Origin of the sequence: Flavobacterium sp. W21_SRS_FM6 (assembly GCF_052119645.1) — a bacterium.
Taxonomy (GTDB): domain Bacteria; phylum Pseudomonadota; class Gammaproteobacteria; order Enterobacterales; family Alteromonadaceae; genus Paraglaciecola.
This window is the reverse complement of record NZ_JBGQOM010000007.1, coordinates 173,014-230,684: the sequence shown is the minus strand read 5'-3', so window position 1 is coordinate 230,684 and position 57,671 is coordinate 173,014. Positions and strand designations below refer to the sequence as shown.

Genomic DNA, 57,671 nt, shown 5'->3' with positions numbered 1-57,671 from the left:
ACGTCACCTGGGCTGAATAAACCAAACTCAGAATCACTTACTCCGTTTTGATTTGGGTATGAATTCCAGCCGCTAGCATTTGATGTATAGGGTTGTCTGGCTGGATTAGCCCCCATGATTGAACGCACATAGGCTTCAGTAGCATGAATAGTCTGGTTGCCTTGAATAGTCAGTACATCTCCACCATGAAAATCACTCCAATCTACTAACTCAAAATCATTTTGATAGCCATCAATTGATGTTAGCCATCCCGTGCCGCTTGAATAGTTTGGTGCTAAGCCATTCCAATTATAACTGGTTCTACGCACGGTTTGGTCTCGTTTGGCATACCGCACACCAGCCTGAATTGACGTGAACAATCCTTCGTCTTCTAAATGATAGGTACCGTCAAAACGTATGGCATTAGAATCACCTTCAGAGCGTTCATAATGATCCATGGCGCTGCGCAGCATGTAATTGTCGTATTCACTAAAGTAGTTGCTATCACCTGCGGGATCATTGGTGAAACCAGGGTAGATGCGATCAGGATTATTTGCATTTTCAGGGGCAGTGCCAGCAGCGAATAATTCTGGATTTGCATCTCGATAACCATACCAAGGTTCGACTAATGACAAAGTAGGTGTCGAGCCAGTCACATCATAAATTTGACCCGCATTAGTACCCGTATGCACCACAACATCGTCATTAGAACTTTTCGCTTTGATATGTTGAAAATCAGCGCTTAAATCTAAGTTTTCACTAGGGCTCCACTCAAGATTCAAAGAAAGATCTTCGACTAGTGAAGAGCTGTCTTGAATACGACTATCAAATTGAAATATATGAGGGAAATCTTGGCGAGAATTAGTCCCCCATGTGCGAGGAATACGGTCTTGATTACCATCAGCCGCACGCCAACCATCTACGCCACCATCAGAAAACGTACCTGATTCAAACACGCCACGATCATCAAAAGTAAATTCCGTGCCACTTAAAGGGCGAGTACGACGATTGTTAATTGAAAAGTAGCCCCCCTGATATTTAATCGCTTGCTCATGCCACGTTAAATTAGAGTCTGAACGAATATATTGTAAGGTCGACTGAAAGGTATCGTCTTCATTGGCATACTGCAGGGCAGTTGAAAATCCTTCGCGAGTACGATCGTCACTCTTTTTCAGTGCGTTACCTGCTTGCGGTGCCCAAACGGTGCCGTTGCCATCTTCTCCTACAAACGCCTCTGCACCGGCAATATCACGAGCATAAAACTGCACCGCTGCATCAGATTGAATACCATGAGATTGTCCGTATAACTTTGAATGAGCATAGTTAGCTAGAAAACCAAAACGGCCTCCACTATCTAGCTCCCATTGATTGCTATACAAGCCTGATAGAGTCGGGCTTCCTTTTTCAGCCAAACTGCCGTAGGAATAGTCGCCACTAAGCGCGACCACTTGTTCTCTTGAATCAAAAGGTTTACGCGTACGTAAGTTAATTGTTCCGCCAATACCGCCTTCAATCATGTCAGCCGTTTGATTTTTAAAAATATCAACACCACCCATCAATTCAGGTGATACGTCTTGAAATGATAATCCCCGGCTTGAATCAGCACTAAAGGAGTCACGACCGTTAAACTCAGAGCGTGTTTGGGTCATACCACGAATTATGGCACCAGAACCTTCCACACTGAAATGGTCTGGATCAGAGGGCCCATCAAACAACTCTATCGACACACCGGGTAAACGTTGTATGGCTTCTAATACACTGCGATCAGGTAACGAACCGATATCGGCTGCGGTAATTGAGTCCACAACAGTTTCAGAACTGCGTTTTAAGTTTTGTGCGTTTAGCAGGTTTGTCCGTGTACCCGTTACTTCAATTAATTCGACATCTTCTTCACTTTCTTGTGGCGCCGCTTCTTGTGCGTATGTCGTTGCACATACACTCATCATAGCAAGTGCTAAAAGAGATTTTCGAAAGGTTGGAGCCTGTGATCTAGTTATTTTTGTAGCCATTACGACTTACCTCTGTGGTGTGATTAAAGTCATCTGCAGCCCCTGGTATTGGCTCAAACAACCCTTTTAAACAAAATCCCAAAAACGTGTAGTTGTATTGTTTATTAAATAACGTTTTTGATAATCGTGCCGTTTTCGTCAAGACCAACAAACATTTTATTTACATTTTCACGTTAACAAAGTGAAAACAGATGTAACAACAGTGAGCTTAACGACTGGATTACTATGGAATTTTGCTTAAACACAGTCAATCAAGGTAGGAGAAAACTGAAAAATGAAACGATATTTCGCAACATAGAATTAACAAGATTTGATAATTCGCACATAAATAGGTCACAAAAATTCAGACTCATAAGGCGAAAGAACGATTTCGTAAACAATGCGGGGAGAAAGGATTTAAATGCCCAAAACCTTAAAACAAAAAAACGTAAAGGCTAAATGTGAAGGCCGCTAAATTTCAGCAATTAGCGGCCCGATTATGAGCGTGTTTGTCAGTTTTTGTTAATTGTTATTTGATGGCATTTTGGACATAGAGCCCCAACATAGTGCCAACAAAACCACCCGCCACTTCCGTGCTTAATATGGTGGCGTCAGCATCTTTGAGTAATAGCTCGGAGGTTTTATTTTCGGTTTGATAATAAAAACTAAGCAGCCCTTTTTCACCCCTAACTTGCAAAGTCAGCGCACTGCCAATATTCAGAGGAAGCGATGTTTCAGCAACAATAGTGGATTGCCCATTATTGACTTGCTGCACAAATAGGTGGTAGTGAGTCCCTTGCTTTTGCAGCGCAAAATAGTAATAAAATTTCTCGTTTTGAAAGGCCACCATGCCACCTGATAGCTGCTCATTTTGCGGCAATACCACAGATGTGCTGGCATCGAATGTCATGTGTTGCTGGCGACGACCAACAAAACTGACTTTGTTTTGTTGATCCAGTTGATGCTGACTGACTTGCAGGTTTAGTCGTCCATCGTTGATACTTAGCCACTCAGAATCCAGACTGCGTAATAGATTCCAGTGTGGATTTAAGCGGCGTTTGTCAAAGTCGTCTTGCCACACAAAATTGCCCGTTTGTATATCGACCTCTGTCAGTGGCTCAAGATCTTTTGAGATAAGGGGCTTGGCTACAATATAAGGTACGGGCTCGCCTTGTGGCAGTATATGTGGCCACTCGTTTTCCCAGCTAACCGGTAATAAAAACGTTTCTCGTCCGGTATTATATTTATTGCCCTGATAAGGGCGTGTACCAAGAAACACCGCCCACCATTCTCCCTCAGGTGTTTGAATAAAATCAGCATGCCCCGTGCTCGTAATTGGGTTTGCTCGCTCAACAGGTAAGTCTCGTTGGGTTAAAATTGGATTACCCGCGTACGGCTCAAATGGTTGTTGTAAGTCTTTACTGCGAAATACCACTTGTGAATGCTGTGGGCCAGTGCCGCCTTCGGCGCAGCTAAGATAGTACCAGCCATTGATTTTATATATATGCGGGCCTTCAACCCAAATCGGTTGCTGGCTTATATCTGCTCCCCCGTTAACAATCACACGACCACTATCAGGCACCACTTTTAGGGTAGCTAAATCAAACTCCCACAACCAAATGGCACGGTGGCCTTGATAGAGAGGCTCGCCTTGCGGTGCATCGTTATGGGCAATATAAGCCTTACCGTCATCATCAAAAAAAATATCAGGATCGATACCGCCAATTTCGGGCAGCCATATAGGATCTGACCACGGCCCAGCAGGATCGCTTGCCGTTACAATAAAATTACCCCCACCCGCAACGAGGGTAGTGATCATATAAAATACTCCTTCGTGATAACGCAAGGTAGGCGCATAAATACCCTGGGACACCTGTAAATTTTGCATATTCAGCTGTGACGGCTGACTCAATACATGCCCGATTAGCCTCCAATTTACTAAATCACGACTATGGGAAATCGGCACACCCGGCGCATAGGCAAAAGAAGAATTAACCATGTAATAGTCATTGCCTTTGCGGGTAATACTCGGGTCCGGATAAAAGCCCGATAGAATTGGATTTTGAAAAGAATTTTGCGGCAAAGCCTGTGAAAACAACTCATCAGATCCTTGATATCTAAACCAATCAAAGCTCACGGTATTTGATACACTTCGGCTGTGCTTTGATTGTTCACTTGCTTGCTGGCAGCCACTTAAGCCCATTAGCGTGCTAAGCAGTAAAGTGCGGAGTAAGACGAAATTATTCATAGGTGTACAACTCATTTTTGATGTTAATAAGGCATTGTTTGGGACTGTAAAGCGGCCAGCACATAAACCAGTGGGGCATTCCAGTTGATCGCAATTTCATTGGTGGAATAACTACAAAAATCATCTATGTATGACGCTGCCGGAGCCTTTGATGGATAGTTGCATTGGTCTTGCCAACCATTTTGTGCGCCTCCAGCCAAAAATCCCGGCACAGGGGCCACAACGCCATCGGCTTCTGATTGCCGATGATGAATGTGCATCGGTGACAATTGACCAAAGCCAGTCACATAGCTATAGCCAGTTGGATTGCGCCCCAGGATATAATCTGTTAAAGCCACAGCGCCATGACGAAATTCAGGATGAGGTTTATGTTGATTCGCAATGAGCAACAACATGGCCTTATTCATTGCAACTGCATTACTGCCCCATACAAAATCAGACTTTATCAAAGGTACCTCGTAAGCTGATTCTGCTAACTGAGCAACCATCACATTTGCTTGTTTAATCAGCTTATTTTCAAGTTGTTGATAGAGCTTGGCGGACATTAAGTCTTGGGCAAAACTCAATAAGGTAAAATAGCCTAAACTGGCAGTTTGAGACCAGCTTGGGGTCTGAGGTGTTTGGTCAAGTAATAAAAACTCGTTGAGGTAACTATTGTCGCCAGTTAAGACAAATAATTGCGCGGCGGCAAAAGCAAATTCATCTGCCAGTGTTTTATCACCATAGGCGCCCGTTTTTACATCTTCTGGCTGAAGATAAAGTATTTCAGGATGCGTTTTGGCCCATTGCCAAGCTCCAAGCGCGGCTTTTTTATAGGCAGCACTTTTACCCGGATAAACACTGTCAAACTCTTGATAAACTTGACTAGCAAAGGCCATCACTGCAGCAAAATTTAAGGCCGCAGCAGTACTTTTTTGCACGACATAACGTTGTTCATGGGCATTTTCAGGCATCACACTGCCGGCAAAATTCAATGTTGTCAGTTTGTGATACACGCCGCCATCATTCGGGTCTTGCATGGCTTGTAACCAATCAAGATTCCACATAACTTCATTTAAGATATCGGGCAGCCCATCACTGGATTCGGGTATATGACCATCACGCTTTTGGTAGAAATCCTTAAAATGCGTGTAGGCAAGCAGCAAGGTGTAAGTTGAAATACCGGAATTCACTACGTATTTGCCGTAGTCGCCTGCGTCATACCATCCTTTGGGCGCTGATATTATTGTATTGGTGGGCCTTGCATCTGACGCGGCACTTACATGAATGTTAACCTGGGTGTCGGGATGTCCTGCTGACCTGGCCCATGGTCCGGCAAATTCAGGGCTTAAAGCCATACTTGCCCTATTGAAATAATACGCTTTGAGGCTGGCATCATGTATCTGACGATAAACCATAGAGCCGACAGAAAAAAGTGCTGACGCTTTACCATCAGCTAACTCAAGCCGATAGGCACCTTCTTGGCTAAGGTCACTAAAATCAGCAATGCTGACGTTTTCTTCCGACAAAGGCCATATGCCTTTACTTTGCAGCTTCGCGTTTAGTACCACTTGCCCAGTGGCTTGCGACACCACAGTAAATGCGCCACTTTGCTGAGGGCTAATTACGGCAACCTTATGATCATTAGGTAAAAAACCGACTTGGTTAATATATATCTGTGTTTTTTGCTCAGCGGCCTTCCTTGCGGGTACAGCAGTGTCCTTAGCCACATTGACCGTTTGACCACATGAGATCAACATGCTGCTACTGACCACACCAGCCAGTGTTAACAGGACCATTTTTTGTTTCAAAAGTCGAAGGCGCTTGGGTTTATGAGGCACAGGTAGGCGCTCCTTCTGGTAACAATTCCAATCTAATATTGGCGATTTGCACCTCAAACTGCCCTTCTGAAGCGATCATTATCGGGCTATTGATTTTGCTCAGGTCGGCGCCTTTTGCAGCAAAACAATTAATGGGGATCGGAAAGGTAATCCATTGCTTGGTTTTCATATCACGCAGCATCTTTTGAATATTGACTTCGCCACGACAGGGATAGCCGCAATCCATGCCGATAGATACAGAGGATTTTGGCTTTTTGATAATATTAATTTCCATGGTTAGCGCGGCTTTATCTGCTAGTTGACTCAAATCAACTGGCGAACCATACATAGCAAATTGCCCCTTTCCTTTCGAGCGAGACCACTTTAAATTAAGCGCATCATCTTTGGTTTTATAACCGGCTCGACTTACACTGATCTGCTTATTCGCTGAGTCCATGGGATTTTCTGTTATCGGTAAGACCCAGTTTCCCTCATCACCCAAGGTAAGCCCCCACCCGCCGATTGGACTACCATCAAAAAAATAAAAATAGTTTGCATTAAGGGTGTTGGCATAACTGACACCTGAAAGTGTTGCCGATATTACAAGCAATAAACGAATTGCTAAGGTACGCCAGTCATTTTGTTTCTCAGAGTGAGTGCTGTGTATCATTTGTATCAACCTTTTTTATTTTTTGAGCCTTGTGTGACATACACGCTTTTATCGGCAACCATGCGCCACCAATGTAAATGCGATGTTACAAAATCGCGACCCAAGACTTCATTACATTATGTTGTTATGGTTTTACGTTTATAAATTTATCAGTGTTGAGTTACGTGCTTTTGCGTAAAAATGCGTTTACTTTGCGAGGACCCATTGCCTTTTTGTGGCACTCGGTTTGCAACACCTTATTAACAGGAGCTTCATAAATGAAAATTAGGGCCGCTAGGGTCATAGTCACTTGCCCCAGTAGAAATTTTGTTACGATAAAGATAGAAACCGAATGCGGTTTGTATGGTGTTGGTGATGCCACCTTAAACGGTCGTGAATTGGCAGTTGCCTCTTATTTACAAGAACATTTAATCCCTTGTTTGATAGGCAGAGATGCCTCACAAATTGAAGATATTTGGCAGTTTTTTTATAAAGGTGCCTATTGGCGTAGAGGACCTGTCAACATGACCGCCATTGCTGCCATTGATATGGCGTTGTGGGATATTAAAGCCAAAGCGGCCAACATGCCTTTGTATCAACTGCTGGGCGGTAAGAGTCGACAGGGCGTATTGGTTTATAGCCATGCCAATGGCCGTGACCTTGCAGAAACGGTAGATGAAGTAGGTCGCCATATTGATATGGGTTACAAAGCCGTTCGTGCGCAATCTGGAATACCCGGATTGGATGGCACTTACGGCGTTTCAAAAATCAAAGGCTTTTATGAGCCGGCCGATGCCGACCTTCCCTCTGAAAGTGTTTGGTCAACCAGTAAATATCTGAACTTTATCCCCCGCTTATTTGAAAAATTACGTGAGCAATATGGGAGTGAGCCGCATTTGTTGCACGATGTGCACCACCGCTTAACGCCTATCGAAGCCGCCAGACTCGGCAAAGATCTAGAACCCTATCGTCTATTTTGGATGGAGGATGCCGTCCCTGCTGAGTTGCAAGAAGGCTTTAGACTAATACGCCAACACACCACAACACCTATTGCGGTTGGCGAGGTTTTTTCTTCCATTTATGATTGTCAGCAATTAATCACCGAACAGTTGATAGACTATATTCGCACTACCATCGTGCATGGTGGCGGTATAACACACCTGAAAAAAATTGCTGCCTTGGCCGATTTATATCATGTAAAAACAGGTTTTCACGGGGCCACGGACTTATCACCCATCACTATGGGTTGTGCCCTGCATTTTGATACTTGGGTGCCCAATTTTGGTATTCAAGAACACATGCACCACACAGAGCTCAGCAACGATGTCTTTCCCCATGATTATCATTTTGATCAAGGCTATATGATGATTGGTGATACGCCTGGACATGGTTCAGACATCAATGAAAAATTAGCCGCAAAATATCCCTACAAAAGAGCTTATCTACCCGTCAACCGTCTTGAAGACGGCTCAATGTTTAATTGGTGAAAGGAAAACAATAATGTATTTAAGAAAGATAATTGCATGCTCAGCACTGCTTATGAGTGTATTCAGTAGCAATCTGCTGGCTGAACAATTTAGTGTGCTGGTATTTAGTAAAACCGCTGGTTGGCACCATAGCTCCATTAACGAAGGCGTTACCGCCTTAAAAGCCATGGCCGAAAATCATCATTTCACTTTAGATTGGCAAGAAGACGCCAGTTTAATTAATACTGAAAACTTAGCTAAATTTGATGTTGTACTATTTTTACAAACTACCGGCGATATACTCAATGAGCCACAACAAAAAGCACTTGAAGCGTTTATTCAATCAGGTAAAGGCTTTGTTGGTGTGCATAGCGCCAGTGACACCGAATATGACTGGCCATGGTTTGGCCAATTGGTAGGGCGCCATTTCCATATTCATCCGCAAATTCAAACGGCACGTCTATCGGTAATTAACGACTCATTTCCCGGCTTAGAATACTTCCCTAAAACCAGTCTGTGGACAGAAGAATGGTATGAATTTGGCGAAGAGCTCAGTCCAAACTTAACCTACCTGCTGAGCGTAGACGAGAGCACCTACGATCCAAAAGCGGATTGGGGCAGAGCGAAAGGCGAAGGCATGGGCAAATTTCATCCGGTTGCTTGGTACCAATATTTCGATGGCGGGCGCTCGTTTTACACTGCATTGGGTCATATGGGCGTGTCTTACAGCAACAAAGCCTTTATCGAACATCTATACGGTGGCATCTATTGGGCAGCTACCGACAAAGGTATGAAAAAATAATAAAGAAGCGTAGTGTATAAAAATAATTGAACAATTTTTATACACTTGGTTCGGTTTGAAGCAGCGCCTTATTCTTTTTCTGTATTGGATTGTGACAGGCTATTTGTTTAGGCTTTGTATCTCAAATTTCATACAAGGATGTCGAAATGCAAAACCATTCGCCTGTTTTCAAATCCCTTTTAGTCTCATTTTTATTTCTTAGTTTATTATCTTGTGGCGACAGTGATAAGACAGAAACGCCGCCACCACCCACTAATGCGCCACCTGTTGCTAGTGCTGGAAATGATCAAAGTGTCGATGAGCAAAGCACGGTTACCCTCTCAGGGACGGGTACTGACAGTGATGGCACTATTAGCACATATAGTTGGGCTCAAACAGCCGGTACTAACGTTAGTTTAAGTGCTAGTTCAGCGGCTTCGACTACTTTTGTCGCACCCGATCTAAACGCAGATGAGACCTTAACCTTTTCCCTAACCGTGACTGACAACGATGGCGCAAGCCACAGCGATAGCGTTTCGGTAAATGTGCTTAGAATAAATGAAGACCCTATCGCCAATGCGGGTCCTGACCAAAGTATTGATGAACAATCAACAGTAACCTTAACCGGTACTGGCAGTGATGATGGCACCATTAGCAGCTACAGTTGGAGTCAAACAGCAGGTACTAGCGTCAGTTTAAGTTCCATTACTGAGGCCTCAATTGACTTTATAGCACCCGATGTTACTGCCACAGAAACCTTGTTGTTCACGCTGACCGTCACCGACGACGAGGGAGCAACGAACAGTGACACGGTGTCGATAGAGGTACGCAAAGTAAATATTGCACCAACGGTTAACGCAGGTAATGACAAAAATGCCATTGTAGGTGACACCGTATCGTTAAACGATGCCAGTGCAAGTGATGCTGATGGCGACACACTCACTTATACCTGGGCGCTGTTAGTGCCACCTAATAGCACAGCAAGCTTATCTTCTACATCGGTATTGACCCCCGATTTCACCCCCGATATTGCCGGCACCTATGTAGCCAGCTTAACGGCTAATGATGGTGCTGCTACAAGTCAATCAGACAGTGTCAATATTGTGGTGACAGAGCCTGTCATTAATCCCACGACAACGCGAGTAAACGGTACCGTTCTAGCTTTTAACACCACTCAACAAAAAGTGGCCATTGATAGTACCCAAGTCGTCATTTCAATTAATTTGCTGGATGAAAATAACAATATCTTGGCTACGAGCACGCCTGAGGCGACTGAAAATCCACAAGTAGGTGACGAGCTGCGTTTTAATTCTGAAGTTACTGCAAACAATGCAGCTAAAGTTGCGGTTGATGTATCTTATCCGGGCTACACCAGTTCATCGTGGCGAGTAAACTACAATGACGTAGTTAATTTAGATGCCAAATTATTACAAATTCCCGTACAACAAGTCGCAGAGTCAAGCATGCAGTCGGTCTCAGGCCAAATGACTGATGGCTTTAACTTGCAACTGTCTGAAACGGTAAACGGACAACAAGTAACGACAATGAGCATTAGCGTGCCAAGCTCTCTATTACCTGCAAACACGGCATCTTTGTCCATGGCGGTTGAAACCTTTGATCCAAACGATCCAGCCGATGCAGAGTATTTCCCTGGCGAATATGCCGATTCCGATGGTAATCAACTTGTTTCGGTTGCGTTTAATTTTGCCGATGTCACAACCGATAGCAATGAACCCCTAGCAGAAGCAATGCAGAGAGTGAGAGCCGAAAAAATAGCAAACCTAGCGGGTACTGCGGCCAAATTAGAGGAAGAACCGGTCATTATTAACCGCAATATACCCGCCCTGAGCTGCCCTATTCTTGAGACTTTAGGTGACAGCGATGCAAGCCAAGACGGCTTTCAAGTGCCTATATATGTTTTTAACCCCTACAGTGGTTTGTGGGAATTACTCGGCCAAGGCACGATTTATGATGCGATAGGCCAAATGGTCGATGCGGGACGAACTCAGTTTGATTGCACTACCAGCAATTACACCATGGAAATTTTAGTCACCAGTGAGATTTTCCTCAGCAAATGGTGGAATTTAGACTATCCCCTATTGTTCTCACAACCTAAAGAGTTATGCGCCACAGTTGAAGTGCAAAATACAGAGCAACAAGTCATTGCCGGCGTGATCGGATTTGTCAGTGATAAAGATGACTCCTTTGACTTTAGCTCCGGCTTTTTTATCACCGACCAACAAGGTAGAGCTGAAATATGTGTCACGCTCATATCTGAAACTGATGACACTGAAGCAGAGCTGTATATCTATAATTCCACTGAATTCGGTTACAGCCAAAGCACCATCAATTTATCAGAGGTTAGTGATGAACCTGAAATCCAGATCATCACCGTAGACAGAGCAAAACTCTGCTACGTCGATGGCAAAGTCACCTTCACAGATGGGGTGCCGGCTCACAAACAATTAATGTACGCAATTGGCACTAATTCTTTTAGTTATAATTTTGGTCTTACTGACGAGGAAGGTAACTACAGTCTTGCCGTAACGTGTGAGATAGAACACGCCTTATACAATTACACCGGTTATTTATTTGGCGCTGTATTTTCGCAATCAGACGATCCAAGCAATCATATAAAAAGCGTCAATGTTGACGCTAACGTCGACTTTGACGAATCAAGTGACGATGGCGTAAGCGTCACTACCAAAGACTTTGTGGTGCCTTACAGCCCGCCCTATTTTGTCGGTTATGGACTTACGACTAATAACCAAATATTGGTCTCTGCCTATGGTCTATATGATGCTTTTCCGATGACAGTCAAAATTAATGTCAGAAATGTCGATGACACACAACAGTTTGGAGAAGTCATAGGGCAACTTACCATCGACCCCGAAGACGATGAAAATGATTTTTGGTATCTCAACTACAGCACGTTAACGTTAGACTTTACTTTCCCTGCTGGCGCTGATTCCTTATACGGTGATGTTGAAATAATCGACGCACTAGGAAAAACCTGGACGATGAATCCTATCCTTTTGCGTTAAAAAGACGTAAACCACAGTTAATAGTAAAGATCTTCAAACAAAAAAACGGCCTCAATTGAGGCCGTTCTTTTAGGAGAAGGTGTTACGCTTCACCCACCATGTTGAATGGTTAATCAGTAGCGAGACTTGCAGCCCGCAGTTTGCAGCCCGCAGCGCTAATCTCGCAACTGTTGTTAGATTCTTTCGTTTAATGCGGCAACGATAGGTGAGTTATCTAAGCCGTTTTCAGCCGCCCAAGCCACTACGGTTTTACCGTCAGCTTCGGGTGAGCTTAAGTCACCTTTAGGCATTTTCTTAACCATCAAGGTGCCGGTTTCTACTGCGCCGTTTAACATGGCCGTACGAATTAAGCTTTGACCGCCACATGAAATCCCTGAGTAATAATCTTGTAATTGTAAACGGTAGTCAGACTGGACCATTTTCATTTTTTTACGCAATTCGCCTTTATCGTCAGCTTTCACGATAGTGCAGATGTTTTGTAGTGCTTCGTTGATATCAGCATGAGCATTACCAGCAACAATGAAAGAAGCGGCGGCTAAAGCGATAGAAGTTTTAACGATTTTCAACATGGTCAATTCCTCAAATAGGTAAAGTAGTTAGGTTTAGGTTTGAAACAAGTTAGTGTGTTGGCCTGTCTCGATGGACCTATTAAACCCCATTAAAATTGATTGAAAAATCTACAAGGTGATACTTAGGTATGTACTTTCATAACTTGTGAGTAGCGGCAATGACAGTTGCTATAAAAGCAAAAAGCAGCCGAAGCTGCTTTTTAAAAGGCTATAGCGCGCAACTACAGTTTTTCTACTTCGGCTACTTTTTGGCTAAAATCGGCAAGTTCAAGTTCTAGATACTCGTCTTCACCTTGCCAATTAACGCCAATCATAATGTTATCTTGAGCTAAGTCTTCTACCCAAAACTCTAACCAATCAGCCACCGTAATTTCTACTGGTGTATAGTCTTGCCATTCATCAACACAGTGACTGCTTGCTAATGTTTTGTTTGACCATAGAGGCATTACATCGGTGTTTTCAAAATTGATGGAGTCAAGAATAACCCAACCTTCAGAAGCACCGTCTTGAAGGGCCCACATCACTTGGCTGGTTTTAACTTCAGCCAAAAACGCTGAAAAATGGGTGTTATTATCTGTCATAAATTATTATTGGTTGTCTGGTGAATAAACATATCATACGGAGTATGTAAGTGACTCACAACGTCCAAAGAGGTAATTAATCATGTATGCTGTAAACCCAATTAAGACAGTCGAGCCTCGATGAAAGAATGCACCCAGTGTGGAAAATGCTGCACCAAATACAGTGATGGTGGTTTATCAGCAACTGACGACGAAATAGCCATGTGGCAGTTGTTTAGACCGGATGTTGCCGAGTATGTCAAAGCAGGCCTTATTTGGATGAGCCCGCAATCGGGTAAACAACTGAGTTTATGTCCCTTTTTACGTAAAGTGCCTGAGCAAAATATTTATACTTGCGACATTTATTACGACCGTCCAGATGATTGCAAATTCTATCCTGTCACCATTAAACAAATGATCGGTGATGAATGTGAGATGCTTGAAGATGATGATCTCAAGCATCCCGAAAAAGCCCAACAAACATTAGATCGATTAATGGCCGATAGCCGCCCAGCATTTGGCAAGTAGCTAATTAACTTCAACTCTGCTGTAAACCAGTTCTGTTGCGGTGCTTCTTTGTTCACTGTAGCGATAACCAGCTATATCAAAATCTTTAAGCTGAGCCACTTCGCTCAATCGATTTTGAATAATGTAACGGGCCATCAAACCGCGGGCTTTTTTGGCATAGAAGCTGATCACTTTATACTGACCACTTTTATAGTCTAAAAAGGTTGGCGTAATAATTTGTGCCTCTAATTTTTTCGGCTTGACCGACTTAAAATATTCATTTGATGCTAGATTAACCAGAACGTTATCACCCTGTGCTTTAACGGCAGAATTGAGCAGCTGAGTGATTTTATCTCCCCAAAACTGATACAGATCGTTACCACTATCAGTGCTTAATTTTGTGCCCATCTCAAGTCGATAGGCCTGCATTAAATCTAAGGGTTTTAGCACCCCATATAAACCTGAAAGTATGCGTAAATGCTGTTGAGCAAATTCGATATCTGCTTCGCTTAGTGTGGTGGCATCTAAGCCGCCATAAACATCACCGTTAAACGCTAACACCGCCTGTTTGGCGTTTTCTGGGGTAAACGGCGGTTGCCAACTGGCAAAACGATCGGCATTTAAGCCCGCTAGTTTGTCACTGATTTTCATTAACGATGAGATGTTAGCAGGGGAGAGCTGCTTGCAGCGCTCAATTAATTGCGCAGATTCTTCTAACAACTGGGGCTGGGTATATTTCAAAACTTCTGCAGGCTTTTCAAAATCAAGGTTTTTGGCCGGCGACAACACAACTAACATAAATAATCCTAAAAACGTAAACAAAGCCTTTATAAGGGGTACGCAGTAAAATGCAAGTTAGATGTTCCAATTAGTCTCTTTACAGCCAATAATCACCGCATAAAACCTAAATTTCTTAGATATTCAGGTTCAATTAATCTTTAATCGGCTTTAATACAGCCCAAGCACTCATGACATAAAATCAATAGGACACCAATGCTTAAGTTTTTTCCCCTAATACTGACTTGTTCCCTATTTTTAAGCGGCTGCGCGAACATGGATAAATCGATGTGTTTGGCGGCAAACTGGCAAACTATTGGTTTTGAAGATGGCGCTGCAGGACGGCCTCAAACAGAAATAGCACAACACCGTAAAGACTGTGCGAAGCACGGTATAACACCCGATTTAACTGCTTACCGTACTGGGCACGACGAAGGTTCAGTATTATTTTGTACTGATAACAATGGGTTTCGCCATGGTAGCGCCGGAAAAAATTACCAAAATAGCTGTCCTGAAGCACTTGCTAACGCGTTTTTAAGCGGATTTAAAGACGGTGAAGAGTTATATCAAGCGCAAGGTTCAATGAATCATGCTCAGAGCAATCTTAATCATTTGCTCAATGACATCAGCAAATTACAAACACAGATTGACCAACAAACCGAAATGATGATTGCTGATGGTTTGACTCGTGATGAACGCGCAAAAATTCGTGACGACATTGCGCTAATGCAGGCCGATTTAGCGCAATTATATGTGCAAAGATCAGAGTTTGAGCAGCAAGTAGCGGCAGCGAAATTTAATTACGAACGCACTTTACGCCGATTTTCTCGGTATAACTAAAATCCTATAAGGAAGATCCGTGAAAAAATCATCAACAATACAAGCCTGTCTTTTTGTCAGCCTGTGGGTATTGAGTTTTTCAAGTCAGGGTAAACCACCCAAAGGCCTGAGCATTTTTGTTAAACAAGAGATAAATACCACCGACAGAATTACCGGCGTGGGCGTAGCTCAACGCATTGAGTTTGCTTACAGTGACTTTGGAGCTGAAACCACCACTAATATAAATCATGCAGAGGTACTGACAGAAGATGGTTATTTAGAAGAATTTTTAGCATGGGAGGTGGGAGTGAAAGTTGGCTATTTTTCTGACGTATTCTTCTATGTTGAAGCAGGTATTGATTTGGCTGAAGGCATACTCAACGCCGATCGTAACGATGACTGCTGTTACACCAATTACGAACAAAACAACGATCCAGACGGCTACGCCGGCTTAGGTTTAGGTTTTCAGTTACAACACGCCCGGCTCGAATTATCGGCCCGGGCTCGACAATTAGACAGCGACAACTGGCGTAGCCAAGCCTATATATTTTACGGCGCGCAGTTAAGCATCGGGTTCTAACTCGATAGCTTGTAGTAAAAATACAAACAATAGGGTGGCATTACGCTTACGACTATTTATCTTTGCATTATTTTTGTTGGTAAAAATTCGGTTTTTACTGGAGTCATCACCATATCAGCTATAATCTACAAACCAAGCCGACCAATGTGTCTCTGTGTAGCCTTAGATACATTCGGGTAACAAATTTTCAGAACATATAGTATTCATCTTAATTCTTTTAATCATCTTAGTTTTTTGTAAAGATAACTACCATTCAAGTCGAGCACTTACGAGGATCTCATGTCAAATCAGTTACAAGCACTGCGCGAAATTACTACTGTTGTTGCCGATACCGGTGATATTGAAGCGATAAAAAAATATCAACCTGTTGACGCGACGACTAACCCTTCTTTACTGCTAAAAGCAGCCGAGATGCCTCAATATAAAGCGCATTTAGAACAAGCGGTAGCCTGGGCTAAAAAACAGTCTAACGACGCAGAGCAACAAATTATTGATGCAGGCGACAAACTGTCTGTTTCAATCGGCACGGATATTGTCAATATCGTACCGGGACGTATCTCAACTGAAGTTGATGCGCGTTTATCCTTTGATACGCAAGCAAGTATTGAAAAAGCGCACAAACTAATTGCCTTATACAAAGAAGCTGGCATTGAAAAAGAACGCATTTTGATTAAATTGGCTTCTACATGGGAAGGTATTTGTGCTGCCGAGCAGTTAGAAAAAGAAGGTATTAACTGTAACCTAACGTTATTGTTCGGTTTTGCCCAAGCCCAAGCTTGTGCCGAAGCAGGTGTATTCCTTATTTCACCTTTTGTTGGTCGTATCTTGGATTGGTATAAAGCTAAAACGGGTAAAGACAGCTACGCTCCTTCTGAAGATCCAGGCGTACGTTCCGTAACTAAAATTTACAACTATTACAAGCAACACGGTTATAAAACGGTTGTGATGGGCGCCAGTTTCAGAAACACCGATGAAATTACTGAATTAGCCGGGTGTGATCGTTTAACTATCGGGCCAAACTTGCTTGAAGAACTCTCACAAAATAACGCCCCACTTCCACTTAAATTGAAAGACAATGGTGCCACATCCACACCTGGTCCTCGTTTAACTGAAGCGCAATTCCGCTGGGAAATGAACCAAGACCCAATGGCCACAGAAAAGTTATCTGAAGGTATTCGTAACTTTGCTATTGACCAAGTAAAACTTGAAACCTTGCTTAAGAGTTATTTATAAGCTTGGCATAACAATACAAATTAAGCGTCTAGATTAGGCGCTTTTTTATTTGTCCAAATTGAAACGAGATGAGTCTTTTATTATGACAGCACTAACGACTTCGCCAACATGGCAACAGCTATCTGAGCTTGCACAGCAGGTAAAAACCCAACACATGCGCGATTGGTTTGCTGCCGATCCACAACGCGCCGAAAAGTACACCGTTTCAGCCTGTGGCATAGAACTCGATTATTCTAAAAACCTCATATCAACCGAGGTGTTGTCAGCGTTACAGCAACTTGCACAAGATAGCCAAGTAGCGGAAAAACGTCAGGCCATGTTTGCCGGTGACATTATCAACCACACTGAAAAACGCGCTGTACTGCACACAGCTTTACGTAATTATTCGGGTAAGGCTGTATTGGTTGATGGCCAAGATGTGATGCCAGAAGTACAGGCCTGTCAGCAAAAAATTAAAGACTTTGTAGCAAGTGTACATCAGGGTGAACGCAAGGGTTATACCGGAAAAGCCCTGACCCAAATTGTTGCAATTGGTATTGGCGGCTCTTTCTTAGGCCCTAAGATCATGTCTGAAACCCTGAAACCTTACTGGTTTGATGGCGTTAAAGTACATTATGTGGCTAACGTTGATGGTTGTCATATTCAAGATGTATTAGCTAAATTAGATCATGAAGAGACCCTAGTGGTGATGTCATCTAAATCTTTCACCACTCAAGAAACGTTACAAAATACCTTAACAGCCAAGGCTTGGTTCTTAAATGCCGGTGGTAGTCAGCAAGATATCGCCAAGCACTTTATTGCCGTTTCATCAAACATCAAAGCCGCTACCGAGTTTGGTATGGCTGAAGAAAATATTTTCCCTATGTGGGATTGGGTCGGTGGTCGCTATTCTTTGTGGTCAGCAATTGGTTTACCTATCGCATTGACCATCGGCTACGAACACTATGAAGCACTATTGAAAGGTGCCTACGACATGGACGTGCATTTTCAAACGGCAGCGCCTGAACAGAACTTGCCGATGATTTTGGCTTTATTAGGGGTGTGGTATGTCAACTTTTTTGACGCACAAAGCCACGTATTACTGCCTTATTATCACTACATGCGTGGTTTTCCTGCCTACGTACAACAACTCGATATGGAAAGTAATGGTAAACGGGTTGCGGGTAATAGCACTGTTGTTGATTATGCCACTGGCCCTATTATTTGGGGTAGCGAAGGCACAAACGGCCAGCATTCATTCCATCAGCTTATCCATCAAGGTACTGTATTAGTTCCAGCTGATTTTATGCTGCCACTGAATGTACCTAATCAAGACGCCACTCATCATGCCATGTTAGCCTCAAACTGTTTTGGTCAAACCCAAGCATTGATGCAGGGTAAAACTTTTGAAGAATGTAAAGCCGACTTAGCCAGTAAAGGCTTGGACGCCGATACTTTAGATTCATTAGCAACCCACAAAACCATGCCGGGCAACAAGCCAAGTAATACCTTGTTGTTCAATCAAATGGATCCACAGACATTAGGTGCATTGGTTGCCCTATACGAACACAAAGTATTTGTACAAGGCGCGATCTGGGGAGTGAATTCATTTGATCAGTGGGGTGTTGAATTAGGTAAAGAATTGGGTAATCAGGTACTCGATAAGTTAGTGAATACTGATGCTGCCCTAAATTTTGATGCATCAACCAATCAGCTCATCGCTAAATTCAGACAAGCAAACACTTAGACGTTTACTCAAGGTATCTCTTAATAAAGCTGCCAGCGCGCTTTTACTGGCAGCCATCTTTTTAACTGCGAAACTAAAATCCTTTGGTAATTTAGGCGCAGAATTATTTGCCCCTATCCATTGCAACAAAGCGCGAATCATTGACTAAAGTGGAATGTCATTTTTATTCGTAGATAAACTAGTTTTGCACTTCGTCTGCTCGTTCTGAATTGAGACTTTTAGTTTGGATTTGTTGGAGCAATTGTGTGCGACGTTTTCTACGTGCGCGTCCGGTTAATATTAATACTGGGTGAGTTATAAAAAAAATATAACCGGCTAGTCCCACTAAATTATCTGGCAGAGTCATATCCAGAACTAACGACAATACACAAATGGCCGCCGACGCTGACCACAAATAAATTGCACTTTTAGTATCAAATATTTCAAACACTGACAAACACAATGCCTCCTTTTTACGTAGCGCATGCCAATAAAGGCCGATAAAATTAGCACTCATAAGCAGAAAACCGATTGCATAAAAAGCAAACATAAAACGCACTTCCCAAAAAGCATGAAACTCAAGCTTAAGCGGAAGATAGCCAAAACTGATGGACTGAAACAACCCCTGCATCATTAATCGTAAAGGATAAATATAAATTAAAACGAGCACGATCAAGCTAGAACTAAGAGTGATGGTACCAGCATCTTCTAATCCATAACGGCGTGACCAAACAGCGTGAGTATGCCAAATCCAAATGATCAACGCGCAACTGGCGATAAATGAGGGGATTTGTTTAGCTGCAGTAACAAATTCATCCATGCTAGCGGGAATGGAACCCACAGAAATCACCATCATGGTAACTGCAAATGCAAACGAAGCAGCCACAAAGGCCTCTATCCGGGTCATACTTTCACCGCGCATTTTAAATTGGTCGATGAGTAAGATATTAGACAAAACTCGCTCCTGCATTGAAAAAGACTATTACAGCATTGTGCCCAAACCATAACAATACTATCGGCAAAAAACAGCCTTACCCATTAATCCTCACAAACTCGTTTCAAACACTGTTCCCCTTTATTTGGGGTCCAAGTGAAAAGTGGCAACTGTGCTAGGGCAACGTTAATAACGCTTTGCTTGATAGTAAGTTTTTGCTTCAGAATCAGTAGACTTAATTCCACGCAATGCTTATTCTACTTATACCTTAAAAGAGGATTTAACTAAAAAAACCAACCTTTTTGTTATAACTTTGTTAACGCAATCGAGACCTTATTAGCACGATGGATTCTATTCTTCCTATAATTTTTATTTCTCTGGCCATTGCCAGTGTGCTAAATATTGTCTTAAAAAAATTCGCCATTTCACACATCATCGGTTACATCATCACCGGTACCATTATCAGTAACATCTTCGATTTTAATGGCAGCGAAAACTTAAGTTCTTTAGAGCTCATTGGTGAGTTTGGTATCGTGTTTTTAATGTTTACTATTGGCTTGGAAATGTCATTCGCTAAACTGAAAAAAATGCGTGAAATCGTCTTTATCAACGGCACAAGTCAAGTCGTGCTGAGCGCTGTAGTTATCTATCCTGTGGCCCATTATATCTTTGCCCTTGATGCTACATCTTCCATCATCATTGCTTTGTCTTTCAGTTTATCATCTACCGCTATCGTGCTGACTTACCTGAAAAAATCAAAAGATATTATTACCCCCTACGGTGAGAAATCAGTGGCCATTTTGATTTTTCAAGACCTCGCTGTAATCCCTATATTGTTACTGATTAGTTTTTTAACCAATAACGAACTGTCGATGCAAGAGATCTTGCTGAAAACCATTTTATCGGCGTTTGCAGTTATCCTATTTATGTTTACCCTCGGTAAAAAATTAATTGAGTGGCTACTGCATTTTTCTACCAATGCCAAACTTGAAGAACTGTTCTTAGGCTCTGTGTTGACCATAGTTATTGGCGCGTCCTTACTTGCCCATGAGATGGGCTTTACCTATTCACTGGGCGCCTTTATCGCAGGCATGATCATTGCCGAAACCACCTATCACGTAAAAGTTGAGTCGGATATCGCCTCCTATAAAGACATTTTATTAGGTGCGTTTTTCTTCTCAATTGGCACCAAAATCGACATTCTGTATTTTTACCAAGAGTTCTTTTGGGTATTAGGCGTGTTGTTGCTAACTATGTTAGTTAAAGCGTTGATTATTTATATCTTGATCAGGCGTAAGGCAAATAAAAGCGACGCGATTAAATCAGCAATTGCGCTGTGCCAAATTGGTGAATTTTCGTTCGCGATTTTTTCTTTAGCCACCAGCCAGCATATTATTTCTGATGAGCTTGGTAGTTTTCTGATTTTAGTGACTGTGTTATCCATGATAGTAACCCCCTTCATGGTCAATAATATTTATCGATTAGCCTCATATTTTGTGGTCGAATTTTTTGAATCAGACAAAATCACGCCAATCAATGCCAATAATCACATCATCATATGTGGCTTTGCGATTGTAGGCCGTATTGTTGCTACTGAGTTAAGTAAGCAGGGTAAAGAATTTGTCATTATTTCTGACAACTTGCAGCACGTATTACTTGCCAGAGAGCGCGGTTACATGGCCTATTTTGGTCACTTAGAAAAACTACCTGTACTTGAGTCACTGAAGGTCGAACAGTCTTCTAGCATTATCATCACCATGAACACCTTGTTAACAAAAAAGATAATCTGCCAAGCCGTACTCGACTACTACCCTGGCGCAAAACTCGTGGTTAAAGTAAATAGTCGTGACGAGCAATTAGCCTTGTCTGGGCTCAATATTGAGTCTTTTGTACATGCTCGGCATGAAGCCGCATTATTGTTAGTGAAAAAGAGTCTAGAGTCTGCCGCCACTGCAGAATAAGCCCCCATTAAGTCCTTATAAAAACGACAGCGCCTGCCGCCTTAAACCCGCAGTTTGGCCGTTGGTAACAAAAGTTTCATGCGTACTTCACAAAAAAGACAAGAATATATTCTATTTTGACCCTCGTTGTGGTAAAAGAGTGGTGGACAAATTTTCGCACTTTTGCGGAAAAGTTCATCGATTTCAATAAAATAGTGGCTATTGCGCTTTAAAATAATAATGGGGATCCCAAATGGATAAGTCCGATTTATTTTCAATGATAGATACAGAAAACCGCTCCTCTAAAACTAAATCAGCAAAACGAAAATGGAGAGAAATCGAAGCCATTCATGACCGTCAAAGACTAAGGCAAGAATTGAGTGAGCTAGGCATGACACTTGAAGATGAATTAGAACTTTTATAATTCAAGCACTAAAAAAGCTTCGCAACTGCGAAGCTTTTTTTATGCGCCCATTTCCGCAAAGAAGACTAATTTAAAAAGGGTTTAAACTGTAACCTTGTTGCTGTAAATAGGCGTGTGCGGTCATCGCCGACAACATCAGTTTCACCCCAGGAATCAATTTATCTGCACTGACGTCAAAATGAGTGGCTGACTGCCCACACAGATAGACCTCAGTATTATGCGCCAATAGCTGTTTGATTAAGGCCTGATTCGCGTTGGTTTTCATATACAAAGCCTGATAGTACTTATCCGCCAATAGGTCTTTGCTTGCCCCACCATGTACCACTAGGGCTAAATGTATATTGTCTATGGGCACGCCGCTGTCCATATGCATATTAATAAACCGAGCCAAAGAATTAAACGCAAAATTAAGTTCGCCTTCTGTCGCTTGTTTAGACACATCAAAGGCAATTTTAAAATGACTATTTTTAGCTAAAGTTTGCGCATCAGGTACTTGATAAAACTGACCAAAGTCTTTGATAGGTTGTGTAGCAGCTAGAGCTGTGGTGGAACAGAGCGCACTGCACAATGACAAAATATGCACTGCCTTTAGAAATAACGTCATGATTAATACTTTTAGGTGAGCAACAGAGGGGAACAATATAACAACAAGTCAGCACTATTGACCTAATTGTTTACCACTTTAAAAGAGAGTGGACCGTAGTCCTTGCATTAGTGCTGGCTTGATAGCGCGATCATTCAGCTTGATTAACTAAAAAAGCAACGCATGCCTGAACGTAAAACTGAAATTTAGCTTTCACTGCGTTCAGTTTCTCAGTCGTTCCAGTTTGGCCTGAAAGTCGGAGTTGGCCGATAAGCCGGGTTCTGTCGAGGGCAATCATTCATCTAGGCCAGCAATCGCTCACTGGCTCAAGCAACACACCCGATCCCAAGCACGGGCCGCGCCATATGGGATCCTATTTGGTCTTGCTCCGGGTGGAGTTTACCTTGCCACACACTGTTGCCAGCGGTGCGGTGCGCTCTTACCGCACCCTTTCACCCTTACCAATTGGTTACGAATAACCAACAGGCGGTCTTCTCTCTGCTGCACTTGTCGTCGGCTTGCGCCGCCCAGGCATTACCTGGCACCCTGCCCTATGGAGCCCGGACTTTCCTCCCCTTATCAACGTGCGAACACCCGATAAGCGACGATTGCCTGGCCAACTCCGGTCGCGGATTCTACGCAGGTTAAGGGTTGATGACAAATATTATTACAGCAGCGAAAAATCGGCTTCAGTACCTTAGGTCAGACGCCACCTCGTAGCGCATACCTTCTCGTTAGTTCTGTTAAACTTTTGCCGCGATAATTAGAATATCCGCACTTATTTGCTTGGTTAACAGGCAACTTATTTTGGGCCACAAGCCAGTCATCCTAAAGTTCTGTTACACGCTGGTTTGAGTCAATCTGCCGTTCACCTGACCAGCATGTTTTTCATCGCATACTCAGGCATCTCTTTGATCAAATTTGCTATAGCGGGCGTACCTGCATGGCAACAACAACTATGGTATAAATACACTTCATTCCATCAAGGAATGCGCGCTTATTGATAAGGGATGCTAATGATAAAAGACACGAAGCCAACATTCTGCTTAACCCTACTAATTCTCTTTTTTTCCTCGTTTTACGTCGCCGCTCAACAACGGGGTGAAAATATTGCAGCTAATGTCATCGTTAGCCCTTTGCAATTTGAAAACGATCGCGAACGCATTCAGTCGGTTGGTACCGCAGAAGCCATTTATTCAGTGGTACTTTTTCCTGCTGTGGCAGACCGTGTCACCGAGGTGCTTTTTAGCCCAGGTGATAAAGTTGAAAAAGACCACGTTTTACTGCACCTTGACGATCGTCGTCAGCGCGTGGCCTTAGAACGGGCTAAAATTACCCTAGAAGATGCTCGGCGCACAGTAACTCGTTTAAAAGAAAGTCGAGCTCAAGGCGCCGTGCCGCAAAATGAATTAGACGATGCCATCACCCTATTCGAACTCAGTAAAGTTGCTCTACAAGAAGCCGAAGTTGAACTTGAAGATCGGGTGGTGCGTGCCCCTTTCGCTGGCGTAGTGGGTTTTACTGATGTTGAAGTAGGCGATCGTATTACCATCCAAACCCCGATTACTACCCTAGACAATCGCGCTGAATTATTTGTTAATTTCACTGCCCCCGAAATCGCCCTGCCGATGTTGTCGGGCAAACCTACCCTAACGTTACAGCCTTGGTTAAATACCGACGCCCCTGTTAAAGCGGTTATCAGCCAGATTGATTCGCGTATCAATGTAGATAGCCGCTCTTTTCGTGTTAGAGCCCTGCTGAACAATCGTGCAGATAACTATCGCCCGGGTATGAGTTTTCGCGTGGAATTACTGCTTGAAGGCCAGCGATACGCCTCTATTCCAGAAATTGCGCTGATGTGGGACGCAACGGGCGCTTACGTGTGGGTGGCAGAACAGCAACAAGCCAGAAGAGTAGATGTAGCCATTAAGCAGCGACTAGCGGGCAGAATTTTAGTGGACGGTAAACTCAGCGAAGGCCAATTGCTGATAACTGAAGGCATACAACGTTTGCGCGAAGGCCAAGCGCTTAGCTTCAGTCAAACAGTAAACTAAGGGCGTATCATGAAACTAAATATGCAGCTACTCAGCAACGACTTGCCCTCTCTGTCTATTCGTCGGCCTATCTTAATTATTGTTTTGAATTTACTGGTGATGATTGCCGGGCTTGCGGCCATAAACGCGATTGAAGTTCGTGAGCTGCCTGATGTCGACCGCCCCGTCATCACCGTACGTGCAGTCCTACCCGGTGGTTCGCCTGAAACCATCGATACCGAAATTACCAGTAAGCTCGAAGGTGCGGTGGCGAGGGTCAGCGGTGTTAAGTCAATCCGTGCCCAAAGTGAAGAAAACAGTTCACGCATAGTAGTAGAGTTTCGCCCCGGTATAAATTTAGATGATGCAGCCAATGAAACCCGCGAATCAGTCAGCCGCGTACAACGGGAGTTACCCGATGACGTTGAGCAAGTATCGGTTATCAAAGCAGATAACGACGCTGAAGCAGTGGTCAGTTTAGCGATTTCTAGCAGCGTACTTGACCTTGAAAGCATGACTGAGCGAGTCGACAAAGACCTTGCGCCGTTATTTTTAAGTATTCCTGGTGTTGCTGATGTGCGGTTAAACGGCGATAGGCAACGGGTATTACGGGTAATGCTTGACCCATTGCGCCTGACCAGTTTTGGTTTAACTGTGACTCAGGTTGCCAATGTATTGCGCCAAGCGCCATTTGACGTACCTGCAGGCAGTTTTCGCTCAACTGACCACCAACTTATTGTGCGTGCCGATGCTACTTCTATCACCGCTCGACAGGTCAAAGATATGCTTATTGCGGGTGATACCAGAATTGGTGATGTCGCTGATGTGTATTTTGGCCCAGCAGATGGCCAAAATATGGTACGCCTCAATGGTGTGCCAGTAATTGGCTTAGAAGTGATTCGCCAAGCACGCTCAAATACCATTGAAATCTCAGATGAAGTGCTTGCTTTAGTTGCTAATCTGGATAAACGTTTTACCGATTTGACTATTCAGGTTACCTCGGACGACGCCGAATTTATCCGCGGCTCGGTCTCAGAAGTCCTCACCTCATTGCTTTTTACCATTGCGCTGGTTATCGCCACGTTGTGGGTATTTATTGGCTCATGGCGGGCGACCATTGTGCCAGCCTTATCTATCCCGGTATCGCTTATTGGTGTACTCGCGGTGATTTGGGCACTGGGGTTTTCTATCAATATTTTGACCTTGTTGGCCTTAGTGTTAGCCACAGGCTTAATTGTTGATGATGCCATTGTGGTATCAGAAAACATTCAACGTCGCCGAGGAATGGGCTTAGGCAGTAGGGCTGCGGCCGTAGTGGGAACCCGTGAAGTATTTTTTGCGGTACTGGCCACCACCGCAGTATTGGCTGCGGTTTTTGTACCCATTGCGTTTTTACCTTCCACCGCTGGTAGATTATTTCGCGAATTTGGCGGAGTGTTAGCTGGCGCAGTCATTATTTCTTCGTTTGTCGCCTTGTCTTTAGTGCCCGCATTAACGGCTAAATTATCAGCGGGTAACAAAGACAAAAAACACATCTTCAGCGCACTGGGCAATAAGTTATTGTCGGCTTACAGTACAGCACTCAAGTGGAGTTTGAATCATGCGTGGTGGGTGTTTTTTATCAGCGTATTAGCGGCGACCGGGGCAGCCAGTTTATATTGGCAGCTCGAAAACCAATTATTGCCCAGTGAAGATCGCGGCTCGATTCGAGTTTTTGCTCGCGGCCCAGATGGCGTTGGACTTAACTTTATGGACCGCCAAGCCCAGCAAATGGAAGATATTCTGCAACCCTTTGTTGATGATGGCGAGATGGATTCAATTTACACGGTTGTTGGCCAGTGGGATCCGAATATTGTATCGATTACCGCACCGTTAAAAGATTGGTCAGAGCGTAGTCTTAGCCAACAAGACGTTATTGATCAAATTCGTGGACCATTAGGTAATATTCCAGGTGCGCCAGGACGTGCGTTTGGCACCAATAGTTTAAGTTTACGTGGCCAAGGCGGTGGTTTAGAAATTGCGCTGACTGGTCAAACTTATGAGCAAATTTTTGCCGCAGCAGTGGCGTTTTCTAATGTTTTAGAAACAGAATACCCAGAATTTGGCAAACCCAATATTTCATACCAACCCACCCAACCACAATTGCGCGTAGAAATTGACCGCCAGCGTGCTGACGAACTTGGTGTGCCGCTCAACGATATTTCTACCACCTTACGCGCCGCCATCAATGGTGATGATATCGCAGACCTTAACGTTGGCGACCAGGCGGTTCCTATTATTTTGCAAGCCAATCGCTCAAGCATTAATGATCCCTCAGACTTAGCCAATTTGTATGTTGGCTCACAAGGCGGCAGCTTAGTGCCCTTATCGAGCCTTGCGACCATACGCGAAGAGGGGGTTGCTGCCGAGCTTGAACGCCATGCCCAGCGCAGAGCCATTGAAATAGATTTAGAACTGCCCGAAGACATGCCCATCGATGTTGCGGTTGGTATTATAAGTCAAACCGCCGAACGCACATTGCCAGAAAACGTGGGTATTGTATTTTTAGGAGAAGCCCTCGCTTATGAAGAAACCGCCAGAGAAGTCACCTTAACCTACGTTCTAGCCTTTGTGATTGTGCTACTGGTATTAGCCGCACAATTTGAAAGTATCAACAGTGCTGTGGTGGTCATGCTAACCGTGCCCTTTGGTATTGCCGCTGCGCTTTTTGCACTTTATCTCACTGGTACGAGTATCAATATTTACTCACAAATAGGTTTAGTCATGCTCATCGGTTTATTGGCTAAAAACTCCATCTTATTAGTGGAATTTGCCGATCAGTTGCGTGATAAAGGCTTAAGTGTGCGAGAAGCAGTTGAACAAGCTGCTTTGATTCGCCTTAGACCCATCACCATGACCTTAGTATCTACCTTGCTGGGCGGTTTACCGCTGATATTATCGAGCGGCGCGGGCGCAGAAGCACGCAACGCCATTGGCTGGGTGGTGTTTGGTGGCCTTGGCTTTGCGGTATTGTTTACCCTATTTTTAACGCCAGTACTGTATTTAGCCTTAGCCCGTTTAGTTAAACCGCGAGCTGATGAAAGTAAAAAATTAGAAAAAGAATTGCTGGATATAGAAGCACTAGAGCATTAGGACTAACAATTAGCCAAAATAGTTATTCGGCGATACTTACAATATAAGGGTGAATGGAAGCACAGCAGTACGCTATCCTGCTGCAAACTATGCTATCGAGCTGCCACAACTATGGCTTAAGCGAAATGTCTTTGAGTAACGTAATGATGTTAGCGTTCCCATTAAGCTCGGCTAAGTCTAGCAAATAGCTTTTTTCTAACTCTTGCATAGATTGGTCGCCCAATAAGCTTTTTACTGACTCTTCTTCGCCATTAGCGATAGCGGTTTTTAACGCCGCAAAGTTAGCAATACTTTGTTCATGGGGCTTGTTATTGCCTGAGGCCATTAGTCTTACTCCTACATTATTCAATCAGTAACGTTGTCGTCTAGCCCTTACCCTAACAAGATTAGTAACGCAGGTACATGACATGCTACAACGCTTTGGGACAATACAAGCCTAGCGTTGCTCGCTCAATTGGCTTTTTGTGATACTGACTGCGTAACAAGGTCTTTTTTGCACACCAGTACAATCAAATAAACCATGGCGAAGGGCGGAAAAAACGCGAGGAGTACCCCAATTACGGTCGCGGCGATAGGGGTCTGAGTTTTACGACGGCCAAGGTAGTAACTCAATGCACCAATGAGTAGCACAAAAACAACCATAATTTCGCCAAGCAGTGCGGCACTAATATTCATTGTAACTCTCTATGTTATGTAAACGTGGACTGATATTGAGTCACTTTCTAACCAACTCATTTTCAATTGGATGATATCTTAAACCTTATCAACTCAAAAGTATCAGCTTCTGTGGTGATTTTATTTCCCACCCCAATAATGACTTCTCTTGCTCCAGCACCAATAGCGAGTTCTCGTAATACACGATCTTCTATTGTCGATAAGCCACCTTCTGTTTTTTCAATAAGTTACTAAGTTACCACCTATTTAAACGATATTGATAACATACCGAGTTGATCGCCCACCACCTGCTAGTTATTTGACAGGGCGTAAGTACACCTTGAGTGCTTTCAAGTATCTGGTAGTAAGCTTTGCGATTCTGTTCAATAGCACTACTGAGCGAATAAAAACGAATACTACTTTCTCACTTTGGGCCAGTGCGCGGTCAGTTAATGCTCGTGCAACCCGGCCATTTCCATCTTCAAACGGATGTAAGGTAATAAACCATAGATGCGCCAACGCAGCGCGAATAATACTGTCAGCCGGCTTGTCGCTACTCTGTTTTGGGTAGGTGTTAAACCAATCGATAAACCGATTTAATTGCTCGCTCAAATCTGCCCTCGGTGGCGCTTCACAATGCACAATTTCACGCCCGCCACGTTGTGACACAACCTGTATGGGTGCGTTATCACGTAACTCACCAATTTTAATCTGGCGACCAAGGGGCGCTTGGGTGAACAATGCGCTCTGCCATTGGCATAACTCATCTTGGGTAAGTGGCTCACTTAAGTTTGACGTGACCTTGGTTAGCAGGCTAACCAAACTATCAGTTTGTGCAGTGGCATGATCTTTCTTAGTTGCAAAGGCAGATTGTTCCAGACCTAAATGACGGGCCACAGAGGAACGAACCGAACCCACATCAAGCATCTCACCTTCTATTTCTGAGGTTTTAAGCGCGTTTTGGATCAAAGCATCCATTTGTGCTTGACGATCAAGCTCTTTAGGCAACCCCGCAGCTTTAGCGATGAGTTGCTGTTGATTAGCCAATACCCGTTGCAAAAAAGGTGCTAGCGCAGCCTGCTGGTAGGTAAATTCAGTCCAATTAGCACCTTGCCAGATATACAATCTCATATTTAGTTAAAAAGTATTAGCTCATGTACTAAGAATTTTTATCACTTTATGTAATAGTCAAATATTTTGAACCTGCCGCATACAATCCAAAATATGAATAATCACTTTCCAATAAGACAACCTGCTGATCTAACCAACCAATTAAATCCGCTCCTGGGATATATTCGCTTAAATTCCGGCCAACAAATTCATTTAATGAGTCGGCTACACCATTTTTAGTTGGTAATCCCCAATAATTTCCACCGCTTATGTTTCTTACTCTATTAACTGCCGTACTTGTCACCTTATAGTTTTTATCTACATCCTTTTGCGATGGCACAGTGACAAATGAATAGCTAAAACTTGCAAACGATTCTATCGAACGTCCCTTAGATCCCACTGATACATTCCTGCCAAAGCCCTTCGCCGAATAGACCATATCCCAGAGCATTGGTATCTGTGCATTGTCGTTCCAGTTAGTTTTAGTTTGGATGATGCCAATTGATATATCTTTCATAGCAAATGTAGATGACAAAATACGATCGAAATATTCTGAAAAAAGTTCTTTTGCTCGTTTTTCTGGCCAATCCATTATTTTTGGAAAAGCTATATAAATTAAGTCAGCCTCAGTATTAGATTTGAAATTGTTATATTTAACGGCAATCGCATCGGTTATAAAACGAGGCAATAGACCCTTATTACTTTTGATAACTACAACACTACTTCCAATTAAACATAGATTTAAATACCAACAAACCAAACTTTCCCACGCGGCTCCTCCAGCAGAAACACTTGAATTAGTATTTTCACCTACCCTCGTATTACCTTGAGAAGAAGCACTAAAAATATCTCTTAAATGGTCACCAAGATCAAAGATAATCCTACCGGAGAGCCTATCACTAGTAATTGAAGAAATGCACTCAGACCAATGTGGAAATGAATTCTTTGCGCTACTAGTAGACATTGCAGATTCAACAGCTGCCTTTCTATAGGACTCAATCACTAAATTCCCTTCTATTATGATTTTTCAACAGTCAGCGATACTAATATGACTTTTATTTAAATACAATTTTCCTAAAAATTTCAAGATGTTATGATTACAAAATAAACCAACAAAATACTGTACATAGATACAGCCACACTTTAAAATAGTGAATTTAACCTTGTATCGTGATATCGGATTAAGAAGTCAGTAAATTAACCTCCTGGACTTTTAGTCAGACTTTATCTATTATCCTCGCTTTAGAATATGAGTTAGCAAAAATGAACCACATAGAGCTATTTGCCGGCTGCGGCGGTCTATCCTTAGGATTAGAATCTGAAGGATTTGATTTATTACTGGCAAATGAGTTATCTCCTATGGCTGGCGAAACTTTTGCCTACAACCACCTTGGACTGAACCTCGAAAATAACGGAATCAAAGACGATGATCATGTCTATTGGATTAGTAGTGAATATAGCCGTGACAAATCAGAAGCCAGACTTAAAGAGAACCCTTATATTGCTGCAGGCTTAAAAAATAAAATATCTGATTTAGTTGGATTAGAAAATCATCCTGAAAAACTACGCCGAAGTTTACTTATTGGCAGCATTTTAGACCTCAATACGTTACTTAAAAAACCTAAACTTAAAAAAGCGCTAAGAGAAGGATTAGGTGATGGTGGTGTCGACCTTGTCTCTGGAGGCCCTCCTTGCCAAAGCTTTAGCATGGCAGGTATGCGCCAACACTCCAATCAGAGAAACTCGCTACCTTGGGCGTTTGCCGAGTTTGTAAAACAAATTCAACCTAAGATGGCATTACTTGAAAATGTAACTGGGATTCTTCGACCATTCACAATTGAGGGTAAAAAATATTACGCCTGGTACGAAGTAGCAAAAGCCTTTGCTTTAGAAGGGTATGTACCACTATGCCTACATGTAAACGCAAAGTATGCTGGCGCCGCGCAGAACCGTCCTCGCTTCATTATGCTGGCATTCCGAAAAAATGTATTTTCGCAAATACTGAAAAACAATACCGATAATGACCTAAAAGATGCCCTAAATAATTCTGATAAGTTCTTTTCGTTGGTTGCTAATGAAGGTGATCAACTCGAATATGGTCACCTTATGTACCATGATGTAGAAAATGGCTCATCATTATACAATTCAAAACTATTTGAATCGCTTGTAACTCTTAGATCGGCTACCAGTAAGTTGGTAACAGCAAAAGATGCTATTGACGATCTAAATAGAAAACTTGGAAAACCTAGTCAATATGTCAAAACCATCAATGATCAGGCTTACAAGTTAACTGAAGCCGAGGCGCACAAACATAGTGAATGGAAAAAGTTATTAACAACTGATTATAAACCTGAAAACCAAGAACATCGTGGCAACAGTAAACGAGTTCGCGCTCGTTTTAGGCTCTACCAAGTGCTCAACAAAATTGAATCTAAAAGCGTAAAAAATGAAATTAAGGCATTCCTCAAAACCGGCAACAGCAACTTAATTAGCGATAGTTCTTTAGTTGTACTTGCAAGTCAAGACTGGCTATTAACCGAAGATGGCGTAAGAGTTGATAGACCTAATCCATCTGCAGTGCTCAAACTGTTAGCTTCATTGCAAACTAAAAAGCAAACTCAAAAAGCTTTATCTGCCAATAAACCAGCGCCAGCAGCATTATCCATACCTGATGACGCCTGTCACTATGACGAAAACACTCAAAGAACACTTACAGTTAGAGAAATGGCTAGATTCCAATCTTTCCCTGATTGGTTTGTATTTAGATCAAAAGTCACGACAGGTGGACATATGCGAAGGTTCCAAGTGCCACAGTACACCCAAGTTGGTAATGCTGTACCACCATTGCTCGGAAAAGCTTTAGGTAAAGTTTGTAAAAACTTATTAGAACTTGGCAAGAATTAAATTTCTTGCCACTGCTACCGCTTCATCAAACCCAAACTCCAAACCACTATCAATCTCCTCTCCATCCTTACACACCAACCAGACAAAACCTTCTCGCCATTTGTCAGGATTAGGTTCGATATAAATTTCAAAGCCCATAAATTCCTCTTCATAACTGCTTGGCATTGGAAGTGAACTGGCGGTTGTATACATTTTTAAACCCTCTTTTATCTAGGTACAAACAGTATCGATCAGCTGCACTTACTATTCCACGGACTATAAGTCACACCTGCGTTACTTTCTAAAAAGCACCAATTAATTTATGTTTCTCACCATAAACAATACGACAAAACATGGCTCGCTTGACTACCCGTTCTGGCCAATTTAACACTGCAAACTCTGCATAAATTTGAGCATTAAACTCGGTTCTTCAGTTTGTAAAATATCTGCTTTTGATTGGTCACTGTAGATTTCGGGGTGTTCTTCATCACCTTCATTAATCGCTTTGCAAACTGCATAACGTGGGCTTTCAGGATTTTCGCGCTCAGTTTTATCCTGATGATCAATCCAAAGAATGTAATATTCAGATCCAACTTTGAAATAAAAAGAAACGCAGATGTCATTAGCATAACTACGATCTTTCAAGACAAATGGCATCTCAACTGATTTAAAACCAAATTCGAATTTATTCATAACATATCCCGGCAAAAATAACTGTACATATAAACAGCATAATTGTTGCATCAGTTTTCGCCACCTAGCAATTAAGTGGAAACGCCTATTTATTGAACTGCGGGATCAAAGCCGATGCGATCTGCGGGGATCTGCGGGGATCTGCGGGGTCAGAGCCGATGAAGTGCCGCATATCTCCAAAAATAACAATAGAATGTCTTAGGATCCTATTGAGCCATCCGTAAATTCTCTAGCCTTTTCATCAGCGCTTTTTTATTGGCTGCTAATTTTCATAACACCATCATATTTTTTGTCAAAGCTCATAGCCATAAGTATAAGCAGCAAGCTATTACGTACTAAAAAGGCAAAAAATTAAATGAGTAGTCGAGCAGGGTTTGTGTGGCGTTTTGTGCGCCAAAATTTATGAGTTTTATTCTGGCCAGCAAGGCCTCTTCTAATGCTTGAGAGTCTAATTCGCTGCTGACAATTTTAACCGCTGAAACACTGCCATCGGGCTCAATTTGAATATTAACGGTTAGCTTGCCTTGTAAACTCGCATCTGAGCGCAGGGCGCGGCGATAGATGGCATAAATACCACCTTTGTTAGCATCTAAGACTTGGCGGATAGACTCCGTACTGCGATTGCCGATGACCACGTCTTCGTCACTGGCTTGCTGTGCGGCCAGTGATGCAAGGCCTTCATTCGGTGCGACATATTCGGTATTTTTGCGCTCAGCTAATTCGCCTTTAGAACCTGTGTCACTGCTGAGTTTTGCGGTATCCACGCCGCCGCTGGCAGTACTGACTTTTTTGCCAACGAATTTGCGCTGAGTTTGATCGGTAGTACCGGCGCCCTTAATACTGTCGGTGTTGGCTAAATTATTGATGCTGGGATTTTCTCGCATACTGGCTAAGTCATCTTGTAAGGCTAAGAGCCCGCTTTGTTTGGCTGTTTCTTTGGCCTGTTCAGTCATTTCAGCCTGAGTTGGCACCTTCGCCTTAGGCGTTTCTACCTTTTTGACCTCTTTGGGTTTTTCAATCTTGGGAGGCGGTGGCTTTTTCTCTGGTTCTTTTACTATTGGTTGTTTTTTCTCTGGTTGTTGTTTTTCTGGCACAACGGGAGGTTTGGGCTCGACAATAGGTTTAGGTGCTTCTACTTTAATCGGCTTAATCAAACGGGTTAATTGCGGCGGTATTTTTTCTTTTTCTTCACGAGGCCTTTCAGGTAGCTCTTGCCATTTCACCACGCCAGCCATGATACACGTGCACACTAGTATTGCGCTGCAAATCACTTTGAAGCGTTTGTTTTCGGCGGCACTAGACGACCACGGCAATACCGACACAAAAACGCTAGCTGAGCTGCCTTTTAACACAGCGGTGGCGTTCACAACATTCATGATGCGTCACTCTGAGCTGGCTCAGCAGCGCTATCCGATAAAGTTTGCTCAATGCCCTCGACGGCCAAGGAAATATTGGTAAAACCCGCTTGCGCACAGGTTTGCATTATGCGTTTTAACAAGGCGTAGGGTATGCTTTTATCACCCATGATGGTAATGGCTTTATCGAGTGGCTGTCCTTCCTCATCAAGTTGTACCCCAGAGGATTTGCTTGATTGGTAGGCTAGCTCATCGCTTAGCTCGCTGATATTTTCATCGGCTCGGGCCATAATGTCTGATACGTCGGCAAGTTTTCGCCCTTGCAGAATTAAATCATTATTGTTGATTAGCAAAACCAAGGTTTCTTTCGCCGCTTGTTTGGCGGTGGATTTAGGTAATTCAACACTTTTGCTGTTTTGTAATACTTGTACGTCTGAGGCATTCAGCATCAAGAAAAATACCAATATGGTGAAAATATCCATCAACGACACCAGACTTAATTTCGAGTCTTTGGCCATTCTTCGATGATGACGTTCCATGCGCATGGCTCGGGCAGATTTTTTCATGTTGTTATCCTTCTCTGCACATACTAGTTGGCGCCAATGCTACGATCTGCTTCGTGCGCGGCGTCAAAGACTCGGTCGTCTTGCGGCGCATCACCTAAGGAGATTTCTGGAAATAATTCAGCATCAACCACACTGGCCACCACCACGTCAGGGTACGAACGAATGCTATCCATTAAACCAATAATGGCCTCGTAAGGAATATTCTCTTCAAGTAATAAGGTGGCGGCTTTTTTATCAATATCTTGCCCAAGCAAATTCTGTTTGATTTGTTTTAGGGTAAATTGCAAGGCCTCGTAGTCATAGCCCTCGTTAACTAAGGGAATGTCTTTAATCAAGTAACCTTGCGGGTAATACACTGCAATGTTGTGAGTTCTGACCACAATTTCTAAACGCTGATCTTTTACATCAATAGGAAATTCGCTGGCTTCGCCCAGTTCAGGCAAGGTGAGCTCTAGCACGGTGATGCGTGAAAAAACCATCATCATCAATAACACTGGCACTAATACGATCATCAGGTTCATAAATGAAGTGATATCGAGCTCAGCGTCCGCTTTTTTACCTTTGCCGCGCCCTTTGCCAAATCTTGCCATGAGACTCTCCCGCTATGTTGGCTTATTCAGCACGGTCAGATTGGCGAGAATGGGTGCTTAACCCTTGGCGAGCGATCAGTAAATTCAAACATTTCACACCGGCCATTTCCATACTGTCGATTATTTCTGTGGTTTTGGTTTGTAACACTGAATGAAAGGCCAATAGTGGAATTGCCGCAATCAAACCAAAGGCGGTGGTGTTCATGGCCACTGAAATACTTTGTGAAAGTAAACTGGCTTTTTCTGAGGGGTCAGCGGTGGCTACCGCCGAAAACGCCGCGATCAAACCGATAATGGTACCTAGCAGACCTAATAACGTGGAAATATTCGCTAAGGTGGCTAAATAGGCCGTGCGTTTTTCTAGGCGCGGTGTGGTTTCCATTAAGCCTTCTTCCATGGCGTATTCAATATCTTCACGGCGTTGGCTGTGATTTAATCGCGCCATACCGGCCCCAATAATGCGACTAATCGGCGCAGTGTCGCTGCTAGCAAAGCTCAGCACACCTGCGTAATCGTTATTGTTGAGTAGGGGCTCCATTTGCGCGAAGGCTTTTTTGTTCACCCTTTTTGCCATACTCAAGAATAGATAACGTTCAATAGCAATGGCTAAACCCAAGGCTAAGACGATGGCGATGGGAAACATAAACGCTCCCCCTTCTTGAAAAAACCTTACGATGACGTCAAACATATGAATTGCTAACTCCTTGAGTAAATATCTCTGCACTATACCTAATTTTGCACTTTGTTAGGTATATCCTTAGGGATTTAAGCTTTCGCTGGGATAACTAAGGTTTTGTTGTTGGCTTAAGGCCTTTAACTGGCGACTGAATTCATCACGCTCTAAGGGCACAAACTTGCGATTAATGCGTTCTACGATAGGACTAGGCAAGGCTTGCTTGATTGTAGGGGCTTGCCAAGGCACGATAGTTAATACCTTGGGCTGCTCTTGATCGCCGCGAATAGTGTCCTCTAGTTGAATAACTTGTTGCTCTTGCCCCATCACACTGTTGGCCACTACGAGTATGCTCAAACATAACAAATAACACTTCATAGGGCGTCTTCCTTAATTGAGCCAGAGCTGGCATTGCTGGCTTGTAATTGGCGCTCAAGATCAGCAATCCAGCTTTTTACCTTACGATCAGGCTGCGTTAATAAGGCCTGATACACTTGATAATCGGCGAGCGCTTGTTCTTTTTCACCTAAATATAAATCGTACAAAATGCCACGATTTAGGCGGGCTTGAGTAAAGGCCGGCCAACTGTCTAACGCTTGATTGTAGTGGTTTAAGGCAACACTGAACTTACCCTGTTGGCGGTACAACATACCAAGGTGATTGTGTGCCAAATAGTTGCTGGTTTGTAAATTAATGGCTTGGCGTAAATAGGCTATGGCTTGCTCAACGTGGGCCTGTTTTTCAGCAATACTGCCCAGCTGAACCCATACACCAGATAGCGCTGGATAGTGTTGCGACATGGTTTCATACAGTGATTTGGCTTCATCTAGCTTGCCTTGCTTGAGCAATTGAGCCCCCGCAGCAAAGCGGCTTTTTGCCGAGTCAGGCACATTAACCAGGGCACTTTCTTCTTGATATCGATTGGGTTTAGCTTGCAGAACAAGCGCTTCGCGTTGCCATGGGTCGCTTGGCAATAAGCCCTTTGGCGCAATAGGCTGTTCTACCTTAGGTGGTGTTGTATTACTCCTTGTTACAATGCCGTCAAAGGTGGCACAGCCGCCAAGCAACAAGGTAACAGCTATCAGCGAGCCGCTAACACCCTTAGAATATTTCATTGCTCAGCTCCACGTGTTGTTCAGCTTTGCGATACCGAGCAGGCATAAGCTGTTCAAGGGCCACAAAACTTTGCTTAATCCACTTATCGTAGTCTCCTTGCCAAGCCCGTTTTGCATTGGTTTCATGCAAAGTGATCGCTTGTTCTTCAAAGGGAAACGCTTGCTCTTCTAACAGTAAGGTATATTGCTCTAGCTCTAAAGCATTCAAATTTTGAGGTAGACTTGAGTTCATTAAATCTTTGGCAAGCTGATGATAAATATCCGCTAAATAGAAATTAGCGGCAGTCACAAACTCTGCCACCTGATAATCAAGCACCTGATTAAAGGCTGCAAGCGTGTCAGTTTGTGCTGATTTTTTCAGGGCTAAACTCTTTTTAAGGGGTAAGCTGAGTTTGATTTGTTTGAAGTGATTAAACTTATCTTGCGCAAAGACCAAGGCACTCATGGCCGCTAAATAGCGCGAGCGGTCAGTGCGTTCAATAGCAGGGTCAGCCAAGGCTTGCTGGTCACCGTCAATGAGCTTTTGCAGCCAAAAGCGGCGCTTGGTGTCATCGTTAGCTTGGCGATACATTTCACTTAATACAAACCGCGCTTCATTCGCCTCAGCTAAAGGGAGCGTAAAGGCATGAGCATAACTGCGATAAGCTGCCAACGCCGCTTGCTTTTGACCTATTTTATTAAAGTATTGCGCGGCAACATACAAAGCTTGTCGCCCCTCTTCACTGGCGGGTGATGCTTGCCACAGCACCATCAGTTTATCAGCCGCTTGCTGCCAATTTTCATTTTGCTGATAGGCGTATATCAACTTGTCGTCGATGCCTTCAGTTAAAGAATTATCACTGAAACGCTGTTTAAAATCTTCAAGCAAGTCAATGGCTTGTTGCCAGTCTTGCATCTCCAGCAAATAGGTGGCGGCGTCGTATTGTGCATTGATGCGGATGCTGGTTTGCGGAGCAAGGGCGATGACCCGTAAAAAGTCATTCACCGCCAAGGGCAGGTAATGTTGTTTGACATTAAGCTCGCCTTGTTTATAAACACTGGCCGCCAATCTTTCCTGAATATCGGCTTTACTGGGATCATTCGCAGCTAACTCAAGAGCAATATGTTGATAAGACGTCTCCGCTGCCACGTAATCTTCAAGAGCAAATTGACTGTGAGCAATCACCAACATACTGGCTTTTATATTGGCTGGTGCTATAGCAGGCTGCCATGCAAGTAAGCGTTGCGCGTTGTCGATGGCCTGCTGATAACGGGCTAGACTAAAGCGTTGCTGCATGGCGATATACAGCACTTCTGGCGCACGGCTATCACTGGCAAACTGCTCAACAAATTGATCTTGGCTGGCAAGTTGTTGGTCTAGCCACTGCTCTTGACTCTGCGGACGAGTCTCATCACCAACGAGCTGAATTTGTCGGTACGCTAGTATAGCGGCATACGCCGCTTCTGCAGCCTGAGGATAGGTGTCAGCTGCATAGGCATACGCCTCGAAGGTGTCTATGGCCTCGGCGTAATGGCCAGCGGCAAATAAAGCTTCACCTAAACTAAAACGTAAGGAGGGAGTGACAGGATCGTTGTAAAAAGTAGCAATAAACTCGCGATACCACGCTGCGGCTTGTAAATAACTGCTTGTGGCTTGGGTTTGCAGGTCAGCAGCAACCGCTTCTTCGTTCAGATTACCCAAAGTGGCTTCTGAGCTTGACGATACACCTTGGCGTTTGGCCCCTAACATTTGTGCGCGGCTATGTTCAAACACAGCCAGCTCTTGTAAGTATTGACTCAAAAAAGGCGCCACGCGTTCTTGCTGCACTACGCCCCAACGAGGCCAATATTCGCCGTGAATACCGTAACGCTGCACAAACAGGTCTTTAGCGGGTAAGACTTGAGTCGGAAATTTGCCAAGTATGTACGCATCGATTTCTTTCACCGCAAAAATGGGCGCTTGAAAGTGCTTGGCATGCACTAAGGTGAAGCGTTGATACACATCGGCACTGTCTTTAAAACGGCTTTGATTGAGATAAAGCTGGGCTAGTTGGTCGTACAATACATATTCGTAATGACGAGCGCCCACCCGCGTAAAATGCTCAACTATGCTATCCGCGCGGTTTTCGTATTGATTTTCTTGATAAGAAAATAACAAACTCATGATCCGAATGGTGTCGTTGACTAAGCGCTTTTCACCAAGGCCCAATGCATCAATTTGTGCTTGGCTATCAAATTGCGCCATCATCGTTTGCGCAATGATGTCGCTGGGTAAACTGTTATCTAATAACAGAGTAAACGCTTCTAAGGCTTGGATATTTTGATTGCGTTTAAAAAAACTCCAGCCCAGCATATAAGCCGAAGTAGCGTAATACGCGCTTTGTGTGCCTTGACTCAAGACATTTTGATACGCTTCGACCGCCGCAGCATAGTTATTACGATTAAACGCTATTTCACCAAGGCGAAAATACACTTCAGCCAAATATGGATTAACAGGAAAGGCTACTAGCAATTGCTGCAAGGTAAGGTAACTCTGCTCAACCTGCCCTAACTGTTCATGGGCTTTGGCAAGCTGGTACAGCACTTCCATATTACTTTCTTGCTGAGGCTGACTGACCAACAAGTCTTGGTATTGCTTCACCGCCGATTGTAAAATATTTTCACCTTGCTGATTGACCAATAAGCCAGATTCAAGCTGTCGTTCAGCCAATACCGCAGTTAAATCAGCTAAGCGATACTGCACAATTTTTTTGGTTTCAGGCTCTGTTACGCGGGGCAACAAGGCGGCGTAGTCAGCGCGTAATTGCTCCAAACTCGGTTCTGGCAGCAGCGTATTATCAATGGGAATAGGCGCAAAGTAAGACTCCCCCAGTGTTTTCGACGAGATGTTAAATTTCTTAGGCGCAGTGGGTTTCGGGTCAAATAGGCCAGTGCTGCAAGCAGATAACAATACACACACTAAGGTACTGAATAATAAAGGACGAGAGCCGAAGTGATGGTACATCATTTTGGTTGTACCTCTGCTGCCTTGGGCGACAACTGCATAGGACGACCAATTTCAGGCTTGGGTATTTGCGAACCGTGCGCCTGATTTTGCTGCAACGCTTGATCGTTAAGTCTCACCATGGCCAATTGTGCCTGCATTATGTAGTCATTTACATTGAGCACTTGCTGATCTATTAGGGCCGAAAGTTGTTGACTCAACCTGCTGAGCAGTTGGCCTTGCAAAGCCTCATTATTTTGCTGTTGTTGAGTAATTCGGATGGTTAAATTGCCGACTCGCTTACGCTGTTCAGCATAGTTGGGGCGCCCTTGTAGGGCAGTCAATAATTGATTTTGCTGCTCGGTAACCCGTGATAACTCACTATCAAGTTCAACTAAGGCCTTTTGTGCTTGCCAGCGTTTATCCGCGTAGGCATCGCTCGCCTGCCAGATTAATATGCCTTCAGCACGCCTTAAACGCTGGGCATATTCAGCTTTAGGTGTATTTTGCTGCAAACGACTTTGCGCCTGTTCTATATCGGCCCAACGCTGCTTTGCTCCCTGTAGGCGCGTATATTGCTGCTGGTAATCGAGTGGCATAAGCGCTATGCCATCAGCTTGTTGTTCGGCAACTCTGAGCTGCTTTGCTAAGGTATCGCGCTTCGCTTGTAGTTGAGCAAGCTGTTCAAATATTTGGCTTTGCAACATGGCCTTAGCTCTTTCAGTGCGCTCAATTTCTCGCTCGTCTAACATTAATTGGTAATGCGCCATGCGCTTCTGCCACTCTTGGTATTGCGCATCTAATCTTTGCGTTTGTTGCAGGGCTGATAATTCGTGACGAAACCCGTTACTGACACCGATGCTGTTGAGCAGTTCAAGTAACAGACTCGTATCGGGTGTATTTGGGATCTTAGGGGCGATGAGTAAAGCCTGTTTGGCGTCGTAATTGTGTGCAAGTGATAACAAAAACGGAGCTTGATTGACTTGCTCCCGCGCCAGACGTAATTCAGCCAAGGCTTGATTAAAGCGGCTCACGCCAGCGCGTAATACCGCAACCGATTGACGGGGAGCGTAAGCTTTTTCATAGGCATAAGATGAGGCAAGATACGCTTCTAATGTGTATTCTGAATGCTGAGGTAAATTAATTAAACTCTGCCAAATGCCCAATGCAGTTTGCAGTTCTTCACTTTTTACTGCCGCCCAACCATAACCCAATACTGCAGCGTCACCATCAAGGCCTTGACGACGAATTTTGGCAAAAACTCGATAAGCCTGCTGGGGTCTGTTTTGCTGCAATAATACATACGCTAAGGTCAAGTTGGCCCGGTCTATAATTCCCAGCACTTCTTGTTGCAGATCCTCTGCTTCGTCTTCAGAATCGGGGCTTGATTCTTGTAATAAAGGAGAAAACCAGCCAGTGATGAGCTGAGTAAAGCCTCGATTTGGCCGATTAACCAATGATGCTAACTGCTCAATGGCACGCTCTGTTTCTCCGTTTTTCAAGCTGGCTAAGGCTTGATTGTAAAGCAGGTAATAATGATAAATTGAATTGTCAGAGAGGGCTTGGGGCCAATTTTCTGGTAAAGTGGGCGTAGCATCAGTGAGATACTGATGGCGTAATTGCGCCTGTAAATACACCCACTGATCGTGACTCTGCACATCTAAATAATCGTTGGCTTCTGCCTCAATAATCTGACTAAAGGCCTCTGAGGCTTGTTGCCATTGCCCTTGGCGATAGTAAGTCAATCCTAACCAATACCACGCTTGGGTGCGTTTTTCAGCCGATTCATAAGCCCCTAAATAACGCTCAAACAGGCTGGCGGCTTGGTCTTCTAATCCATAAGCCAGACTCAAGACTCCTTTGAGTAAGGTCGGTTCAATATCTTGAGCCCGCAAATAAGCAGGTAGCTGCAACAACCCCTGCGGATAACGCTCTTCAATCCAAGCGAGCTGACTGAGTGCATCTTGCACATCACCTTGAAAGTAAGCATACAAGGCATTTTGATAGCGTTTTTCTAGTAAGACCTGCGCGTTGTTGTTGGCAATTTGATTATCGGGCTCTTGGGCACTCGCGGCCAGTGGCAAACAAAAACACAGCACTGCCCAAAGACTCACCTGCCCTGCACTGACCGCCCAACGCTTTCGTCGGACCTGAGACACGTGACTAAGTAAGGATAGCAATGGCAATTTAGGCTGAGACATTTAAAGTTCAAGCACCTTAAATTCAGGTTGTTGGCTGGCGCTAGAATCAGTGATGCGCAGCTCTAACAATTTTGCGTCAGCAGACTTGGTAAATACCAAACTGGTGGCGCGGGTATACTCTCTATCATGGGGGCCGGTGCCAATGAAAAAAGCGCTGATTTCGTGCTCTCCTTGGGCAAGATTAGCCACGTGCAGTTTTTGCACGCCGCCTTTAACCAATGCCCCTTGCTGTTTTTCAGTATACAAATAATGAGTGACGGTGTGTCCATCGAGTTTTACCTCAACTGAATCTAAGTCAAAGTAAGTCCCTACATCCATGGATAAGTAGACTACAAGCTGAGTGCTTGAAGGAAATAACAAATCTTCCTCCAATACAAACAAATCACGATTTAGCGCGATCACTTCTTTTTTTAACTGTTGCAGTTGTTCTTGAATGCTTTGGTCATCAGCCGTATTGCTGCTTTCTTGTGCCCACACCCCAGCACTTAAGAGTAAAACGCTCATGGCCCAGATACGCAAACCAGCGCCGACACTACGAATACATGCTGCGCGTTGAAAAAAAAGTTTCATTACATTGCCACCTAATTGGGTTGTCACTAGTAAAAAATCGACACGTACAAACGTGTAATATTGGCTGAAAATTCATATAAGGGTTCATCGCCCACAGGAGCGTCCACCAGCACATTTCGAAAATCATCGTAAGCAAATCTGACATGATCAAAATCAAGGTTAATGCTGCTTTTTTTCAACCAGTTGGCGGCTGAAAAACGAAACTCATAACTCACACTAAACCCTAAGGCGACATTGCTGAAGGTACTCATTTCTTTGTCACGGGCGCGAAAATTAAATTCTTCACTGCGCTGGTATAAATCTTGGTAAAAATCGGCTTTATCTTGCGAATAAAATCGACTGCGCAACTCAATGATCCAATCATCGGTGAAGGTATGGATGTAAGCTATTTTGTACGTATTGGCATCAATGCCCCACGTATCCGAGAAGACTTTTGCCTCAGCGTATAGAGACGCGCGATAGGGTAAGTAATAATTAGCACTGAGTGCGGCGGCATTACTGGTTCGAGTAGTGGGATAGGCTTCAGTTTCAAAGCGATAGCCCCGAGCGCTAGACTCATCAATAAAACGCACTGAACGGTAAGGATTATTGAGGTAGCCTTCATCGGCAATATTCTCAAAACTCAAGCCGACGATCATGTTTTTAGTCACCACTTGGGTTAGGCCCAAGCGATAATTTTGGCGATCAGCTTGTTCTAAAAAGTTGTCATCGCCTCGCTTACCCACTTCATCGTTACCACGAGCATAGCCGATACTCAAGGTTGTTAAGTCACCAAAAAAATCTTGTGACAATCCAAATGAAATAGATGTAGCTTCAAAGTCGTTTTCAGAACTGGTGGTATAACTGAAATTCATTAGGGTTTTGTTGCGCAAATAATCAAGCCCAACACTGTGTTCGGTGCGCTCTTCTTGATATTGACTTGCGGTAGCCAACACATCAATAGACGCACCCGATATGGTATCAACGTAGTAGTTAGCGGTTACTGACACACTGTTACCAATGTTTTTACGCAGTAAAATGGACGGGCCATCAATAGACATGCCGCCACCTTGATACGAGTGATACATGGCGTCAGAGCGCTCTTGAGGTAATACCGCTGCTTGCGTGGTTACGCACCATGTCATGAGAGCTATCAAGCAAATTAGAGGTAGTACTTTGGCGGTGTGTTGCCTCTCACCAAAGGCATTGGAATTATAAGGGGGCAGCAAATGAACGAGCCCCCATACGCCTCGTGGGATGAAGGGCATATTGTTAATTGCAACCACAACCGCCCCCTGCCCCACCTTCAGCGCCTCTTGCTCCTTCGCGCGCTTGAAACGCGTGATGAGTATAACTACTGGCAACGGGGTTACGATTCATGCTCATGATGGGGTCAGCTAAATTTTCTCGCTCATAGGGCTGCACCCAAGGCTCAATAGAGGCACAACCACTGATCAACAGCCCAAAAACCAAGGTAAGAGCCGGCTTGATATAATGACGTTTAACTCGCGACTTCATAAGCAGATTATTCTCTTAATAAGGTTTTAATAATGATTTCGTATTTTGCCACATCACCACTTTTATAGCCTTTGTGCAACAAGCGCTGGTAGCCATCTCTGTCTACAATGACCGTAGTGGGCATGGCGCTGACATCATACAATTTACTGACCTTGGCATCAGGGTCAAACAATACCGGAAAGGTTACTGCGATGTCGCTTAATAAGACTTCAGCTTTGGCCGGGGTTTTATCCACATTTATGGCCAAAATGGTAAATCCTAAGTCTGCATAGTCTTGCTGCAGTTTTTCGAGCAAGGGCAGCTCTTCACGACAAGGTCCGCACCACGATGCCCAAAAGTTAATTAACACCACATTGCCTCGCTGCTCTTGCAAACGCATATTGCCGTCATTTTTACTGGCTAGGGTAAAATCAGGGGCGAGCTCTGTTTTACCGGCTGCCAACGCACTTGGTTGAGCAAGCACTAATACACTCAAGAACATTGAGGCCATAAAAGCGCGCACACTACCAAGCGATACCCTCGGCGATAAACTGTGCGCTATAACATAAAAAAATTGACTCATCATTCGGTCTCTACTGCTTTGTGGTTTTTAAAAAAAGAACGTCGCACCCAGGCCATACTGAATATTGTGTGTGGTCTTTTCATCGCCGATTAATTCGCTGTTAAACAGGTGGTCTTTCAGCTCAACTCGTAGCGAAAAGTAATCAGTGAGTAAAACCCGATAACCTGCCCCTAAACTTACGGTAAAACGCTCGTCACCTCCAAATTCGGTACTGCCTGCACCAATAATAAAATAGGCAGCCGAGTTAATGACCAAGCTGTCAGTGACAAACGTTTCGCCGTTTAAGTTGTAACCCAAACCCAGGTTGTAATAACGATAGTTGCGCTCATCTTCGGTTAACAGCGGCGCTCCACCGCTGAGTAATTCAAAGCTGGTTTGCCCTGCGGTCGCTTGCTCGTAAGCGGCTTCCACAAAAAAATCTTCGTTAATATGAAACGCTAAACGGGCGCCGACGATGGCACTTGTCGAAAAATCTTCAATGCTGATCACGCCTGCCACTAAGCCAAATTCGAAATTTTCTGTATCAATATTGGCTTCATTTATTTCTCGGCGCTCGGGCTGTGGCTCGATAACACTGGATTCTTGGGCTAAGGCGGGGCATGCACACAGCACCACTAGCGAGATTAAAAAAAGACTGCGAAACCTAATTGCCATTGTGCCAATTCCTCGTTTGTGTCTCGGTCGGTTTTGACCAATAAACTGTTATATTCCAACTTAACCAAAAAGTTACGTGCTAAATAGTAGCGCAAACCCAATCCAGCCGAGAGCACATTGGCGCTGCGTTTTTCATCGCCACTTTGCACTAAACTACCCTTAGGGCTTGTCCAAATCTTACCGGCGCTTACTACAAAATAAGGCGCTAAGCGCCACTCTGGAAAGGCGTTATGCCTGATGTTCACCAGCGCCAATTGATTTTCAGAGTAAGTGCCCACGGCTTGCGTAATATTAATGCCTAAGGCGATATTTTCGGTGGCCAGCCAATTACCGATAACGCTAATACTAGGTACGCCATCGAAGGAGCCCGCCATCGCCCCCACTTCAAATTGGCGTTGGCTAAAGTCTTCAAATGAGCCATCAGACAGTTTTACCGGTGCTAAATTGCTGTCTAGGGTGAGGTGTAAGTCGTCTTGACTGATCCAGCCTTGTTGGCCTTTTTCATTTTCTACTTTAAACCACGCTGTGCGCTGCTTGAGGACTGTAAGCCACTGCCCTTGCTTAGCTACTGCAATCACCGGATAACCGCCGGCGGGGCCAGAACGCATATCAACATAAGCGGTTCTTACTTGTACTTGAATCGGCGCTTCTGCATGGCCATTAAACGACCAACAAAGCAGCAGCAAGCATATGCCCCACAAGCCCGCGCTTTTACACTTGATCACTGCATATCCTTGTGACTGTTTATTCATTAATTTACCGGTGCCGCAAAGGGATTGTTGTAATATTGTCCACCTATATCTAACCATTCTGCAATAAGCTTTAATTCTACCGGACTGAGCCAAGTATAATGACTTCCGCTGGCATTAAAGGGCAAGAAAAAATCCGCACTGGCGTGAGCGCCATTGACTGACATCGTGTTACTTACCGCCACAGTGGTTAATAGGGCTATGGGCTGGCCTACTTCATCTAAAATTAGCTCACCGTCTTCATCACGCTCAAACACGGTATCACCGTTGGCGTCGCTTACCTCAACCAATCGCTCAAGCAATAAGCCTTCAATGATCTCTTGCTCATTGTCAGTGAACATCAGTTCACGATAACTGGTGAATTGGTCGGGATTCTCCGTTGAGGTACTACTGCTCAAATCCAGTTGTGCCGCTGGCACCTGTGCCAGTTCGGCGGCATCGACCGGAGCATGACAGCTCGTGCAACGATGATTGTCTAATTCGCTTACCCCATCTTCGGCTAACACAGGACGCTCGGCGTCAAACAGGGGCTGAATGTGCTCTGGGTAATTAATTTGAATGCGGCACAAGGCTGTCCAATTGGTGGCACAGCTCGGGGTAATAGGCAGTGGCGTGGTTAAATCGCCGTAGGCCATAGTGAACCCCGCTGCAGGTGCTTGAGTGGCTGGGTCATTCCAAATATCGCTAAACTCAATATCAGCATTGGGGTAACTAAGACCATTAATGCGCCCCGCCGTTTGTGCCATGGTTTCGCCTAGTTCAGCGAACAAGGCTGGATTGGTATTGGGGAATGGCAGGCCGGTGCTGGCTGCCCCTTGATTAATGCTGCTGGCCTCTGCGTCAAAACGGCCATGAGCTGAGGTGCTAGCTTGGGTATGACAACCATTACAGCTGCGCACTTCACCTGGGGCAAACTGCAACCAATTTTGATGACGCTCACTCACGCGTTTACCATCACCATCCAGAATACTAAAGGCCACAGGCACATTAGCTGGTAAGGTCATCAGTACTGAGCCATCAGGCTCGACAGGGACGTAACCAATAATTTCACGCATCAATTGGCCCGTGCTGCGGCCAAAGGCTGAGTTACTGATATCACGAGTACTGTCATCGGGCTGCGATACCGCTTTCACAACCCGTAAAAATCGCGCGGGGCGCTGAGCCACAGTGGTTTGCGTAGGATCGGCCAAGACAGCCAAACCTTGTGGCGAGTTATCTACCCCAGCAAAGTCATATACGCTTCGAATATGGACCTGCGCTAAGTCAGCCACGGCCAGCGCTGCGTCAAAGTCAGCACTTTGCTGAGCATTGCCCGGAAAAGCGCGCGCTTGCATGGCAAGTACTTCGCTGTACATTTGTTGCTCTTGTGGCACAGCTACAACCAATTGAGTATTGTCGATGGGGTCGTACATCCACAGGCCATATAACAGGGGTGCGGCTTGAATGTCAGGCGTGGCCAGTAAGGCGGGCGTACAAGGTAAAATAGGACGAGGCTCGCCTTCATCGACCGAAGCTTCAGGATCGTAGACTCGGCATTGGCTCCAACTAAACAAGATGCGTTCACTGCCATCCCATAAGGGGTAAACTGCTGAAAAACGCCCTCCCGCTGACAGCGCACCATCAATCACGATATTGTCAAACAAAACGACTTGTTCAGCCGAACCATTGCCACTTTGCCCGGTAAGCGGTGTTTGACGATCGATAAATTGCTGAATATTAATTTCGACAAAATCGCCGCCCCAATGCTCATTTACCACGGGTCGAAGTGCACTCAGTATATTGCCACCGGGTAATTCACGTAGTTGACTGTATTGCAAAGCTTGGGTAGAGCGCTCACTTACGTGGCTGTGCCTGCCGTACATTAACTCTAACTCGCTGCCATCAGCATTCATCTGATAAATATTAACACTGTTGTTGTTACCGGCATTGTCCCAACGACTAAACAAAATTTTGCCTGAACTTAGTACCGTGGGGTCGAGATCATGGCTTTGATTAAAAGAAATTTGTTTTATATCGCTGCCATCGGGATTGATAACATGCAATACCGACGCGGTTTGATTACGCCGCTCATCCAAGGCTTGGTATTGGGGTTTGTTTTCATCGAGTAAAATGGCTTGGTTAGCTTGTTGACGAGTAGAACTAAATACAATTCTTCCATCTGCTAAATAAACTGGCGCGGTATCTTGCCCCTCTTCAGCTAAGGCATCATTACTGATGACGCGTTCTAAGATGTCGCTCTCTAGATGATACTGCCATAGATTCCAAGTAGCTTGCTCGTCCTCATCTGCCCCTTCAATTTCTGGGGCACGCATGGCAAATAGTAAGGTTTGGCCATCATAAGACACTTCTAGATCTTTAACATCGTAGGCGGCTAAGGGATTGTCGGGCGTAGCGTCTGCGATTTCTTGTGCACTAAAAAAAGCACGGTCAGTGATATTGCGCTCGACCGCGGTGGCCGAAGCACGTGCTTTAATATATAGCGCCGCTCCTGGCACAAAATCATTTAAGCGGCGCAAGTCTTGACTGACTATCTCGCCATTTGCATCTAAGGGTAAACTGCGCTTAATAAAGGCTAATGGCACGTCGACCACAACCGGATCAGGCGCTTGATCATTTGGCAGCACCTTATCACCACCACAACCTAAAATACTGTTTGTGAGCAAACAACTAAGCAGTATCTTGATATACGTAGGGTAGGCATGAAACATAGTCACTGGCGTTTTGCGTCCTATCTGGTGCATTGTGAAGTGTGCGTACTACTGCTAAGACTATCAACCATCAAGCCAATGTAAACTGTCGTTAGCTTGCAACAAGTCTGAGCAATAATGCCATTAAGAGAATCATATCCTGCCACGCTTAAAATATTCACTCAATTATCTACGCTAACATAAGTAATAAAATTTAATACCCAAGCAAACTAAAAAGTCACAAACGCAGATTACCCCGCTATTTTATTCTTAGCGTGTTAGCCTAAAACAAACAGTGCCTTATTAGTGACACCAAGCACAAGGTAAGCCCTCCCTTGCACACCAGCAACGTCAGGTGTTTACTAATTAGCTTGGCTGCAACAGCACATTTCTGCCGAGTCAGCGTCTGCTATCGACAACTAAAAACCCTGTTACTCGCATCGTTTAATGACCATTTTATTAGTTAGCACCTACTTTGTAAGGCTATCACCATACTGGTGCGGTATGTGCTAAAGCCATCGCGGCTTGCAGATGAGGTGGTAGTAAGCTGGCAATATCTGTGCTGTATAAGGTATTAGTAACTAGACCTATTGCTCATTGTACATATTTACGCCACTTCAAATTAAGCCTTTAATCTCTCTATTTACGCAGGAGCTTCAGTTTGAAAAAGCTATTTAGGCAACTCGGCTCGTTAGGCATCATGGGGGTGTTAACCACTGTGATGTTGTTGCTTGCTGGTCTGACTCTTTCCTCACCGTCGTTGGCGGGTGAAAGAGAACAAGCCAAACGCATGCATGACCGCTTAACGGGCGTGCCGCCTTCTGCTGATGTCCTTGAGCAAATGAGTGTACTGATTGCACAGGGCCAAATTAATCAAGCTGCCTATTTGGCCATGAACCACCCAGCGTTTTATTCCGTGACCCTTAAAAATTGGGTTAGCCCTTGGACGAATGAAGAAGCGGATATCTTTGTTCCGCTCAATGACTACACCGCCACAGTCATTGGTATGGTCAGAGACGACATTGATTTTAGGCAGGTATTAGCGGGTGACATTTTATATGTGGCCAAAAACCACTATAACTTGCCTACGTATAGTATGAATAACAATGCTCTGTACCAGGCAATAGACGATCAAGGCCTCGACCTACAAACAGTATTAGAAGCCTCTAGCCAATCTGCACAAACCGGGCTGCCACCTGATGCCACTGCAGGTGTAATGACAACCCGCGCCGCGGCCAAAGCCTTTTTTAAAGATGGAACCAATCGTGCCATGTTCCGTTTTACCTTGATGAATCACCTTTGTACCGACTTAGAAGGCTTGAAAGATACGAGCCGAGCACCTGATAGAATTCGCCAAGACGTCAGCCGAAGTCCTGGCGGCGATAGTCGCATATTTAACAACTCCTGTGTGGGCTGCCATGCAGGCATGGATCCTTTGGCTCAAGCCTTCGCCTATTACAATTATCAATATGATGTTGATAGCGATCCCGAGGGTGAAAACGGCAATTTGCAATACCTCGCAGCCGGTCAGCAAGACCCACAAACGGGCAGTCGAGTGCAAGGTAAATACCATATTAATAGCAATAATTTTCCCTATGGATTTAGCACCGACAATGACAATTGGAGCAACTATTGGCGAGAGGGCCTTAACTACAACCTAGGTTGGGATCAACGTTTGCCTGCTTCAGGAAGTGGGGCCAAGTCCATGGGTTGGGAGCTGGCGAATAGCCAACAATTTGCTCAGTGCCAAGTAAGCAAAGTGTTTGAAAATGTGTGTTTACGTCGCCCGCAAGATGCTCAAGACCGCGCACAAATCAGTACTATGACGGCTCACTTTCAACAAAATAATTACCAGATAAAAGGCGTGTTTGCCGATTCTGCCACCTATTGTAAGGGAGAATAATCATGGCTAATAACGGGTTATTCTCACGTTTTTTTCATCGCCCTTATATTTTATCGTGCACCGCAGTGGTATTTAGTACTTTGCTTTTAAGTGCCTGTGGCGGGGGCACAACTCAAGTTGTTCAAACGCCTATGCCTGCCCCCGTCGACACGTCTCCAATAACGTACTCAGGCCCTGTGGCGGCGACCGCCGATGTGCAACAATTTAAACTCGCCCTGTGGGATAACATTAGCGGTAAAGAACGTTGCGGTGCGTGTCACGTACAAGACCAACAAAGCCCGTATTTTGCTCGTAACGATGATGTAAACCTAGCTTATAGTGCGGCAAACAATTTGGTTAATCTGCGATCTGCGCAAGACTCTAGTTTGGTTGCAAAGGTCGCTGGCGGCCATAACTGCTGGCTGGCCAGCGCATCAGCCTGTGCCGATATTATGACGACGTGGATCAACAATTGGGCTCAGATTGAAAACACCGCCAATAAAATCCAACTTGAAGCCCCAATGGCAAAAGAGCCAGGAGCGAATAAAAACTTCCCAGCCGATAGCCGTTTATTTAACGAGACGGTTTATCCCGTACTAGAAACCTACTGTGCAAATTGCCATACCAATTCAGCCTCAATTCCTATCTCTCCCTATTTTGCCTCTAGCGACATCGATGAAGCCTATGAAGCAGCTAAAGCGAGAATAGAGTTGGATACACCGGCTAATTCACGTTTTGTTGGTCGCCTTCGAGACGAATTTCATAACTGTTGGAGTGATTGCGCCAGTAACGCAGACGCGCTTATCACTGCAATTCAGGCCATGGCTGATGGCATTGATGTCACTCAGCTCGATGCGAGTTTGATAAACAGTAAAGCCCTTAGTTTATTTGAAGGCACCCTTGCCACGGGCGGCGGACGTTTTGAAAAAGACCTGATTGCCAAATGGGAATTTAAAACCGGCTCTGGTAGTACCGCCTTTGATACCAGCGGTGTTGAGCCGGCCATTAACTTGAATCTATCAGGTGGTTTTAGCTGGATCAATGGCTGGGGGATACAGTTGGTAAATGCCAAGGCGCAAGGCTCTACCAGTAGTAGTAAAAAATTACATGACCTGATTACCGCTACTGGTGAGTTTGCTATCGAAACATGGCTTGTGCCTGCCAATGTGACCCAAGAAGGACCTGCGCGCATCGTCAGCTATTCGGGAGGCACAGATAAGCGCAATTTTACCTTGGGTCAAACCTTGTATAACTACAATGCCTTGTTACGTACCGGCAATACCGACAGCAATGGGCAACCTGCACTGTCTACTGCTGATGCCGATGAAGTATTACAAGCGAGTTTGCAACACGTGGTGCTGAACTATGATCCCATCAACGGACGTCAACTGTTTGTCAATGGCGTATTTACCCAAGATAGCGACTCAATTGAAGCCAGTGATTTAAGTGCCTGGAATGATAGCTATGCCTTTGCTCTTGGCAGTGAAGTCTCAGGTGACTTTCCATGGGCAGGCTCTATTCGCATGGTCGCGATTCATAATCGCGTATTAAGCGCTGAGCAAGTCAGCCAAAACTTCGATGTTGGTATCGGACAAAAATTCTTTTTACTGTTTGATATCAGTGAACTAAGCGGTATCAACCAAAGTTACATCGTGTTAGAAACCAGTCTTTACGACAGCTACAGCTATTTGTTTAGCGAGCCGTTTTTTATCTCTTTGGATGAAAATGCTGATATAAGCACTCTAGCGTTAAAAGGCATGCGAATTGGTATTAATGGCCGTGAAGCTAATGTGGGCCAGGTATTCAAAAATCTAGATGTGAGGGTCAATAGCAATGAGTATGTTGCCGGTGAAGGCCAAGCTTTATCGCGCCTAGGCACAATTATTCCGCTGGAAAAAGGGGCTGAGCAGGATGAATTTTTCTTAACCTTTGAAGTAGTAGGTGAACAATCCAATGTTCGGATTGAAGCCCTACCCTCAGCGCCTGCGACCAGTGTCGATTTAGTACCTCAGGCACAAATTGGCATGCGCGATTTTGCTGAAATCAACGCCAGCATGGCGGCCACCACTGGCGTTTCGACCAACAACAGTTCGGTAAAAGCGGCTTATGAGCAACTCAAACAGCAGTTGCCTTCGGTCACGCAACTCGACAGTTTCTTAGCCTCCAATCAAATGGCGGTAACCCAACTGGCCATTAAATACTGTGATCAACTGCTTGAGAGCAGCAGCTTACGTGGTACGTTTTTTAGCGGCTTTGACTTTAACCAAGCGGCAAGCTCAGCGTTTATTAACCAAGACCGAGCCTTAATTTTTACACCTATTATGCAAGGTATTATTGGCCAAAACATTGGCAATCAGCCCGACACCAATGCGGTTATTAGTGAGCTTGATGCCTTAACAGACAAATTAAGCGATTGCTCAGGCGGCAAAGTATGCGATGCCAATTACACCAAAACCATTGTGAAAGCACTGTGCGCCTCAGCGCTGGGCAGTGCTGCCCTAACCGTGCAATAAGGCTGAGGAATAAGTGATGAACAAAACGAAAAAGCATTTTGGCCTTAACGAACCGCTTCGGCATGCTTGTCATAGCAAACCCATCTCTCGTCGTGATTTTATTGCACAAGGATTTATGGCGGGTTTAGGCACGTTTTGCAGCGGTTCTGTGTTGAGTCTTTTTGCCAATCCAAGTAAGGCTTATGCGGCCTTGTCACCGGATTTAGAAGCCTTAAAAAGCAGTTGTGGCATTGCTTCACAAGGCGCAGGTAAAATTCCTTTTATTGTGTTTGATTTGGCCGGAGGTGCCAATATTGCAGGCTCGAATGTATTAGTAGGTGGCCGCGGCGGGCAACTCGATTTTTTAAGTACCGCGGGTTATAGCAAATTGGGCATACCGGGCGACATGGTGCCTGCGATTGCTAACCCAAACACCGGACTAAGTGATTTTATCAATACTGAATTGGGCTTAGCCTTTCATGCCGACAGTGCTTTTTTACGGGGTATACAAGACAAGTTTTCGGTCACGAATCGGGCCAATGTCAATGGCGCGGTTATTCCCGCTCGCTCTGAAAACGACACAGGCAACAATCCGCACAATCCCATGTATGGCATAAACAAGGTGGGCGCTGACGGCAGTTTACTAAGCTTGATTGGCACCCGTAATAGTGACTCCGGTGGCAACTCCATGGCGCCTGCCATGATGATTGACTCAAGTAAACGCCCCACCAAAATTGATCGTCCTTCAGATGTTACAGGTTTAGTGGATACTGGCGATTTAGTTGGACTCTTAAGTCAGCAAGACTCCGTGGCGGTCATGGAGTCTATTCAACGCATCAGTGCCATGAAACTGGGCAAGGTCAATAGCCAGATTACCACTGACGAAGTGCTCAAAGATCTGGTCAACTGTGGCTATGTGAAAAGTGCCGATATTACTGATAGATTTGGTGATCCCTCTACCTTAAATCCAACACTGGATGCCGATTTGGTGGGTGACCAAGGTATTTTTAGCGAGGAAGAATTTGCCAATGAGGGAGAATATCGAAAAACGGCCTCAATGATAAAACTGGTGATTAACGGTTATGCCGGCGCAGGCACGATTACCATGGGTGGTTTTGACTACCATACTGGTGATAGAGCAACCGGCGAAACACGCGATTTGCGTGCAGGTCGTTGTATGGGTGCTTGTTTAGAATACGCCGCACGTAAAGGCGTTCCGCTAATGATGTATGTTTGCAGCGATGGGGCAGTGGCCAGCAATGGCATGATTGATGATTCCACCAACGGTCGAGGCAAAGGGGTGTGGACAGGAGACAACTCATCAACGGCGGCGTCTTTTTTCCTTGTTTATAATCCCAGTGGCACACCTCAGCTCATCGGGAATACCAGCGACCAACAAGCCAAACATCAGCAAATTGGTTATATGCGCAGCGACGCTTCGGTTGAAACAGCCAGTTCTCCTGCCGCCAATAATGTTAACCTATTAGTCGAAACCGTGATTTTAAATTACATGGCACTACATGGTGAGCAAGGTCAATTTGCCACCCTATTTCCACGCCATGGTTTAGGTAATAGTGCTTTGCTCGATAGCCTAACGGCTTTTGAACCCATCGTTAGTGGTGTGATGTAAAAAACCAGACGAGTATAAAACAACCCGGTTGTGGAGGCTGCCCAAACAAGGCAAAATATACCCGCTAGGACGAGCAACAACTCGATAATTAAAACTCATGGTCGAATGTAACAAGGAATATGCAGTAATGACGCAACGAGCCAAGCTAGAATGTCGAACTAAAGCAGCACAGCAGAGCGAAAATCAATGTCCCCATTGGCCCAAGACACTCGTCAGTGCCGGAAACAGAAAAATAGTCAGTCAGAAACGCCCAGTTTTAGGCGAGCAGTATAACGAGGGCTTAAGTTATACCCTAAGAAAAGTGCGGCTTTTTAGGCTTTAAATGCGCTTAGAGCTAAAAGCAAATTTTGCCTAATCGGCATAAATATTTCGAGAATGTTGGCCAATGAGCTACAGTCTAACGCTTCATTAATGTTGTCGTTGTTCTATGATGAAAAAAATTCTGCGTTTAATTGGCTTGATGTTACTTGTGGTGTTGCTTGCCGCTTTTGGCTACCGGGTTGTGCATAATCAGCCTGACCGCTCTGTCGACGAGCTTAGCGCCCGTTGGGCACCATCGCCTTCGCAGTTTATTGATATCAATGGCTTGCAAGTTCATCTGAGAGATGAAGGGCCCCGTGATGATCCTGCACCGATTATATTACTTCATGGCACTAGCGCGTCCCTGCATACTTGGGACGGCTGGACACAGGCCTTAGTTGAACAGCAACATCGAGTAATTCGCTTTGACCTGCCCGGTTTTGGCTTAACCGGACCCGCTGTCGATAACGACTATCGTATTGAGTCTTATGCGCAGACGGTGATGAATGTACTCGATAGCCTCAATATAGAACAAGCCACCTTAGCCGGGAACTCCTTAGGTGGATATATTGCGTGGGCCACTGCCGTTCTGTATCCCAATCGCATTAAAAACTTAGTGTTAGTTGATCCTAGCGGTTATCCCTATGAATCCGAATCGTTGCCTTTGGCTTTTAAAATCGCTAAAACACCGATTCTCAATCAGATCATGCACGGCTTTTTACCCCGTTCGCTGGTCGCTAGCAGTGTTAGGAATGTTTATGGCGATCCAAGTTTAGTCAGTGAAGAACTGATTGATCGTTACTTTGAACTGACCACCCGAGCGGGCAATAGAGACGCCTTAGCCGAACGATTTAAACAAACTCGTCCAGGCGCGATGGTAAAACGAATGGCAGAAATTAAGGTGCCTACCCTCATTTTATGGGGCCAAAAAGACCGTCTCATTCCTGCGCACCTCGCCGAACATTTTCACCAGGCGATCAACAATAGTCAGGTGCATATTTTTCCACTTCTTGGTCATGTGCCCCAGGAAGAAGACCCACAACAATCCGTTGGTGTGCTGAGTAAATTTTTAGAAGAGCACCGCACAAGCCAGTAGTTAATTGGATCTAGCGGGTAAATCTAAAGGCAAGGTAATAATAAACTCACTGCCCTTACCTAAGGTACTTTTCACCTGAATATCCCCTTGCAACTTTTTTACCACCAGATTGTGCACAATGCTTAATCCAAGCCCGCTGCCACCTTGACCTCGTTTAGTGGTAAAAAACGGCGTGAATATTTTTTCAAGTATAGGTTCACTCATGCCAATGCCGTCGTCTGCCACACTAATACGCACACACTTTTGTGCATATAATACACTAGCGTGTAATTTGACGTGCCCCTGTTCTCGACCTTCGAAGCCATGAATAATACTGTTTTGGATTAAGTTACTAATAATTTGAAATATTGAGCCTGGATGAGTAACAAACTCACCGTTTTGTTCTACTTGATAACTAATCTCAATGGGGGAACGTTTGTAATTAGGACTAATGGTATGCATGATTTCTTTGATGTATTGCTGTAGGTTAATTTGGCGGTTTTCATTACTGCCAAGATCCACGGCAACAGATTTAAAATCTCGCACTATTTCACTCGCCCTTGTTAACGCGGTCATGCTGATAGATTGCAAGTCTTTGGTAGTGGTGAAATAACGTTGTAAATCGCTGCGCTTTAAACTGCTGTGCTCAAAGGCCTTAAGTGTTTGTTTTAAACTGTCTTCACAGGTTGAAATAGAGGTAATCGCTATACCAAGTGGGGTATTAATTTCGTGTGCAACGCCCGCGACCAACTCGTTTAACGCGGCGAGTTTTTCTGCTTCAATGAGCTGTCTTTGGGTATCTTTTAATTCAGCCAAAGAAATTTCTAATTTAGCGGTTTTTTCGGCCACCAGCTCCGATAATCTCTCTTGGTGTTCAGCCAATAATAGTTCAGTTTCTTTATGTTCAAATACGATAGCAGCAATGTGGGCTTGAACCTCAATGTATTCGAGATCGCGTTTTGAAGGTGTTTTACGTTCTTCGTAATACATCGCAAACGTACCGAACACCTTTCCCTCGGCA

At 44.4% G+C, this 57,671-nt stretch carries 48 protein-coding genes and 1 other RNA gene (2 of these 49 only partly in view); 17 read left to right on the top strand and 32 right to left on the bottom strand.

What is annotated here, in order from left to right; translation table 11 throughout:
• The 4 genes from ACEN2L_RS13610 to ACEN2L_RS13595 all read right to left on the bottom strand — a co-directional run.
• Positions 1-1,988: the 5' portion of a TonB-dependent receptor gene (locus ACEN2L_RS13610; protein ID WP_441744430.1), read on the bottom strand. The gene continues 1,348 nt to the left of window position 1, outside the view; only the first 1,988 of its 3,336 coding nucleotides appear in the window; the start codon lies at positions 1,986-1,988; its stop codon lies off the left edge, out of view.
• A 508-nt stretch (positions 1,989-2,496) separates the two neighbouring features.
• Positions 2,497-4,215, bottom strand: a complete 1,719-nt coding sequence (locus ACEN2L_RS13605; RefSeq protein WP_441744428.1) for a glycoside hydrolase family 43 protein — start codon at positions 4,213-4,215, stop codon at positions 2,497-2,499.
• A 23-nt stretch (positions 4,216-4,238) separates the two neighbouring features.
• Positions 4,239-5,993: a glycoside hydrolase family 9 protein gene (locus ACEN2L_RS13600; protein ID WP_441744426.1), complete on the bottom strand. Its 1,755-nt coding sequence runs from the start codon at positions 5,991-5,993 to the stop codon at positions 4,239-4,241.
• 31 nt (positions 5,994-6,024) lie between these two features.
• Positions 6,025-6,684 (bottom strand): putative glycoside hydrolase, encoded by a 660-nt coding sequence (locus ACEN2L_RS13595; protein WP_441744424.1) that lies wholly within the window; start codon positions 6,682-6,684, stop codon positions 6,025-6,027.
• Positions 6,685-6,941: 257 nt separating this feature from the next.
• Between ACEN2L_RS13595 and manD the strand changes: the two genes are divergently transcribed.
• The 3 genes from manD to ACEN2L_RS13580 all read left to right on the top strand — a co-directional run bounded on the left by manD (position 6,942) and on the right by ACEN2L_RS13580 (position 11,954).
• Positions 6,942-8,150: a D-mannonate dehydratase ManD gene (gene manD, locus ACEN2L_RS13590; protein ID WP_441744422.1), complete on the top strand. Its 1,209-nt coding sequence runs from the start codon at positions 6,942-6,944 to the stop codon at positions 8,148-8,150.
• 13 nt (positions 8,151-8,163) lie between these two features.
• Positions 8,164-8,931, top strand: a complete 768-nt coding sequence (locus tag ACEN2L_RS13585) for a ThuA domain-containing protein (protein ID WP_441744421.1) — start codon at positions 8,164-8,166, stop codon at positions 8,929-8,931.
• A gap of 146 nt (positions 8,932-9,077) precedes the next feature.
• Entirely contained in the window at positions 9,078-11,954 is a 2,877-nt protein-coding gene (locus ACEN2L_RS13580; protein ID WP_441744419.1) for a PKD domain-containing protein, read from the top strand.
• A gap of 173 nt (positions 11,955-12,127) precedes the next feature.
• On the opposite strand, the gene ACEN2L_RS13575 is transcribed toward ACEN2L_RS13580, so the two are convergent.
• Positions 12,128-12,523 (bottom strand): DUF3718 domain-containing protein, encoded by a 396-nt coding sequence (locus ACEN2L_RS13575; protein ID WP_441744417.1) that lies wholly within the window; start codon positions 12,521-12,523, stop codon positions 12,128-12,130.
• 221 nt (positions 12,524-12,744) lie between these two features.
• Complete coding sequence (locus ACEN2L_RS13570; protein WP_441744415.1) at positions 12,745-13,104, bottom strand: DUF2750 domain-containing protein; 360 nt, start codon at positions 13,102-13,104, stop codon at positions 12,745-12,747.
• Between the two features lie 120 nt (positions 13,105-13,224).
• On the opposite strand from ACEN2L_RS13570, the gene ACEN2L_RS13565 reads away from it, so the two are divergent.
• Positions 13,225-13,611 (top strand): YkgJ family cysteine cluster protein, encoded by a 387-nt coding sequence (locus tag ACEN2L_RS13565; protein ID WP_441744413.1) that lies wholly within the window; start codon positions 13,225-13,227, stop codon positions 13,609-13,611.
• Here ACEN2L_RS13565 and yaaA read toward each other — a convergent pair whose 3' ends face one another.
• Complete coding sequence (gene yaaA / locus ACEN2L_RS13560) at positions 13,612-14,388, bottom strand: peroxide stress protein YaaA (RefSeq protein ID WP_441744412.1); 777 nt, start codon at positions 14,386-14,388, stop codon at positions 13,612-13,614.
• 255 nt (positions 14,389-14,643) lie between these two features.
• On the opposite strand from yaaA, the gene ACEN2L_RS13555 reads away from it, so the two are divergent.
• The 4 genes from ACEN2L_RS13555 to pgi all read left to right on the top strand — a co-directional run bounded on the left by ACEN2L_RS13555 (position 14,644) and on the right by pgi (position 18,725).
• Positions 14,644-15,207: a DUF2799 domain-containing protein gene (locus tag ACEN2L_RS13555; protein ID WP_441744410.1), complete on the top strand. Its 564-nt coding sequence runs from the start codon at positions 14,644-14,646 to the stop codon at positions 15,205-15,207.
• A gap of 19 nt (positions 15,208-15,226) precedes the next feature.
• Positions 15,227-15,766, top strand: a complete 540-nt coding sequence (locus ACEN2L_RS13550) for a hypothetical protein (RefSeq protein ID WP_441744408.1) — start codon at positions 15,227-15,229, stop codon at positions 15,764-15,766.
• 279 nt (positions 15,767-16,045) lie between these two features.
• Positions 16,046-16,999 carry a transaldolase gene (gene tal / locus ACEN2L_RS13545; protein ID WP_306020718.1) on the top strand — a complete coding sequence of 318 codons (954 nt, stop codon included), beginning with the start codon at positions 16,046-16,048 and terminating at the stop codon, positions 16,997-16,999.
• Between the two features lie 82 nt (positions 17,000-17,081).
• On the top strand, positions 17,082-18,725 hold the full coding sequence (pgi, locus tag ACEN2L_RS13540) for a glucose-6-phosphate isomerase (RefSeq protein ID WP_441744406.1): 1,644 nt from the start codon (positions 17,082-17,084) through the stop codon (positions 18,723-18,725).
• 178 nt (positions 18,726-18,903) lie between these two features.
• Here the strand turns inward: pgi and ACEN2L_RS13535 are convergent, their stop codons facing one another.
• Positions 18,904-19,659, bottom strand: coding sequence for a TMEM175 family protein (locus ACEN2L_RS13535; protein WP_441744404.1), 756 nt, complete (start codon positions 19,657-19,659; stop codon positions 18,904-18,906).
• 323 nt (positions 19,660-19,982) lie between these two features.
• Between ACEN2L_RS13535 and ACEN2L_RS13530 the strand changes: the two genes are divergently transcribed.
• Positions 19,983-21,599, top strand: a complete 1,617-nt coding sequence (locus ACEN2L_RS13530) for a cation:proton antiporter domain-containing protein (RefSeq protein ID WP_306023180.1) — start codon at positions 19,983-19,985, stop codon at positions 21,597-21,599.
• A gap of 232 nt (positions 21,600-21,831) precedes the next feature.
• The gene (locus ACEN2L_RS13525; RefSeq protein WP_306023181.1) at positions 21,832-22,002 is read left to right on the top strand and encodes a DUF3545 family protein; all 171 of its coding nucleotides are present in this window, start codon (positions 21,832-21,834) and stop codon (positions 22,000-22,002) included.
• Between the two features lie 70 nt (positions 22,003-22,072).
• Here ACEN2L_RS13525 and ACEN2L_RS13520 read toward each other — a convergent pair whose 3' ends face one another.
• A complete protein-coding gene (locus ACEN2L_RS13520; protein ID WP_441744402.1) occupies positions 22,073-22,606 on the bottom strand; it encodes a DsrE family protein in 534 nt (177 codons plus the stop codon).
• Between the two features lie 233 nt (positions 22,607-22,839).
• Positions 22,840-23,209, bottom strand: an RNA gene (gene rnpB / locus ACEN2L_RS13515) — RNase P RNA component class A.
• Between the two features lie 392 nt (positions 23,210-23,601).
• Between rnpB and ACEN2L_RS13510 the strand changes: the two genes are divergently transcribed.
• Both ACEN2L_RS13510 and ACEN2L_RS13505 read left to right on the top strand, forming a co-directional pair.
• A complete protein-coding gene (locus ACEN2L_RS13510) occupies positions 23,602-24,639 on the top strand; it encodes an efflux RND transporter periplasmic adaptor subunit (protein WP_441744400.1) in 1,038 nt (345 codons plus the stop codon).
• A gap of 9 nt (positions 24,640-24,648) precedes the next feature.
• Entirely contained in the window at positions 24,649-27,750 is a 3,102-nt protein-coding gene (locus tag ACEN2L_RS13505) for an efflux RND transporter permease subunit (protein WP_441744398.1), read from the top strand.
• Between the two features lie 109 nt (positions 27,751-27,859).
• On the opposite strand, the gene ACEN2L_RS13500 is transcribed toward ACEN2L_RS13505, so the two are convergent.
• From ACEN2L_RS13500 to ACEN2L_RS13485, 4 genes are all read right to left on the bottom strand, one after another.
• Positions 27,860-28,075, bottom strand: a complete 216-nt coding sequence (locus ACEN2L_RS13500; RefSeq protein ID WP_306021269.1) for a hypothetical protein — start codon at positions 28,073-28,075, stop codon at positions 27,860-27,862.
• Between the two features lie 125 nt (positions 28,076-28,200).
• Positions 28,201-28,425, bottom strand: coding sequence for a hypothetical protein (locus ACEN2L_RS13495; RefSeq protein WP_441744396.1), 225 nt, complete (start codon positions 28,423-28,425; stop codon positions 28,201-28,203).
• Between the two features lie 294 nt (positions 28,426-28,719).
• Positions 28,720-29,535, bottom strand: a complete 816-nt coding sequence (locus ACEN2L_RS13490; RefSeq protein WP_441744394.1) for a Fic family protein — start codon at positions 29,533-29,535, stop codon at positions 28,720-28,722.
• A 46-nt stretch (positions 29,536-29,581) separates the two neighbouring features.
• Positions 29,582-30,517: a hypothetical protein gene (locus ACEN2L_RS13485; protein WP_441744392.1), complete on the bottom strand. Its 936-nt coding sequence runs from the start codon at positions 30,515-30,517 to the stop codon at positions 29,582-29,584.
• Positions 30,518-30,777: 260 nt separating this feature from the next.
• On the opposite strand from ACEN2L_RS13485, the gene ACEN2L_RS13480 reads away from it, so the two are divergent.
• Entirely contained in the window at positions 30,778-32,418 is a 1,641-nt protein-coding gene (locus tag ACEN2L_RS13480) for a DNA cytosine methyltransferase (protein ID WP_441744390.1), read from the top strand.
• On the opposite strand, the gene ACEN2L_RS13475 is transcribed toward ACEN2L_RS13480, so the two are convergent.
• From ACEN2L_RS13475 to ACEN2L_RS13395, 17 genes are all read right to left on the bottom strand, one after another.
• A complete protein-coding gene (locus ACEN2L_RS13475; RefSeq protein WP_441744389.1) occupies positions 32,398-32,610 on the bottom strand; it encodes a hypothetical protein in 213 nt (70 codons plus the stop codon). The two genes, ACEN2L_RS13480 and ACEN2L_RS13475, sit on opposite strands and share 21 nt — an antisense overlap.
• A 171-nt stretch (positions 32,611-32,781) precedes the next feature.
• Entirely contained in the window at positions 32,782-33,090 is a 309-nt protein-coding gene (locus tag ACEN2L_RS13470) for a hypothetical protein (protein WP_441744387.1), read from the bottom strand.
• Between the two features lie 335 nt (positions 33,091-33,425).
• The gene (locus ACEN2L_RS13465; protein ID WP_306021777.1) at positions 33,426-34,466 is read right to left on the bottom strand and encodes an AgmX/PglI C-terminal domain-containing protein; all 1,041 of its coding nucleotides are present in this window, start codon (positions 34,464-34,466) and stop codon (positions 33,426-33,428) included.
• Positions 34,463-35,011, bottom strand: a complete 549-nt coding sequence (locus ACEN2L_RS13460) for an ExbD/TolR family protein (protein WP_306021778.1) — start codon at positions 35,009-35,011, stop codon at positions 34,463-34,465. The genes ACEN2L_RS13465 and ACEN2L_RS13460 overlap by 4 nt, the downstream gene beginning before the upstream one ends.
• Positions 35,012-35,034: 23 nt before the next feature.
• On the bottom strand, positions 35,035-35,601 hold the full coding sequence (locus tag ACEN2L_RS13455; RefSeq protein ID WP_306021779.1) for a biopolymer transporter ExbD: 567 nt from the start codon (positions 35,599-35,601) through the stop codon (positions 35,035-35,037).
• Positions 35,602-35,623: 22 nt separating this feature from the next.
• Positions 35,624-36,289, bottom strand: coding sequence for a MotA/TolQ/ExbB proton channel family protein (locus ACEN2L_RS13450; protein WP_441744385.1), 666 nt, complete (start codon positions 36,287-36,289; stop codon positions 35,624-35,626).
• 69 nt (positions 36,290-36,358) lie between these two features.
• A complete protein-coding gene (locus tag ACEN2L_RS13445) occupies positions 36,359-36,652 on the bottom strand; it encodes a hypothetical protein (protein WP_306021780.1) in 294 nt (97 codons plus the stop codon).
• Positions 36,649-37,389 carry a tetratricopeptide repeat protein gene (locus ACEN2L_RS13440; RefSeq protein ID WP_441744383.1) on the bottom strand — a complete coding sequence of 247 codons (741 nt, stop codon included), beginning with the start codon at positions 37,387-37,389 and terminating at the stop codon, positions 36,649-36,651. Before ACEN2L_RS13440 ends, ACEN2L_RS13445 begins: the two co-directional genes overlap by 4 nt.
• Positions 37,376-40,375, bottom strand: a complete 3,000-nt coding sequence (locus ACEN2L_RS13435) for a tetratricopeptide repeat protein (RefSeq protein ID WP_441744381.1) — start codon at positions 40,373-40,375, stop codon at positions 37,376-37,378. Before ACEN2L_RS13435 ends, ACEN2L_RS13440 begins: the two co-directional genes overlap by 14 nt.
• Positions 40,372-42,552: a tetratricopeptide repeat protein gene (locus ACEN2L_RS13430; RefSeq protein ID WP_441744379.1), complete on the bottom strand. Its 2,181-nt coding sequence runs from the start codon at positions 42,550-42,552 to the stop codon at positions 40,372-40,374. The genes ACEN2L_RS13435 and ACEN2L_RS13430 overlap by 4 nt, the downstream gene beginning before the upstream one ends.
• On the bottom strand, positions 42,553-43,122 hold the full coding sequence (locus ACEN2L_RS13425) for a hypothetical protein (RefSeq protein ID WP_441744377.1): 570 nt from the start codon (positions 43,120-43,122) through the stop codon (positions 42,553-42,555).
• A gap of 26 nt (positions 43,123-43,148) precedes the next feature.
• Positions 43,149-44,246 carry a DUF3570 domain-containing protein gene (locus ACEN2L_RS13420; protein WP_441744375.1) on the bottom strand — a complete coding sequence of 366 codons (1,098 nt, stop codon included), beginning with the start codon at positions 44,244-44,246 and terminating at the stop codon, positions 43,149-43,151.
• 127 nt (positions 44,247-44,373) lie between these two features.
• A complete protein-coding gene (locus tag ACEN2L_RS13415) occupies positions 44,374-44,619 on the bottom strand; it encodes a DUF4266 domain-containing protein (RefSeq protein ID WP_441744373.1) in 246 nt (81 codons plus the stop codon).
• Between the two features lie 7 nt (positions 44,620-44,626).
• Positions 44,627-45,184 (bottom strand): TlpA family protein disulfide reductase, encoded by a 558-nt coding sequence (locus tag ACEN2L_RS13410; RefSeq protein ID WP_441744371.1) that lies wholly within the window; start codon positions 45,182-45,184, stop codon positions 44,627-44,629.
• A gap of 24 nt (positions 45,185-45,208) precedes the next feature.
• Positions 45,209-45,835 carry an outer membrane beta-barrel domain-containing protein gene (locus ACEN2L_RS13405; protein WP_441744369.1) on the bottom strand — a complete coding sequence of 209 codons (627 nt, stop codon included), beginning with the start codon at positions 45,833-45,835 and terminating at the stop codon, positions 45,209-45,211.
• Positions 45,805-46,587, bottom strand: coding sequence for an SH3 domain-containing protein (locus ACEN2L_RS13400; protein WP_441744368.1), 783 nt, complete (start codon positions 46,585-46,587; stop codon positions 45,805-45,807). Before ACEN2L_RS13400 ends, ACEN2L_RS13405 begins: the two co-directional genes overlap by 31 nt.
• The gene (locus tag ACEN2L_RS13395) at positions 46,587-49,292 is read right to left on the bottom strand and encodes a hypothetical protein (RefSeq protein ID WP_441744490.1); all 2,706 of its coding nucleotides are present in this window, start codon (positions 49,290-49,292) and stop codon (positions 46,587-46,589) included. Before ACEN2L_RS13395 ends, ACEN2L_RS13400 begins: the two co-directional genes overlap by 1 nt.
• 640 nt (positions 49,293-49,932) lie before the next feature.
• On the opposite strand from ACEN2L_RS13395, the gene ACEN2L_RS13390 reads away from it, so the two are divergent.
• The 4 genes from ACEN2L_RS13390 (at position 49,933) to ACEN2L_RS13375 (ending at position 56,671) form a co-directional block, all read left to right on the top strand.
• Positions 49,933-51,174: a hypothetical protein gene (locus ACEN2L_RS13390; RefSeq protein WP_441744366.1), complete on the top strand. Its 1,242-nt coding sequence runs from the start codon at positions 49,933-49,935 to the stop codon at positions 51,172-51,174.
• 2 nt (positions 51,175-51,176) lie between these two features.
• Entirely contained in the window at positions 51,177-53,666 is a 2,490-nt protein-coding gene (locus ACEN2L_RS13385) for a LamG domain-containing protein (protein ID WP_441744364.1), read from the top strand.
• A 16-nt stretch (positions 53,667-53,682) separates the two neighbouring features.
• On the top strand, positions 53,683-55,275 hold the full coding sequence (locus tag ACEN2L_RS13380; protein WP_441744362.1) for a hypothetical protein: 1,593 nt from the start codon (positions 53,683-53,685) through the stop codon (positions 55,273-55,275).
• Positions 55,276-55,702: 427 nt separating this feature from the next.
• A complete protein-coding gene (locus ACEN2L_RS13375) occupies positions 55,703-56,671 on the top strand; it encodes an alpha/beta fold hydrolase (protein WP_441744360.1) in 969 nt (322 codons plus the stop codon).
• Here the strand turns inward: ACEN2L_RS13375 and ACEN2L_RS13370 are convergent, their stop codons facing one another.
• Positions 56,672-57,671: the 3' portion of a GAF domain-containing sensor histidine kinase gene (locus tag ACEN2L_RS13370; RefSeq protein WP_441744358.1), read on the bottom strand. It continues 524 nt past the right edge of the window; only the last 1,000 of its 1,524 coding nucleotides appear in the window; its start codon lies off the right edge, out of view — the gene reads right to left on this strand; its stop codon occupies positions 56,672-56,674.

Excerpts from the sequence above, each read along its gene's own strand:
- ACEN2L_RS13605 (WP_441744428.1), bottom strand. The coding sequence starts at position 4,215 with ATGAATAATTTCGTCTTACTCCGCACTTTACTGCTTAGCACGCTAATG.
- ACEN2L_RS13520 (WP_441744402.1), bottom strand. The coding sequence starts at position 22,606 with ATGACGTTATTTCTAAAGGCAGTGCATATTTTGTCATTGTGCAGTGCG.
- ACEN2L_RS13555 (WP_441744410.1), top strand. The coding sequence starts at position 14,644 with ATGGATAAATCGATGTGTTTGGCGGCAAACTGGCAAACTATTGGTTTT.
- ACEN2L_RS13585 (WP_441744421.1), top strand. The coding sequence starts at position 8,164 with ATGTATTTAAGAAAGATAATTGCATGCTCAGCACTGCTTATGAGTGTA.
- ACEN2L_RS13385 (WP_441744364.1), top strand. The coding sequence starts at position 51,177 with ATGGCTAATAACGGGTTATTCTCACGTTTTTTTCATCGCCCTTATATT.
- ACEN2L_RS13580 (WP_441744419.1), top strand. The coding sequence starts at position 9,078 with ATGCAAAACCATTCGCCTGTTTTCAAATCCCTTTTAGTCTCATTTTTA.
- manD (WP_441744422.1), top strand. The coding sequence starts at position 6,942 with ATGAAAATTAGGGCCGCTAGGGTCATAGTCACTTGCCCCAGTAGAAAT.
- pgi (WP_441744406.1), top strand. The coding sequence starts at position 17,082 with ATGACAGCACTAACGACTTCGCCAACATGGCAACAGCTATCTGAGCTT.
- ACEN2L_RS13565 (WP_441744413.1), top strand. The coding sequence starts at position 13,225 with ATGAAAGAATGCACCCAGTGTGGAAAATGCTGCACCAAATACAGTGAT.
- ACEN2L_RS13510 (WP_441744400.1), top strand. The coding sequence starts at position 23,602 with ATGATAAAAGACACGAAGCCAACATTCTGCTTAACCCTACTAATTCTC.
- ACEN2L_RS13430 (WP_441744379.1), bottom strand. The coding sequence starts at position 42,552 with ATGTCTCAGCCTAAATTGCCATTGCTATCCTTACTTAGTCACGTGTCT.
- ACEN2L_RS13410 (WP_441744371.1), bottom strand. The coding sequence starts at position 45,184 with ATGATGAGTCAATTTTTTTATGTTATAGCGCACAGTTTATCGCCGAGG.
- ACEN2L_RS13460 (WP_306021778.1), bottom strand. The coding sequence starts at position 35,011 with ATGAAAAAATCTGCCCGAGCCATGCGCATGGAACGTCATCATCGAAGA.
- ACEN2L_RS13400 (WP_441744368.1), bottom strand. The coding sequence starts at position 46,587 with ATGAATAAACAGTCACAAGGATATGCAGTGATCAAGTGTAAAAGCGCG.
- ACEN2L_RS13475 (WP_441744389.1), bottom strand. The coding sequence starts at position 32,610 with ATGTATACAACCGCCAGTTCACTTCCAATGCCAAGCAGTTATGAAGAG.
- ACEN2L_RS13415 (WP_441744373.1), bottom strand. The coding sequence starts at position 44,619 with ATGAAGTCGCGAGTTAAACGTCATTATATCAAGCCGGCTCTTACCTTG.
- ACEN2L_RS13495 (WP_441744396.1), bottom strand. The coding sequence starts at position 28,425 with ATGAATATTAGTGCCGCACTGCTTGGCGAAATTATGGTTGTTTTTGTG.
- ACEN2L_RS13505 (WP_441744398.1), top strand. The coding sequence starts at position 24,649 with ATGAAACTAAATATGCAGCTACTCAGCAACGACTTGCCCTCTCTGTCT.
- ACEN2L_RS13450 (WP_441744385.1), bottom strand. The coding sequence starts at position 36,289 with ATGTTTGACGTCATCGTAAGGTTTTTTCAAGAAGGGGGAGCGTTTATG.
- ACEN2L_RS13435 (WP_441744381.1), bottom strand. The coding sequence starts at position 40,375 with ATGATGTACCATCACTTCGGCTCTCGTCCTTTATTATTCAGTACCTTA.
- ACEN2L_RS13425 (WP_441744377.1), bottom strand. The coding sequence starts at position 43,122 with ATGAAACTTTTTTTTCAACGCGCAGCATGTATTCGTAGTGTCGGCGCT.
- ACEN2L_RS13500 (WP_306021269.1), bottom strand. The coding sequence starts at position 28,075 with ATGGCCTCAGGCAATAACAAGCCCCATGAACAAAGTATTGCTAACTTT.
- ACEN2L_RS13375 (WP_441744360.1), top strand. The coding sequence starts at position 55,703 with ATGATGAAAAAAATTCTGCGTTTAATTGGCTTGATGTTACTTGTGGTG.
- ACEN2L_RS13380 (WP_441744362.1), top strand. The coding sequence starts at position 53,683 with ATGAACAAAACGAAAAAGCATTTTGGCCTTAACGAACCGCTTCGGCAT.
- ACEN2L_RS13405 (WP_441744369.1), bottom strand. The coding sequence starts at position 45,835 with ATGGCAATTAGGTTTCGCAGTCTTTTTTTAATCTCGCTAGTGGTGCTG.
- yaaA (WP_441744412.1), bottom strand. The coding sequence starts at position 14,388 with ATGTTAGTTGTGTTGTCGCCGGCCAAAAACCTTGATTTTGAAAAGCCT.
- ACEN2L_RS13465 (WP_306021777.1), bottom strand. The coding sequence starts at position 34,466 with ATGAATGTTGTGAACGCCACCGCTGTGTTAAAAGGCAGCTCAGCTAGC.
- ACEN2L_RS13490 (WP_441744394.1), bottom strand. The coding sequence starts at position 29,535 with ATGAGATTGTATATCTGGCAAGGTGCTAATTGGACTGAATTTACCTAC.
- ACEN2L_RS13395 (WP_441744490.1), bottom strand. The coding sequence starts at position 49,292 with ATGTTTCATGCCTACCCTACGTATATCAAGATACTGCTTAGTTGTTTG.
- ACEN2L_RS13595 (WP_441744424.1), bottom strand. The coding sequence starts at position 6,684 with ATGATACACAGCACTCACTCTGAGAAACAAAATGACTGGCGTACCTTA.
- tal (WP_306020718.1), top strand. The coding sequence starts at position 16,046 with ATGTCAAATCAGTTACAAGCACTGCGCGAAATTACTACTGTTGTTGCC.
- ACEN2L_RS13455 (WP_306021779.1), bottom strand. The coding sequence starts at position 35,601 with ATGGCAAGATTTGGCAAAGGGCGCGGCAAAGGTAAAAAAGCGGACGCT.
- ACEN2L_RS13470 (WP_441744387.1), bottom strand. The coding sequence starts at position 33,090 with ATGAATAAATTCGAATTTGGTTTTAAATCAGTTGAGATGCCATTTGTC.
- ACEN2L_RS13525 (WP_306023181.1), top strand. The coding sequence starts at position 21,832 with ATGGATAAGTCCGATTTATTTTCAATGATAGATACAGAAAACCGCTCC.
- ACEN2L_RS13600 (WP_441744426.1), bottom strand. The coding sequence starts at position 5,993 with ATGGTCCTGTTAACACTGGCTGGTGTGGTCAGTAGCAGCATGTTGATC.
- ACEN2L_RS13440 (WP_441744383.1), bottom strand. The coding sequence starts at position 37,389 with ATGAAATATTCTAAGGGTGTTAGCGGCTCGCTGATAGCTGTTACCTTG.
- ACEN2L_RS13420 (WP_441744375.1), bottom strand. The coding sequence starts at position 44,246 with ATGACATGGTGCGTAACCACGCAAGCAGCGGTATTACCTCAAGAGCGC.
- ACEN2L_RS13575 (WP_441744417.1), bottom strand. The coding sequence starts at position 12,523 with ATGTTGAAAATCGTTAAAACTTCTATCGCTTTAGCCGCCGCTTCTTTC.
- ACEN2L_RS13445 (WP_306021780.1), bottom strand. The coding sequence starts at position 36,652 with ATGAAGTGTTATTTGTTATGTTTGAGCATACTCGTAGTGGCCAACAGT.
- ACEN2L_RS13480 (WP_441744390.1), top strand. The coding sequence starts at position 30,778 with ATGAACCACATAGAGCTATTTGCCGGCTGCGGCGGTCTATCCTTAGGA.
- ACEN2L_RS13530 (WP_306023180.1), top strand. The coding sequence starts at position 19,983 with ATGGATTCTATTCTTCCTATAATTTTTATTTCTCTGGCCATTGCCAGT.
- ACEN2L_RS13570 (WP_441744415.1), bottom strand. The coding sequence starts at position 13,104 with ATGACAGATAATAACACCCATTTTTCAGCGTTTTTGGCTGAAGTTAAA.